Below are 50,034 nucleotides of genomic sequence, written 5' to 3' on the forward strand. Positions count from 1 at the left end.
CTTGATAATACTACCTATTGTTTACATTTTCTAATAATTTCACTTAAAAATGATTAAAATTTATTTAAATTTTAATTTTCCACTTACAAAATGGTATGTAAAAAGTTACTCCTAATATCGTTCATAAAGTAAATAACAAGAGGTAAATCCATTTAAACTGTCTTTTACATTTTCTAATTTCAGGCCGTCGAAATAGTCGACAGCTTTTTATTTTGCTATTAATACTCCTAAAAAGAACTTGGCTATAAAAACAAAAAAAGTGTAGAGAAATTTTAATGGTTTCTCACACTCAGAATTTTGTCTATTTTTTTTAGTTTAAGTTTTATTTAAACTGAATTGGAATAGTTAATATATGTTCAGGTTGGCCGTCCTTTGCACTTGCTACATATAATGTCAGTACTCCATTCGGACTAGTTGGTTCATTATAATTTATCACTATTTTAAAGTTCCCCCACTCAGGTGCACCCATATCAGCCATGGTGTTCCCTTCTGCTAAAACATTGTGCCCATCTTCTAATTTATATAGAAATGTCGCTTCAAAAACACTAGCCTTCCCTTCAACAATTAACACATTTTTTCCTGTTGAATCATTTACGACCGAAGTTACTTTAAATGCGTCATTTTCAACTGGCGTAAAAACTTTTACTGGCGGTTTATTATCATCCTTTTTTGGAGGATTGTTATTTCCTTTATCCGTTGTATTATTTTGATCTGTTGAATTGTTTTTATCGGTGGTTTGATCTTTGTCCGAAGGTTTATTTTTATCAACCTGCGTTGTTTTGTCATCCTTTTTGCCATACCCGAAGTCGCTTGACTGACAGCTAGTTAGGCAAATTATGCTTAAAATGGCCATTCCTATAAATAAAAGTCTTTTCATACTATCCCCCCCTAAATTAATTTATTGCTGTAAATTTAATAATGTTCTAAATTAAATTAATTTTTTTTAATACATACAGCAACTAAATACAAAATGTTTTTCGAGGTGAATTGTGAATGAATCCATTTAAATAATAAACTAGAAGTTAAATTAGGATTGGCAAAGCTAGATTGCTTTAAATATTCGAGGAAATAACTGTCTATATAGTAATCTTTGAAGGAATATCGCGAACTGTTTCTAACACTTGTGAGTTTAAAAAACTCCCTAACAAAACTTTTATAAGGATTTACTTTCATATGAAGCCATGCGCTTAAATTCTTCTACATGTCTCGGTTGAAAATTTTTTCCTTTTGTTTTAGAAATTCACTTTCCGTAATAACTCCATCGTTTTTTAATTTGCTTAATTTGCGAAGCTTCACATCAAAGTCCACTTTCTCTCTAGTACTATATTCTTCAACATTTACTTCATAATTTGAAATTCCACGTTTACTAAATAAATTATAAGCGTTGATGATTGTAATCACTAGTGCAAATCCAGTCCAAAGCAATCCAAATAAACCAGCCTCTGGAATGACAATCTTAAAACCAATCACGATAAAAATAAGTCCAATAATTAAAGCAAAAAACGACTGTCCTTTACTTGGTTTCACCCTAATTTTCCTCATATTAGCACCTCCTTATCGTATTTATGATTTTAGAAATAAAACATTGAAGAATGATAATTTTCTTTTGCAATACTATATTCGACAAAACACGTTTAAATACCTATTCAATTTGAACTACCTTATTTTATTAAATGATTATCGTAAATAGGAAAAATCTTTTTTATCATTACGAAAAAACATAATAACTAGCCTTCAAAATGATATGATTTTATTAACCATCATCTATTTTCAGATTTAAGGAGGGGTGTACTTGATTTTCCAAAATAATAAACTGAGCCTTCGTTTATTAGATGAAACCGATATTCCACTTTTATCAAGATGGCTTTCTGACCTTAAAGTTCTTCAATATTATGAAGGTCGAGATAATCCGTTTGATGAAGAAAAAGTTAAACAAGTCTTTTTTTCGAAAGATCCTTCAATTCAAATGTGCATTGTCGTTTATGAAAATATTGAAATTGGTTATTTACAATATTTTAAATTAGATGCTGAGTCAAAAAGTGAATATGGTTATGAACTAAATAATGAAGTTATTTACGGAATGGATCAATTTATCGGTAATATAAATTATTGGAATCGTGGGATTGGAAGCTTACTTGTCTCATCAATGGTAAGTCATTTAGTTTCCATTCACATTGCTAAAAAAATAGTAGTAGATCCACAAACTTGGAATATACGCGCAATTAAATGTTATGAAAAATGTGGATTTAAAAAAATTCGATTACTTCCAAAACATGAGCTACATGAAGGCGAATATAGAGATTGTTTTGTGATGGAATATAAGCTTCTGTCATAGCCAGCTCCCTTGTAAGCCTGAAAATACTAGTTTGGAAACAAACAAAAAGAAAGGATGCCTCGTATATAGGCATCCCATTTCTTTATTTTACTTACTGCACAAAAACTTGTTTTAACGGCTGATCAGCTGGTCCTTCCAAAACTTCGCCATAGATTGAAAATCTTGAACCATGACAAGGACAATCCCATGATTTTTCTCCATTATTCCACTCGACCTCACAACCTAGATGAGTACAAGTAGTGTCGACACAATGAACTTTACCGTTTACATCTTTATAAGCTCCAACTCTTTTTCCATCTAATGTAACTACTGAGCCTTCGTCATTATATAACTCTTCAATTTTTCTAGAAATTGGTTCTAATTTACCTTCAATTAAATGTTTAGCTACATCAATGTTTTGCATTAAGAAATGTTTGATGCTAGGATCAGCTTGGAATCTTGAAGGTGAGAATACTTCAGCATCAACTGCTTCTTTTTCTAAAATTAAATTACTAATCAGCTGAGCAGAAACTGTTCCTGTTGTCATACCCCATTTACGGAATCCTGTAGCTACATATATATTTTGGTTTTTCGATGACAATCTCCCAATATACGGCATTTTATCTAAAGTTATTAGATCTTGGGCTGACCATCTAAACTTAATATCTTCAATTCCGAATGTCTCTTCACCAAAAAGCTTTAAATTTTCATAAAAAGTCATTGTGCGTGTTTCCACGCCAGTTTTGTGACTTTCTCCGCCAATTATAACTAATTCTTCATTGTTATATTTAATCGATCTTAAAGACCTTTTTGGATTGTCAGCGCTTATGTACATTCCTCCTGGATAAGCTGTTTTTACTTTCGCAGCTAATGCATATGAGCGATCTGCATGTAATTTAGTAAAAAACATTTGATTGCCATCATAAAAAGGAAAATGAGATGCACTTACAACATGCTTACATTTAATTTTTCTTCCACTTTGAGTTACGACAACCGGGCAATCACCTGTTTCAACGTTAATGACAACAGTTTCTTCGTATACTTTTAAACCATTTTCTATTGATTCCTTTAATAAATGAATTAAGTATTTCATAGGGTGAAACTGAGCCTGATCTCTCATTGTAATCGAATATTTAGTATCAAATGGTAATAAAGTTTTTACAGATCCAAATGAGTCAATTCCTAATGATTCATAGGCTTTCAACTCTTTTTCCAAATTTCTTACATAATCATCTGAAGTTGTATAAAGTGTTGCATCTTGAATCTCAAAATTACAGTCTATTTGATTATCATTGCTATATTTCTTTATAAAATCCATCGCGTTTTTAGTAGACTGATAAAAGATTTTTGTTTTTTCCAATCCAAAATGCTGAATTAGTTCGTCATATATTAAATCATGCTGTGCAGTTACTTTTGCAGTTGTATGACCCGTTGTTCCATTAATAATTTTATTTGCTTCAAGCAAAGCAACCTTCATTCCCGCTTGTGTTAAAAAATACGCAGTAGTAATCCCAGTTATACCAGCACCAACGATTACCACATCAAACTCACCATCATCATTATACGGTTCAAATGTTGGGATATTTAGTCCACTTCTCCATAATGGCTTTGAGTGGGTCGGTAAGCCATTAAAGTCAATTTTTTCATTCATTTGAGTACCTCCAAATCTGTTATGTGGTTATTATTACCAAATTTGAGTCACTTCATTAAATTAACTTTTCATTCTACTATTTAGTAAATATTGCTAAAATGGATATAATGATGAATGCTCATCAAACAACTTAAATGTAGTTAATAATAAGTAAAGAAGGTATTAATATGGCATATCGAATTAAAGACACGTTAATTTCTGAAGCAGATTTAAAAAATAGAGTAAAAGCAATCGCTGAACAAATTGAAAAAGACTTTAATAACGAACCTCTTATCCTTGTCGTCGTATTAAAAGGCTCTTTTGTATTTGCTGCTGATTTAGTTCGTGAAATAAAGGGTAATATTAATGTAGATTTTATTTCTGTATCGAGCTATAGCAACCAAACTGAATCAACTGGAAAAGTTAGACTATTAAAAGATTTAGATGAGAATATTACCGATCAAAACGTTGTTGTAATTGAAGATATCATTGATAGTGGTCTAACATTGCATTTTTTACGTGACCATCTTCAAATGCATAAGCCAAAATCAATTAAGATTTGTACTTTATTAGATAAGCCTGAAAGAAGAAAAATCAACCTACCTGTTGATTATGTTGGCTTTGTCATTCCAGATGAATTTATTGTTGGATATGGAATTGATTATGCTCAAGCATATCGAAACCTTCCTTATATTGCTACTGTAGAAGAGTATTAAGTTATTTAAAAAAGCCGTTCGATTTTTTATCGGGCGGCTTTTACTTATGCTTTGTTAAATTAAATTTACTGATCATAATTTTGAATTTTGAATTTTGACGGATCTATTTGTAACCAGCCTTTCCATATAGCGAACTTCTTTCACTTTTGATATTTCTAAACTTACTTGGGAAAAATAAATCAAAATTGAAATACGGGGTGAGTTTGTGAAGCGAAAAATTCTATTCATTTTTATTACAATTATCTGTTTAATTTTACCGACATTTAGTCATGCAGAAACAACCGATCCAGCATTAAAAATTGCCTTTATACGTGATGGATTTGTTTGGATAAAAATAAATAATAAAGAGGAAAAAATAACAAAAGTAAAAGGAGTTTATTCAGAACAGCCCCAGTGGTCATTTGATGGCTCTTATTTAATGTATCAAAAAGAAATACCAACTGGCCCAACAACTTCATACCCTACCCGCTCAGAAATATGGGTTTACAATATGAAAACAAAAAAAGAACAAAAAATCATCTACGATGGTGAAAATCCGAAATGGTCACCATCTAAAAATATAATCGCTTTCTTAGATAGCGGAGTCTTAAATGTTTCTGATTTTAATAACTTTTACAATATTGCACTAGGTGTTGATGACTATAGCTGGATACCAAATGGCAAAGGTTTTATTGCCTCTTCAGCTGCATCACTTAATCCAGATGGTTGGACAAACCCAGTTCTTTATAAAATCACTTTACCTAATGATTTAAAACAGATTACTAGCACAACAAACAATGTAAAACAATTTTTTGTCGTTCCTAAAACATTAACAAAAGGCAATACTTCCATACCGTCTATAAATGCAGCGAACTTTCAATTTTCACCTAATCAAAAATGGATTTCCTTTATCGTTAACCCCACAGCTTCATGGTCTATGGATAGTGATATGCTATGTATCATTTCTTCAGATGGAAAAGTTTTTGAAGTTCAGGATGAAATTATTTTACATTTAGATAATCCAAAGTGGGCACAAACTAAAAATATTTTAGGATACATTGCAGGTGGTGGAAGATTAGTATTTGGATACAAAAATAAAAAGATGAAAGTCACTGAAATGCCAGCCTTTACATCAACAAATTTAACTCCGCCACATTCTGCTGAATTAGCATTTACTTGGGTTGATGATTCAGCAATAGTTGTTTCTAGAGTAAAAGAAAGTGAATGGTCTAATGATGAAAAAAAACGTCCGAAACCATCATTAAACGTAATTAATCTTTCTACACATAAACAAACAAAAATAACAAATCCGCCTACAGGTAAAGGTGATTATTATCCAATCTACTCTAAGTCTTCACACAAAATAACTTGGTTTAGAAAAGGAGAATTGGATGTCATTGGAAATGTATGGATTGCTAATGTAGATGGCAGTAATACTAAGTTACTTTTAAAGAACGTTAGCTCGTACTCTATTTATGAGCGATAAAAAGAAAAGGATGAATACAGTTTCATCCTTTTTCCATTTTTAGAGCATCTTGAAAACAACCATCCTGCGTTCTGCTGCTTCTCTTGCGCCCCTTTCCCCCCACTCTACTCGCCATTCATAATTAGATTGATCGAACATTTTTCAACCTCATAAATTCACAACAAAAAATGCAATACTAAAAAATGTATTGCATCAGCATAATTCATTTAACGATAAGTAACTTCTGTATACCCTAAACTATTTTTAGTTGTCACCATTGGTTTATTAGGATAATAGAACACTAAATTTTTATAATTCATTTTGTACTTACTTTTTGCAAAATACTTATTCAAATCAACCTTACTCATTTTTTTCCCATCAATATAAATTGCTTTCCCTTTAGGTTCGCCTTTATCAAATCCATAGATTAGTTTATCATTTAAAAAATGCATTCCCGTGCCTTCTCCGGCGTACAAATGCTCTGCACCAGAAATAGAGGCAAAATTCATATTTAAAAACGCTGATGTTTTAAATATATAAATACTATGTGGGATATTCGTAATACAAAGAATGTATGGACTATGAGGGATTTTAACTAATTGATAATCCTCTTTCTTTAATTCCGGTAAATCTTTATGAATAGCAAAATTAACTGCTTTTTGTTCTGTATTAAAATTAAAAGATATGTATGTAAATATACTCAAAAAAGCTACACAGATTAACAATAATGTAATGACTTTTTTACTCATCTTAGTTGCCGTCCTTATTAAGAAATTTAATTTATTAAGCAAAAGCACACTTCTAATCTATTTATTCAACACATGTATTTCTATTTCCTTTGATTTATATGAAGGTTTTTTATTCAATCTAGTTAAATATTAATAAATATAGAATTAGAAGTTGGAGGTAATATGTTGATTAACATCGTTAAAGTTAAAAGAGAAGAGGAATCTATTTTACATAATTTGATGCAATTTTATATTTATGAATTTACTAAATATCTTTCCGACCTTAAACTCGGGCAAAACGGAACTTATCATAAGTTTAATTTGGAAAAGTACTGGGTAAATCAAAATTATCATGCTTTTTTTATTAAACATAAAGATGAATTGATCGGATTTGCCTTAATTGAAAACTCAACAGAGACTGCCTCAAATCGAGTAGAAGAGTTTTTTATTATTGAAAAATATAAAGGGAAAGGCTTTGGCAAGAAAGTAGCGATTGAACTATTCAATATGTTTCCCGGAAAATGGAGCATCTCCCAAATTGAAAAAAATGAACCGGCTAAAGCTTTTTGGAGAAATGTGATTCGTTCTTATACTAATGATAATTTTACTGAAAGAATTGATGAGAATAAAAAGACCATCCAAGTGTTTACCGTTTGAAATGATCGAAAAAAAGCCACCTTATGGTAAGGCTCATGAGTAAGTAAAAAGGCTGAAATCTGAAAATTAAGTTACTCATAGAGGGTTCATGATTAACTTAAAATATGTTACTCAAACTCTTTTTTCAACAGTCTAAAAGCCACCCAATGTAGGTGGCTTTGGTTTTGTCTATTAAGTTAATTTGCCTTGAAATTATAAAGTGGTTTAATAACTTTGATTACTTCAATTGCGTCCTTTGTATTTTCAATAATTTCGTTCATTTCCTTATAAGCCATTGGACTTTCATCAAGTGTACTTTCTAAAACTGATGTACTCCAAACATCCTTCATTGTTTTTTTAAACTCATCAAGGGAAAGTGTAGCTTTTGCTTTTGTACGACTCAGAATTCGACCAGCACCATGAGGAGCAGAATAATTCCAATCTGGATTACCTTTTCCAATTGCTATTAAACTCCCATCTCGCATATTAATCGGAATTAATACTTTTTCACCTTTTTGAGCAGAAATTGCCCCTTTACGAAGAATCATATTTTCAAGATCAATATAATTATGCACGGTCGTAAATTGTTCTACAACGGTTAAATCCATATTCTGCACAATCTCATCCATCATTGCCTTACGGTTCCATAAAGCATATTCTTGGGCAATTGCCATATCGTGCATATAGCGATCAAACCATTCTCCTTCTAAATAGGCTAAATCCTTTGGAATATATTGAGGCGGATTATTTTTTAATGCAGTCTCAATTTCTTTTTCACGGCCTTCATTCTTTAATTGCTGAACGATCTTTGAACGATTTTCTGACTGACTTTTTAATAACCCATAGGCTTTTTTCTGATAAAATTCCGCTACAACCTTGCCTAAATTTCGGCTTCCAGAATGAATAACGAAATAAATATTTCCATCCTCATCCGCATTACATTCAATAAAATGATTTCCACCACCAAGTGACCCCAAACTTAGCTTTGTTCTAGTTTCATTTAACTCTTTAAAACAATAAAGCTTAGAAAAATCAATATTTTTCACAAAAGCATGCTTATTATTACGAATTGAAAACCCGGATGGAACATGTTTACGGATGACCTGGTCTAGCTTTTGAAAATCAATTTCTTTTTGAGAGATTCTTATTGTTTCCATTCCGCAACCTATATCGTACTTTAACCTCTAATTTCTTAGAGAGTGGACTATACCTTCACTACAATCATCGGAGTATGCAGCTCCTAATGTAGGCCCGCCGTGTTAATTATTCCTTTATTTTTATATGGAATAATTCCGCACAATTGTCTGCTAATAATGTGCAAGTCTCTGAACCATTTGACTACGTCACCATAGCCTCTGGCTGCTGATTGCCCTCGACTTATTTACGTTAGGGTTTCCAGCAATTGAGCGAGTTTTTTAACGTTGGAGCCGTTCTAGTTAACCCCAACGAGATTTGGAACAATTTTATCTTGAATCGTCATCGTAGTCCCAATCGTACATCCCTTCCCTGCATGAGTATCAGGCATAATTCTAATTTTCGAATTTTTCACGAACTCTTGATTACATAGTTCAATAATTTGCCCAATGGCACCTTGTTCAACATTATCTGTAAATATTTTAGCTTCATTAAATGAGCCGTTAACTGTAAGCATTATGTTCTCCTTTCCATTTGCTGAATATTGTTTTATTCCTTTTATATTAGACTAATCCCATTAAGTAAAACTGTTATAAAACATATATATAATTTAAGCTATAACTACCAAAAAAGTATTATACTTAGCACCTCCCTAATTAATAAAGTTTGTCAGTATTAGCTTCCCATGATTGTTCTTCAAACGTTTAATTGTTAATTGCAGAACTATAAAATGTAAATTTTCCCAATATGCATCTTCATTTACCTAGTTTTGCTGCAGTAATTTCAAGACGATTTTCAGTTAAAAGAATCGAAAACGTTAAAAATAAACAAAAAAATTTCCCGATACAAATACTTTTTAAATTGGCTTACAATTGACATATGGAAATGCACATATCTATTATTCATATTTCCGGGATTATACTAATATGAGTTCTCTAAATTCAACGAATAAGAAAAAAATTCCTTATCAACTTGATAACCATTTTTTTCATACAAAGCTTGTGCCGATCTATTATCAATCGCTGTTTGTAAATCCAATGCCTTCGCTTTTGTATTGATTGCAAATCCTTTAGCGGCATCTAACAGCATTTGTGCTACTCCCTTTTTCCTTGCTGCTTCAGTCACAAATAAGTCATTTAATATCCACAATTTTTTCATTGATACTGAAGAGAAAGTAGGATATAACTGAGTAAACCCTAAAGATTCCTCTCCTTCTTTAACAATAAAAATAACGGAATCTTTATTATTAATTCTTTCTGTAATAAAATTAATCGCTTCATCTACATTACTTTCTTGTTTATAAAACTGTCTATACTGATCAAATAGCTTTGCAACTTCTACAATATGTTCTGAATTTGCTTGAACTACTTCCAATTTTGTCACCTCTACTATCTTTAAACTTATTTAGTATTTAGTTCTTTCCATTTCAAAAAAATCCTTTAATGATCACAAAAGCACATTACATCTTTTATTACTTTTTCTAGAAAAGGTAATAATAAATTCCAAATGAAATATTAATTTTCCAAAATTTAGGTTTTCATATGAATTAACTTATAATAATATTGAAGATGAAAAACTAATTTGATTTAATTCACTATGTGAAGAATTTAACATTCTAATTACTTGGGGTGATTTGAAAATGAATAAAAAAGCGCTCATTATTATTGATTATACGAATGACTTTGTAGCAGATGCTGGTTCATTAACTTGTGGTAAGCCAGCTCAGGAAATTGAACAAAGTATTCTTCAATTAACAAAAACTTTCATTGAAGATCAAGATTATGTTGTATTTGCTGTAGATGTCCATGATGAGAATGATCCGTTTCATCCTGAAACAAAATTATTTCCACCTCATAATATTAGACATACTAAAGGAAGAGATTTATATGGTGGCTTAATGGATTTATACAATTCATCAAAAGGTAAATCAACTATTCAATGGATTGATAAGACTCGTTATTCCGCATTTGCAGGAACTGACCTTGAGATAAAACTAAATGAAAGAGGAATTAATGAACTTCATTTAATTGGGGTTTGTACTGATATTTGTGTATTACATACAGCAGTCGATGCTTATAATAAGGGGTATAAAATAGTCGTTCACGAGCAGGCAGTTGCAAGCTTTAATGCAGCTGGTCATGAATGGGCATTAAGTCATTTTAAAAATACTTTAGGGGCGGAAATAAGATGAATTACAACTTTCACGATGATAGCCTTGCACTTCACACAGACCTTTATCAAATTAATATGGCAGAAACATATTGGGGAGACAATATTCACAATAAAAATGCTATTTTTGAACTATATTTTCGAAAACTCCCATTCGGGAATGGATATGCGATATTTGCAGGTTTAGAAAAAATAATTAGTTATCTGCAAAACTTCAAATTTAGTAGTACAGATCTTGTATATTTAAAAGAAGAACTTGGATATGAAGATGAATTTATTCAATATTTGTCTGGTGTAAAATTCACAGGTTCCATTAGATCAATTCAAGAAGGTGAATTAGTTTTTGGTAATGAACCTATTTTAAGAATTGAGGCCCCGTTATTAGAGGCTCAATTAATTGAAACTGCCTTATTAAACATCGTTAATTACCAAACTTTAATTGCTACAAAAGCGTCACGTATTAAGCATATTGTCGGTAATGACACTCTTATGGAGTTTGGTACTAGACGTGCTCAAGAATTTGATGCAGCAATTTGGGGAGCAAGAGCTGCTTTTATTGGTGGATTTCATGCGACTAGTAATGTTCGTGCTGGTAAATTATTTAATATTCCTGTTTCAGGTACACATGCACATGCGCTCGTGCAAGCTTATCGAGATGAATACATAGCTTTCAAAAAATATACAGATCGTCATTACAACTGTACATTTTTAGTAGATACTTACGATACCCTTAAAAGTGGAGTCCCTAATGCGATTAAGGTTGCTAAAGAGCTAGGTGATAAAATTAACTTTGCAGCGATCCGGTTAGATAGTGGTGATTTAGCTTATTTATCAAAAGAAGCTAGAAAAATGCTCGATGAAGCTGGCTTCGTAAATACGAAAATTGTTGCTTCGAATGATTTAGATGAATATACAATCTTAAATTTAAAATCACAAGGAGCTAAAATTGATTCTTGGGGTATTGGAACAAAGCTTATTACAGCATATGATCAACCGGCTCTTGGAGCAGTTTATAAATTAGTAAGTATTGAAGATGAAAACGGTAAGATGATTGATACAATAAAAATTTCTCAAAATCCTGAAAAAGTAACAACACCAGGACTAAAGAAATTGTATCGAATTATTAATACGGTTAACCATCACGCTGAGGCTGATTATATTGCCCTTGAAGATGAAGATCCACAGTCAGAGGAAAAAATTAAGTTATTCCATCCAGTTCATCCTTACATTAGTAAGTTTGTTACTAATTTTGAAGCTAGAGAGCTTCATCACCAAATTTTTACAAAAGGCGAATTAGTTTATAAAATGCCTGCGATTAAAGACATTCAAGATTTTGCTGAAAACAATTTAAGTGTACTTTGGGAAGAATACAAGCGTGCATTAAACCCAGAAGAATATCCAGTAGACTTAAGTCAAAAATGCTGGGATAACAAAATGGAAAAAATAGCAGAAGCTAGAAAGAAAACAGAGGAAATGAAAAATGGCTAAAATTGGGATTTACGGCAGTTCGTTTGATCCAATCACAAACGTTCATTTATGGACTGCTAGTACAATTGCTCATCGTTGTCAATTAGACAAAGTAATATTTTTACCTTGCTCTTCAAAAAGAAGGGATAAACAATTACATAATACTGATGAACATCGTTGGAATATGTTAAATTTGGCAATTCAAAATAACACAAAATTTATTGCAGACGATTATGAAATGAGTAAAGAGGCTTGGGAAGTCTTTACTTACTATACAATGAATCATTTTAAAGCTAAGTATAGTGAAGATGAAGTTTACTTCATAATGGGGGCTGACCTTCTAGAAGATATTGCAGAAGGAAAATGGAAATACGGTGATCAATTAGTTTCTGAAAATAAATTCATTGTTATGGCGCGTGATGGAATTGATATGTTAAAGACCATCTCTCGTTCTCCCCTATTAAGAAATAATGATAATGGCTCTAGATTTCATTTAATTGATAAAGGATTAGCAATGGAAATTAGTTCAACTTATATCCGAGAAGAGTTTGCTAAAGGCGGCGAGCCAAGATATTTATTGCCTGAGGAATGCTACGCTTATATTAAAAAATACAATCTGTATCAAAAGGAGAATGAAGATTGAACAATTTACAAAAAGAAATCGTTGAAGAAATGAAAGTGAAGCCTGTTATTTCCCCTAAAGAGGAAATAAGAATTAGTGTTAATTTCTTAAAAAGTTATTTAAAGAAACATCCATTTTTAAATGGTTTTGTTTTAGGCATTTCAGGCGGCCAAGATTCTACTTTAACCGGTAAACTTGCACAAATAGCAGTTGATGAGTTAAATAGTGAGCAAACCGAAAAAAAGTATTTATTTATCGCAATTCGCTTACCTTATGGTGTACAAATGGACGAAGAAGATTGCCAAGAGGCGTTAAAATTTATCCAACCCACTAAGACTTTCACAGTAAATATTAAAGCTGCTGTAGATGCAAGTGTTAATACATTAAAGGATATTGGAATAGAGCTTACTGATTTCGCAAAAGGGAATGAAAAAGCTAGAGAACGAATGAAAGCTCAATATAGTGTCGCAGCAATGAATGGTTGTGTTGTATTAGGAACAGATCATTCTGCTGAGGCTATTACTGGATTTTACACTAAATTTGGAGATGGTGGCGCTGACCTTACTCCACTTTTCCGTCTAAATAAACGTCAAGGCAAAATGTTATTAAAAGAATTAAACTGCCCAGCTAAACTATATGAAAAGGTTCCAACTGCTGATCTTGAGGAAGATCGCCCACAATTAGCAGATGAAGTAGCTCTTGGTGTTACATATGATGATATCGATGATTATTTAGAAGGTAAAGAAATTAATAGTGACTCACAAGCAAAGATCGAATCATGGTTTAATAAATCCAGACATAAGAGACAAATGCCTTACACTGTATTTGATAAATTCTAATTCTTAAAACTTTAGTAATTTTTTCGTTTAAAACTTTAATTGGATATGAAAGTAAAAATTGGACATCGTAATAATACAGTCATTAAGAAAGGATGTTTAATTCATTATGTGGATTTTATTCTTTATTCTTTTAATCTTATGGGTATTAGGCTATTTTACTTTCCATATCGCAGGTGGATTAATTCATATTGTATTAATTATTGCAATCATAGTATTTATCGTTAACCTATTTAGACGTAAAAAGTAGCAGGATCAATACACATCGAGAGCTTGAATTTTCAAGCTCTTTTTGTTTTCTTTATTTCTCTGTTTAGCTCTTCTATCTTCCTCTATTATTGAATAAGATTCAATGAATGTCATAAATAGAGGAGCAAAAATATGACAGTAAGTATGGAGCCTCCTATTTCTATGGAACAAATGCTTCAAACAATTCGTACAGGACTACCAAAAACATTGGAACCTAAACATATAATCATTGTTGGTGCAGGTATTTCTGGCTTAGTGACTGCTTCTCTTTTAAAAGCAGCAGGGCATGAAGTAACGATTCTAGAAGGAAATAATCGCATTGGTGGACGAATTTATACAAATCGTTCTTTTTATGCAAACCAGTATATGGAAAATGGTGCAATGCGAATACCATCAATACATTTACTTGTTCTAGAATATATTAAGAAATTTAATCTTACTCTTGAAGAATTCATTAATAGCACTCCAAAAGATATTATTTATGTTAATAACGTAAGAACTATTCAAAAGCTTTATGAAGAAAATCCAGACATTCTAAACTTCCCCACATCACCATCTGAAAAAGGTAAAACAGCAGAATATTTGGCCGGGTATGCCATGCAGCCTGTAACTGATTTCATAAAAAAGAATCCAAAAAAGAATTGGGAAATCGTGATTAAATTGCTTGATCGTTACTCTATGGAATATTATTTAAAATACAATCCATATGGCAGAACATTATCAGTTGGAGCAATTGATATGATCAAGGTTATGCTAGGTATGGAAGGCTTTCCAGAGCTCTCATTCACTGCATTACTTCGAGAAGTAATGATTTTATTTACTCCCGGTCTTAAGTTTTATGAAATTAAAGGTGGAAATGACCATTTGCCATATTCCTTCCTTCCTGAAATACAAGACAATCTTTATTACAATCAAAAAATGAAAAAAATTGAACAACATGACTCATATGTAACAATCCATACAGAAGATACCCAAACCTCACAACAATATAATGTCACTGGTGACTTAGCTATCATTACAATCCCATTTTCATTACTAAATTTCGTGGAGGTAATTCCACGCGATTTATTTTCTTACAACAAATATAAAGCAATCCGACAATTACACTATGTGCCCTCGACTAAAATCGGATTGCAATTTAGAACTAGATTTTGGGAGAAAGAAGGTAATATTGGCGGAAAAATGATTTCTGATTTACCTGTACGTTATTCCTATTTCCCAAGTCAATCCGTTGGCTCAGAAGGCCCAGGTGTCATATTAGCAAGCTATACATGGGAAGACAACGCATCAATTTGGGATAGCTTAACAGAAAAAGAACAAATAGAAAATGCGTTAGAAGATTTATCAAGAATTTATGGGAAAGAAATATACAGTGAGTATATTACTGGTAACACATTTAGTTGGGCAGAAAATCCATTTTCAGGTGGTGCTTTTGCCATTTTCAAACCTGACCAGCAAACTGAAATTGCCCCCTATATATCAACACCAGAAGGAAGGATTCACTTCGCTGGAGATCACACGTCTACCGCTCCAGGTTGGATTCAAGGTGCAATCGAATCCGGAATAAGAGTAGCCTATGAGGTTAACGATTTGCCTAAATCGGAAGCAAATGAGAACTTTGAAACGCATGAACAAGGATAAGGCAATTGTGTAAGGAACGCGGCGAACACAAAGCGAACAACATGAATTTTGAACTTTGTTCATAAAGAGCTGACTTTCGTGCATAAACACAAGTTTTTCGCGCGTAAACCAGAGTTTTCTGTGCGTAATAAATTGAACTCAATTAATTAAACCCTCATATGTAGATTACAAATAAAAAACCCACAAGAATCTTGTGGGTTTTCTTCAAAGTTTTATCTAATTTTTAAATAACCAACTGAAGGAACAAATGAATAACCTTGATTTATTACCATATCAGTGATTTCCGTTGTTTCTATATCTTTGACTTGATGAAATAATTTATACTTTATGTATTTTACTTTCTTTCCTCTTAACACATTATTTAAATAAACTAATTCAATTGCTAAAAAAGGTATTCTGTACTTTAAATTATTCGTTATTCTGTTTGTAATTAGCTCATTGAACTCAATATCAGCATGATTAATAGAATTATTTCTCATATCATCTACTAATTTATTTTGTTTATCAGTGAACTCATTAATAATATATTCGATTTCCACTTTTGATAAGGAACGAGTTTCTTTTAATGGCAGTGTAACCTGATTTGTTTTTTCTTTACTAAATAATCGTTTAAAAAATTTAATCATAGTCCCGTCCTCTTCAATTTTTTCTTATTTATATTTTGGCACTGTTAAATAAAATTGTAAAAATAAATTTTTAGGCACTAATATTATTCTACTATTAAATCAAAAATCCTTTGTATAAATGCTACTCTTTTTAAATTTTTTTGTTCTTAAATTAAGAAATTCAATACAAATAGCAAGATTGAAGGAAAGATTCTAATCAGTAATAAAAAACACCTAAAAGTAGGTGCTTTTTTAGTCACTTTCACATGCATAATGATCATGATCTCGATCCATTTTTTCTTGATAAGCTTTGTTCCCTTTTGACACACCATTTGGATAAACTTTTCTTAAGTCTGTACAATTCTTAAATGTTTTGCCCTTAGATACATTGTTAGTATTTGTTTGATTTACTTTATTTTTACTCCATAAACCAACTCCCCGTTTTTGGGCAGTTGCTTGTAAACTTCTTAGCTCAGATTCATACGAATAGTCACCATAGTCATAAAATTTTTCAACATAACCTTTTTTTATAATTTCTTTTTGAATTAATCTTCCATCGATCCAAACCCATGCAAGTGTTCGATTATATTTATCCTTTTTCGGACCATCATACTCAAGCTCGATTGTTTTCGCATTTTCTAATAGATTACAAGTATACGCTGAAGCTTCTTTTCCAAAAGGTTCGATCGTCCTTGTACTTTCTGGTGTATCAATATATAAGAACCTTGTTGTACCTACAGTTGTAAATCTGGCTGTATCACCGTCAATACATTTAACTAGTTCAACTGTAAACTTTGTATCGGATTTAGCGTTAACAGATGTTGCTTGCTGAGAACAGCCACTAATTCCAAGGATAGCCATTAAAGTTAGTAATATAAATCTTTTCATGATGTTCCCCCAACTACTCTTGTTACTAACTATTATTTTAACAATAAAATCCAATTATGTATCGAATAATAGAGGGATTTTTCAATTTTACCGGATAAACACATCACATATTAAGAATATAAAGATCTCCATAAATAAAAAGTTACGTATGCTTCCCAACCTTCCCAGCTTGTCGATAATTTTTTAATTTCTTCTACTGAAGGCTTTTTCTCTAAAGATAGTAGATTTTTTAAAGCATTATGTATTCCTACATCAGCAATTGGAAAAGCAGATTTTTCTTTTAAACATTTCATTAAAACATAATCTGCTGTCCAATTACCAACGCCTCGAATTTCTACTAGTTTACTTAGCTTTTTCTCATAAGAGCCTAAATCTTGCAAATTTTCTTTTGAAATGAGACCCTCTGCCATAAGTTTTGCAATCCCAATAACATACTCTGCTTTTCGCGTCGTGAATTTTAGGCTAGTTAAATCTGAAACTTCTAGTTCGGCTATTACATTCGGAGTTGGAAATAGCCAAAAAGTTTCATCCTGCCATTTAAAACTCTCTCCATATGTTTCAACAAAGCTTCGTTTTAAAGAAAATGCGAATGTAAGATTGATTTGCTGCCCCATAATTGCCCATGTAAATGCTTCAAATAAATCGGGAATTCCTATTACACGAAGTCCGAAATGCTGATTGATTAGTTGCTGTAGCAATTGATCATTTTTACTTAATTGATAGAAATCCGTAAGATCTCGATCTAAATCAAATAAATCCCAAACAAATACTGCTGCAGCTACCCTTGTTTCGTCATTTAATATTTGATCTGGAAACTCAATCAAAACTCGATTTTGCTCACTGCTGACTTTGAGAAAAATTAATTCATTTTCTACTTTTATAAGCTTAAAAAAATACTCCCCTTTAACTTGATGGAGTACTTCATTATTCGACCTTGCTAAAAACACTAAGCATTCTTTAAAGGAGAAATCTTTTGGTGTTAAAATGGATATCGAATTCTTACTTTCATCTAGTACAAGTGATTCTCTGAATTCTTTATTCATGTTAATTACCTCTTTTCAAATTCTGGGATAAAAATATTTTCTAGCTCATAAATTAACAGTCTCTTTATCTTGCTTTAAGACTTTTTCCTTCTGTGATAGATAGCTATGTAAGATCATACCTACCATTATAATAAACATACCAATCCAAGAAATTATCGTTGGAAGTGCTGAGGATAAGAAGAAAATCTCACCAATTACTGTAAACAATACTTCCATTGATTGGGTCGCTTCTACCGCGCCTAATTTTTGCATATTTCCTCTCACCAAATCAGTTGCTTGAAAAAATAATACAGTTGCAATCACTCCAGATGAAATCGCTACAATTAATGATTGTGAAATTTGGCTTTGACTCGGCAGCCCTAGCGTATAAAAACCATAGATTGAAAGAATAAGCCAAAATGGTAAACTTGCTAAAGTCATACCTAAAACACGTTGATATACATCCAGCTTTCCATCACATATTTCCATCATTTTTCGATTACCAAGTGGATAAGCAATGGAAGCAATAATGACTGGTAAAATGCCCATTATTACTGTTGAAATAGCTATTTTTGTAGCTAACTCAATTTGCATTAATAAAATACCAAATATAATTAATAATGACATCCCTAGTCCTTTAAATGGGATTTGGCCACGTATCTTTTGTAGACCATTTGGTGTTTGCACTGAAATAAAAAATAAAGGCGCTAACAATGAACCAGATAAAATCGTGATTTGCCATGAACTAGCTATTAGCCAACCTGGAGAATAAACCGCTGCAAAACAGATTGGTGCATAAAACAAACCAAATCCAATTGTTGACCATAAAATCCAACCTTTTAAATTCCTTTTCATTTCTTTCAATAAAACAGTAAGATTTCTTCTAGAAATTACGATCATCATTAAAAAAGGAACCATAAAAAAGTACCTTAATGACGCGCTCCAAATCCAACTTCCACCGGATAATTCCATTGAGTGGTTTAAAATAAACGTTATCGAAAAGAAAAATGCTGCTAATATTCCTAATATAATTGGGCGCATTTAAACCACCACCTCTTAACTCATTCCATTATTTAACAATAAAATGATTTTCTGTTGAAAAATCCTTTAATTTTGTTCGCAAAAATTCCGGGTATAATTCGATTTCTTCAAGATTCTCAATCGGTACCCATTTGAATATTAGTCTATCACCTTCAAGACCATAAAACGATTTATTCATCATATGAATAATCTTTTGTTCACTTTTAACTTTATAGTAAAGACCAACTTCATGAATATCTTTGCCGTTATAATGAAAGAAGTTTTCTACAGTCCACATCATTTTTTCGATGTCAACTTCTATGCCGAGTTCTTCAATAAACTCTCTTTGTAAGCTTATATGTGATTCTTCATTCAATTTTATTCTACCTCCAGGTAAGGACCAAATTGATTCACTTGCTAGTCTATGAATTAGTACATGTCTGTTTTCAATCCAAATACCTGCCACTCTTAAATTAAATACATTGTTTTCTAATTTAAATACAACATCCATTATAAATACCTGCCATTTATTTTATTCTTCTTTCAGTATTTACATAGTGGGTTTTTCAAATAGATGAACTCCTCCAACCCACCAGTCAATTCCGTTTAAATGAATTCGATTTGCTTTTCCCGATAATACGTCTAGCCCCCATCTAGTTAACTCAAACTTTGCTTTTGGGTTATGTTGCTTATAACTTGGTAATTCACTATTACAGCTTATTAAAGGATACTCACCCTTCATTAATTCATTTAAAATAGCTGCGAAATATAGATCACTTAATCCATCATTTGTTCTTTGTCTGATGAGCTTATTAAATAGTTCTGCAAATGATGTAATCCCTGCATTAATCATAGTTAATGCTAGTAATTCTACTTCATTTAATCCACTCTGTGCAGATGGAAAATATGTTTTATGACATAATAAGGCTTGTTTTAAAAATGGAAGTGTATGACATTCTTGAATAAACTCATCGAGTTCTTCCAATCTTTCTGATTGATAAGCTTTCCATCCTGCACAAGCCTCTTCAATTTGTTCTTTTGTAATTTCCTGTTTAGTCGGAAGTAATTCAATTAATTGTTCAGTTGATAATTGACCTAGTCCGTGAAATGGTTCAATCCCTTCATATTCATTGATACTAACCATTGAAATTTTTTGAAATCCAAGTGATGATAATTCTGTTAATAAATAGAGAATCGTCACTTGATCATAGCGATCATGTTCGAACCATAAAACAACTTCCTCAGTACGTGATAGTTCATTTAATAAACTATATTGTTTTTGACAATTTTCAATAAAAAAGTCGGCAGGAATTTGTAGCTTATGTTCAAAAAACTCTGCTCTTTTTCGACAAGTTTCTTCCAAAGACCACTCATTACTCAGTGGCCCAAAATCATACATTTCTCTCCAGACGATTATATTCCCATTTAAAGATTGTATTTTCCCACCAACCACGTCACCATTTACAATATGATTCATTTATTCATCTACTCTCCTAATATTTTTAATTTAAATGAAAATACATTACTCCAAAATATTGTTGTAATGTACTTTAGCAAAATCAAAAGATTATTTAATTAAATTCTTAATTCTTCTTATGGATAGTAGAATCCTTTTACATTGATCACTATTTTTAAGTTAAAAACAAAACCACCTATTTATAGGTGGCTAAACATTTTCATCTGAAAGATTAACAGTCTAAAATTAATCTCTTTTTTGTTTTTTTCTACTTGAAGACATTTCCACACCTGTTTCAGATGTAGTAGTCCCTTGACCTTGCACATTTGGTGACCCTAAGCCAGCTCTAGATGGATCTTTTTTAGTTTTTCCCATATCAATCACCTCCATCTTTACTTTTTCTAAACGTTAACTTCTTTATTCAAAGAATAATTTTCCTATTAATTGCAAATCTTATATTTCTGAGGAGGTGTTTTTTATGGCTAGAATCGGAGTAGAACAATCTTTAACAAATGTCCAAGAAGCATTACGTTCAGCAGGTCATGATGTAGTTGAATTAAAACAAGAATCAGATGCAAATGGTTGTGATTGCTGTGTAGTAACAGGACTTGATTCAAACGTTATGGGAATGCAAGATACTGCTACACAAGGATCAGTAATTGAGGCAAGTGGCTTAACGGCTGAGCAAGTTTGCCAACAAGTTGAAAGCAGATTACTATAACAAACTACAAACCAAGGTATAAATTGTAAAGAAAACTCGCCGATTGGCGAGCCATCAGGCGAAGACAGAGGCGTAGTTGCACTTATATTTATCTCTAAAATTGGCCTCTACGTCGATTTTCTCCATCTTTACTAATTTATACTTTCTTAATGTGCAAAAAAGGGTAAGCAAAATTTAATGAAATTTGCTTACCCTTTTTTCGACTCATAAATTTAATCCACCGTATAACAATGCTCCCATTACAATAAAAGCTGGATGTAGCTTTACTTTCTCCATTAATATGTAGCTAATCACTCCTAAAAATAAAAATTGTCCGATACCGATTTGAGAAAATGAATCGTGAAATGAATTAAAAGCCATAACACCAAGCAATACCGCGATTGTCGGCTTGACATAGAGAGTCATTCGCTTAACTTGGATTGAATGACGATATTTATACAAAATTCCCATTAGAGTCAACATGAGGATTAGTGATGGGGCAACTGTAGCGAATACTGCCAAAAAAGAGCCAACTATTCCACCCTCATGAAATCCGATATATCCTGCCATTTTCGTAGCAATCGGTCCTGGAAGAGAATTCCCCATAGCAAGAGCCTCATTAAATTCTTGATGCGTTAGCCATCCTCTTGCGATCACTTCTTTTTGAATAAGAGGAATTGTCGCAGGGCCACCGCCATACCCTAAAATATTAGCAACAAAAAACGACCAGAAAATGTTCCAATATACCATTATGCAGACAGTCCTTTTGATTTTTTACCTTCTACTGAATTGGTTGGCTTTACTAATGCAAATATCAAGAGACCACCAATAATAAATCCTGGATGTATATGAAAATATTGCATTAAAACAACACCTACCAAAATGTGACCGATTGTAAATGGCCATTTTAGCCCCTTAACCGAACCTTGTACAAATTGCCAAGTTAATACACCAAGCATTACTCCAACTACTGGAACGATGGCTTTAGTCATCCCTTGCACCCATTTTAAATCTTTAAATGTAACGAGTGTTGTTAATAAAATAACCATTAAGATAATCGTCGGTAGAATCGTAGCGATAATGGCATTGATCATCCCCACCGAGCCACCAACTTTGAATCCGATGTATCCTGCCATTTTTGTATTGATTGGTCCCGGTAAAGTATTTCCAATTGCTAGAACATCACCGAATTCTTCATCGTTCATCCATTTAAAGCGATCAACCACTTCTTTATGTACTAAAGGAATGGTTGAAGGTCCACCTCCATATCCAAGCATGCTGCTTCTGAAAAAGGCGATAAAGATGTTAAATTGTTTCATAAAATCCATCCCTTTAGATTATCTTTCGTTTAATTTGCAATAAGACAAGAGCATGTTTTACATTTGCCGCATGGTATCTTTTTATTTGGCTTGGATTGATTGACCATGCTCACTAAAAGCGAAGTCTCCATATTGCAAAAAGAGCATGTTTTACCAGTTGGAGCTTTTTGGATTTGAGGCATTTCCACTAACTTTAAGGCTTCTTTCATATGTTTATCGCATACTAACAACATATAAATCACTCCCGCTCCTAAAATAGATTATGGTGTAGTTGTTACTTTCTTTTTCGGATGATCTAATTTTCGTTTCTTCACTTTTTCTGTTACTTCTTTATCCCAGGAAATCGTTACATCTTCGTCATTGATGAAAGCTTGACAACCTAAACGATACCCTTTACTCAACCATTCTTCCCCAAGCTTTCGTCGCTCTTGTACTTTTATATGATCAACAGTACCCTCTTCAATTTTACAGACGCAGGATCCACAAACACCTCCACCGCATCGATTTGGTAATTCCCCATCAAAACGAAGAGACATACGTAAAATATTGGAGTTTTCCGGTACTTCTAATACTTTTCCACTAGTAGCAAAATTCAGTTTCGGCATAATATAAATCCTCCCCTTTACCTCTTTGGTATACAATATACCATATTTACAATTTTCTGACAATATTTAAATTGCATATATTTAGCTATTTTTCTTAATTTATATTAGTCTATTTGTTTTTGTATTCCGGTTTGATATAATATTTTGTATACCAAATATATCTGAATTTTCAAAAAGAGGGGTGATTGCTTTGCTTAAAATTGGACTAATAGGTTATGGAGCGATTGGACAGGATATCGTCAAATATATAAACGAAGGAAAAGCCGGTGACGTCATGTTAAATGCAGTACTCGTACGAAGAAAAGATAAATATGCATCTCGAATTAGCCATTTATTTTTTGAGAACGAAGAAGCTTTTTTCGAATTAGGATTGGATGTTATTATTGAAGCTGCGGGTCATGAAGCTGTCTACAAATATGGAAAAAGGGCTCTATCTTCTAATAGTGATTTTGTTATTGCTTCTGTGGGCGCACTAGCAGATGATACACTTCTAGCTGAACTGCAAACCGCTGCAAAGCTTAATAACAGCAGGATCATGATCCCTTCTGCCGCAATTGCCGGTTTGGATCGTGTAGCTGCTTCAATGTTACAGAGTGTTGACGAAGTGAAACTTGTAACTAGAAAACCACCAAGTGCTTGGCGAGGGACTATTGCAGAAGACAAGGTAGACTTAGATACTGTAAAAGAGCCACTTTGCATATACAGTGGTGTTGCTAGAGAATCTTCTAAGCTTTTTCCAGAGAGCACAAATGTTTCAGCTGCACTAAGTCTTGCAGGTGTAGGATTTGAAAAAACAAAAGTGGAAGTATATGTTGATCCGACTATTACCCGAAATACACACCAAATCATCGTAAAAGGCTATTTTGGTGAGATGGAAGTGAAGGTACAAAATATTCCTTCTGCTACTAATCCAAAGACTGGCTATATTGTAGCAATGAGTATTTGTAATGCATTAAAAAGTAGAACTTCCTCTATAGTAATTGGAGTATAATATTTTTCCCTTTTACTGTATGTGTAATTAGTAACTAACTTTCTACGTTAATAACAAAAAGCCACTATTAGTATAGACATATAAAAAGTCTAACTATTAGCGGCTTTTATTTTAGAAAAAATCAATTTGGACATAAAACCGATAGGATCATAATCTTAATCAACTACATTTATGTCGTTTTCTCTTTTCTTTTTTCTATGTAGTTCATGTAAGCACGTCTAGAATTTTCAATATGAATTTTTGTTAAATACTCCGACATTTCTACTTCTTTATTTCGTACTGCTTTCATGATTTCAATATGTTCCCTTAATGATTCCTTACGTCTTCCAGGTGCTTCGTACCCCATGTTGGCAGACATATGGATATAATCTGTTAAGCCAGATAAAATTTCAAATAGCTTCGGACTTTTTGCTGCTTTGTATAGTAAAAGATTCATTTCAATATGTTCGTTTTCAAAGTTTTCATCCGAGTGTTCTTCTATATATAGAAGCGCTTCGATTTTTTGATCGAATTCTTGTTGAATTTCGTCCGTCATTTTTTGCGCAGCCAACTTTGCTGCTAGCACTTCTAATGAAGATAAAATCGTAAACACTTCCATGATGTCTTCATCGGAAATATTCGAAACGATGACTCCTTTACGCGGAACCGTTTTCACAAACCCTTGTGATTCTAAACGGAATAAAGCTTCTCTAATAGGTGTACGGCTAATGTTCAGCTTTACAGCTAGTTCCCGTTCAATTAAGCGATCACCTGGCTTATAATGCCCTTCTAAAATCAATTCTTTTAAATATCTATACGCATGTTCTCGGATTGAAAGAAAATTCGTTTCCATTTCCATTCAAATCACCTGCCTCTCATTTCTTGCCTATTTTAAAATAGTGTAACACCATTTCTTCAAAAGTAAATTGATATTTCTATTATAATATCTTTTATTGGAGTAATCGAGCAGAAGGGAGAAATACCTACCTTAAAACCTTTTGCACAATTTTAGCCTTGCTTAACATTCGTAGTTCATTTATCACATTCTAACATCTGTTCCCTCTAACCATCTAAGTAATTTGTCTTATAATTAACTACTTATGTATCTTCCAATTAAGAACTTTACTCCCATTTATTATATTATGAAAATGTTTGTATACCAAAAAAGGCGATGTAGGGACAACACCTAACCGCCTCTAAACTATTATTTTTTTATGTCTGCATCCGTAATGACTTCATAACCATCATTTGAAAGTAGCTCTTGTAAAGCTTGCAAAGCTGCAGTACCTACAGCTGTATCCTGCGCTCCATTTCCGCCACTAATCCCCACACCACCAATAACTTCTCCGTTAACTACGATTGGAAAACCTCCAACAAAAATAGCAAATTTTCCATTTAACATATGTTGTATGCCAAATGCCTCATTTCCTGGAAGAGCTGGTCCATTAGGCTCTGTATTAAATAAATGAGTCGAACGCTTGTGTCCTGCTGCGGTATATGCTTTAGCAATCGCAATTTCTGGACCAGTAATACGAGCACCATTCATGCGTTCAAGCGCAATAACATATCCTCCATCATCTACAATTGCAATCGTTTCTGGTACGTTAATTTCTTCTGATTTTTTCTTTGCAGCCTCAATCATTACTTTTGCTTCTTCTAGTTCTATTTTCAATATTGTCTTCATTAAAAATGCCTCCTTAATAACCGATATAAACTGTTTTTATTTGAGTAAAGAATTCAAGTCCGACTCTGCCTGACTCACGGAAAGTAGAAGTACTAGATCGTTTTACTCCACCAAATGGAGCATTCATTAAATTACCAGTTGTTGTACGATTTACTTTGACAGTCCCCGCCTGAACATCTTTCGTAAATTGATGAGCCAGTTTCAAATTATTTGTAACAATCGAAGCGGATAGTCCATATTCAACATCGTTAGCAATTGAAACGGCTTCTTCATAGCTTTCAACTTCAATCACGGCTACTACTGGTCCGAAAATCTCTTCTTTCGCAATTCGCATATCCGGCTTTACATTCGTGAATATTGCTGGTTCGATATAGTAGCCATTTTCGTAATTTCCATACGAAAGTTGTTGACCGCCGTATTCAAGTAACGCTCCCTCACCTTTTCCAATTTCAATATATTTCAGAACATTTTTTAACTGCTTTTCATTTGCAAGCGGTCCAATAATGACACTTTCATCAAATCCGTCACCGATTCTTAAAGCGCTTGTTTTTTCTACTAATTTCTGAACAAATTGCTCTTTTACTTCTTTCATAACAATGACACGACTAGTACCCGTACATGCCTGACCAGTAAGATGAAAACCTCCATTCACTGCCAGATTCACTGCTAAGTCTACATCTGCGTCATCCATTACAATTAGTGGGTTTTTTCCACCAAGCTCCATTTGTGTTCTTGTCGTAAAGGATGTGTTTTTATGAATATGCTCCCCAGCACTAGTAGATCCCGTAAAAGTAACTCCACGAATAGCTGGATGTTTAACTAAAATATCCCCGATATCAGACGAACTTCCAGTAACAAAATTGATTACTCCCTTTGGAATACCAGCTTCGTGTAGCGCTTCGACGAGTCGAAAAGCAATTAAAGGTGTATCAGAGGAGGGCTTGAAAACGACCGTATTTCCGCTAATCAATGCAGGAGCAATTTTTCTAGATGGTATAGATAATGGGAAGTTCCAAGGCGTAATAACTGAAATAACTCCAAGAGGTTCACGTTCAGTTGTAACCCTCATACTCGGATCATCGTTGGGGAATGTTTCTCCCGTAAAGCTTTGTCCTTCAATTGCATAATAACGAAGCGTCTCTGCCGAACGGAGTACCTCCTGTTTAGCTGCACTTATAATTTTCCCTTCTTCGCGTGTTAACTCGCCTGCTAGTTGATCGACTCTTTGTTCGAGAATAGCTGCCGCCTTATTTAAAATAGCTGCACGTTTAGAAGGAGGAGTTTGTGCCCATTCAGGAAATGCTTTACTTGCTGCTTCAATGGCTTGGTTAACGTCTTGCTCTGCTGATGCTTGAAATATGCCAACAATCTCTTCCTTATTTGCCGGGTTAATGCTTTGGAATGTTTTATTATTTGAAGACTCGATCCACTCTCCACATATGTAATTTTTAAAAGTTTCCAGTTTAGTAGTTAACAAATCTATCATCCTTTCTGAACAAGATGGCAGTTCCCTAGTCGGAAACTGCCATTTTAGTTTTCTACTTATTATGCTTGTACTAGAGCGCCAAGATCTTTCTCAAGATATTCTCTCCATAAGCCATCCATATACATGCGGCGCATTTTTGCACCAGTACGAACTACTTCTAAGCAGCGTTGTTGTAACTCAGGAGTATCAGCATGATCAAGTACGATTTTATATCCGCGCTCTCCATGAATTTCATCTGATACGATGTGTAAGTCGAAGAATTCAATCTCTTCATCTGTAAAGTTGTACTTCTCACGTAGAGCTGGAGTTTGCTTGCGATAAATGTCAGGAACTTGAGACTCAAGTCCTACCACTAATGCTGCAGTTGCAACTACGAAGTTTTCACGCGCTGCTACTGCAAAGCACCAGCTTTGTAAGCCTAATGTTGTTGCAGCCATGTTATTAGGATCTAATACTCGCTCACGAGTTGTTCCACAAGCTTCAGCAAATCGGATTAATAAGTCTGTATGACGATCGCCAGCGATCTCTTCTTCATACATATTTTGTAAAGTGAAATCTTTAGCGTCTTCAAATTTTGGTAAGTTTGGAGTGTTATGGTAGATATAAGCTAAGTAATCTGCAAAAGGTCCAACATAATGGTAATGGTTTTCAGCCCAGCGAGCGAAGTGGCTACGCTCTAATTTTCCTTCAGCCCATGCTACAGTAAAAGGTGCCTTTTGGCTATGGTTCCCTTTAATTGCTTCCTCTAACTCCTTACGAAACTCATCTTTAGATAATAATCTAGTCATTCCAAACTCCTCCTTCAATATGTTTATGTAGTTTAATAGATTAGGTAAAAAATCGAAGTATACCAAACCACTAAATATACCGATAAAAACTACTAAATTTGAGTATTTATTTGTATTTTGTATTTGGTATACCAACTAACCTTATAGTAACCCATTCATTTTTGTTTGTAAATACATTTTTACTAAATTTTCTAATTTTTCTAAAATTTAAAGAAATGCTCTACCATATAACCAGAGCGACAATGGTAGAGACTATTAATCCTGCAGTAACAGGAAGTAGGTTTTTCCTAGCTAACTCTAAAACGTTTACGCCACAAAAACTTGCAACCGCTACCAATGAAGACCATGCAATTAATGTACCGCCACCTGTCCAAACAGATCCCATTTGTCCGATCGCACCTAACGTACCTGCATCCATTCCTACACCTGGGGCCAATGCACCTGATAAAGCTCCGACTAATGGTAATCCAGAAAATCCTGATCCTTCTAACCCTGTAATTGCGCCAGTAATTAATAGACCAAATGATGTTAATACCGAATTATGTGGAATAATTGATTGGCCAGCTTGCACTAAATCAACTAAGAAAGCCGGCTTTGCCACATTTTCTCCTAAAGAAAAAATTGTACCACTAAAGTCCGAACTTCCTAAAAAGAAGAACGCTGCAATCGGAATAACTGGTCCCATTGCACGAAACGCAAATACGAATCCTTCTGTAATATGCTCACTAATTTTATCAAGAGCTTGTAAACGACGGAACGCTACACATGTTACAACCAACAGCATCGTTGCAACACCACCTATAAATGCTGCCCCGTCTCCTCCTTCAAAACCACCCATTTTACTATTACCAAGCTTCGTTGAAAACATGAATATAATAACTGCTAGTAGTGAAAGTGGGACTATAACTGCAAAGATTTTCCCCCATTTTTCACGCTCTCTAGTATCTACCGTGCTTTCTGTTGCAGCAGCGATTTCATTTGCAGAAGAATTTTTGTCTATAAGTGACTGTAGATGTTGCAATGATGCTTCACCTTTCATTTTACCGATAGATTTTCGTTCAGTTAAATACGTAATCGCGATCGCAACTCCTCCTGTAATTAGAGAAAGAACTAACACTTTCCCTGATACAGCAGATGTTGGAATACCAGCAGATTTAGCAGTAAGCATTGGTGCGATCTGCATAATATAGTCTGAAGATAGTGCCATACCTTGTCCTGCAATCGAGACAACCATAGCACAAGCAATTGGCGACAAACCAGCACGAATAGCCGCAGGTACTAATAATGTACAAATAAGCGGTACGGCAGGAGTAGGCCAGAAGAATAAGGAAATAACGTATGTTACAACTAGTAAAACAGCAAAAGCGATATGCCCGTTTTTCATCACCTTTTGCATCGGAGCAATCATTCTTTCATCTGCACCTGTATCTTTTAAGGAATGTAATAAAGCCACCATAAAAGTGATGATCAAAAAGATGGTAAAAAGTTCTTTCGCTGCTACAAGGTTTGCATTGAACAACGCTTGAAATCCACCAACAACAGATCCCTTATAAGCGATGGAAACAAGAAAGGTCCCAATGATGGTAGGAAGTACAACCCCTTTTCGAAACAACATTGTCACAATTACAACAAGTGTCATGATACCATAAAGCCAGTGAGCAACAGTTAAATCCATAAACTCCACCCTCTCATTTATAGGTACTTACAACTTACATTCTTCTTCTAGATGTAATAGCTTTTGAAGTTCGAGTGAAAGATTTTCAAGTGCTTCTTCTACGATTTTTTCCCCTATTTCGTAACTTGCTTTCGTTGCATCCCCAATGCAACCATTAGTCGTCATTTCTTCATATCGATAAAATCCTTGAATTGCTTTACCAGGTCGTAGCTGTTTCCACCTACCCTCGCTAGTGATACTTCCTTTTGTAATTTTATTTGGTCTAATTAAGTGAGGAGCCAAGTAAAGTGCCTCTGACACTTCTCGTTCACAGCTGTGCCCGAATAACGGCGAGTGAATAGATTCTGAGATTGAAAGTTTGGCAGATGCAGTCGTTTTAGCATAATAAATCTCTGCATCTAGCTCATCCGACAACATAGTGCAGGCAACATTTAATGTTGACTGATTGCCACCGTGTGAGTTTAATAATAAAAATTTCTCAATTCCATGATGTTTAAGAGATATGATCATATCTTTTAAAATTGCTATAAGCGTAGTCGGTTGTAAAGATATAGTTCCTGGAAAATTCAAATGATGATGTGAAACTCCCATATTAACAGTCGGTGTTACGATTACATGAGGATGCATTTTTTCTGCTAGTTTATTAGCCATTTTCTCAGCAAGTACAGCATCACAGCTTTCAACCATGTGCGGGCCATGCTGTTCGTGTGCACCAACTGGAATAATTGCAAGTTTTACAGTATGTAACGCATCCTTTACTTCTTCCCAAGTCATCTCAGTTAACAAGAATGCTTTCATATTTTCACCTCCTTTCACGGTAAGTGTATCCGCTTACAAATATTTCTACTTTAGTTCATGTGAATTTAATTTCAGATTAGCGAGGTATATTGTATACCTAAATGATGCAAAAAAAATTATTGGGCATTAACTGGTTTTGCAACTTTCGGTATTGGGGCAACTATATGTTCCTGTGAAATGACAATATCGTCTTTGATCGTTAGCTGACAGCATAAACGCATGCCTTCTTCAACTTTTTCTCCTAACATTTTCTGCTCTTTCCAGTTTGGCGGATCAAGCTTCTCTGCTCCTTCTAACACTCTGCATGCGCATTTTGTACATTTACCCATCCCGCACCCATATTTCAGTTTTGGGAATTGACGGATGCCTGCCAACACTACTAGATTCGCGTTATCACGCACTTCTTGCTCAATGATTTCTCCTTCAACATGCAAGCGTACTTTTGGCATTTGTATCCCTCCAATTTAATTTTCTTAAAATTTCAAAAATTTACTCTGATTATAATTCGAATTTTTTATAATGTAAACACTATTATTCATTTGGAAATCATTAACATTAAAAGCATTGTATTTTCGATCTTCATTTTTTTCAAAGCATTCGTCTTTTTTATTAAAAATTCAGAAAATTATATTGCTTAATATTTTTTTATGTATTACACTGTGAATAGAAATTTGGTATACAAAATACCTAATGCTCAATACTACATAATTAGATGAGGAGTGTGCAAAGATGGGTAAGTATATTGTATTAACGAATAAAGACACGTTTCAAACGATTGTAGATAACGAGGGATTAAAAGCAATCGAAACATACCATTTCTACTTTTTTGAAGAACTAAAAGCGAAATACACCATTGCTGAAGTATTAGACGACAATATTAAAATTAAACTTTACGAAAAGTATGAAGGAAAAGAATATGTGAATGATATTCGCGTAAAGTTCTTTGAGACGTTTGATACAATCGAAGCGGCACATGAAGAGTTATACGAAATTGTTAAAGCCCAAGGTAACAGTGAAGACTCTCAGCATTCAAAATTAGTTAAATCGGACGTATTATCTGTATAGATTACTTAGAAATAGCACTGCTACAGTGCTATTTTTAAATTTAAAAAATATATTAGATCTGCACTTACTGATTTCCTCAGGCAACTGAAAACAGTCTATTTTGCCCATCTATTTCTATATTCGAATACTATTCAACAGATAAATAAAGAAAACCCACCTTTTTATGGGGTGTAGTTACCTATACCTAAAATCGGAAACTACGTCTATTTTTCTTCAACATTCCCAATTTATCCTTTCATAATAGGTAAAATAAAAAGACAACTACTAACTGTTGTCCTTTGTCAGTTCTATTCTTCTAAAAAAGCCACTCTAAACCACATAAATAAAGCATAATCATAATTAAATAACTAATTGTATAAGGAATATTCCAATTCGATACTTTAAACGAACTCTCTTTCACGATACTCGACATTAATCCGATCGTAGCGTTGTATGGTCCTACTAAAAATGCTGAAATGGCCCCTGCTAGTAATGAAACAGTTAATATATACGGTGAAATACCTAAACTTTGTGGGTCTAGCGCTTCTGCCATTAATGTCAAAGTTACCGCAGGGTGAAGCCCCGTAAAAGCAAATGCTAATGGAATTAATGGTAAAAGAATTAAAAATACTTCTGGGCCTACTATATCCTTAAAATGAGTAACCGCTATATTTACTGTTTCACTTATATTCGTACCTTTGACTACCGAAATAAAAAAGCCAGCTGACAAAAATATAAAAAATTGGTCTTTCATTTTAAAGGAGTAGGAATGAAAATACTCTTTTAAATTATGTAAAAATGCACTTTGCTGCTTAATGAGAAGAGACCAACTAAATGCAAACGGAATAACTAGAATCGAAACGATAATAACAAATGAATAGGCAAAAAGATGTTCAGCAAATGAAATGATCAGATTAAAAATCAGGATTGCTATGAAAATATGAAATACTTTTCCTTGAGTAGCTACTCCTTCTAGTGAAGCTGCAGTTTCATCTGGTATTAAATTATTTCTAAGTCCCTTCGTAACACTTTTTCGTGAATTTCTTGAAGCTAATATCCAATCTAACGCGACCCCCAACATACTTAAAGGCAACACGTACGGTAGAATTGATACCCAACTTACCCCGGTTACCCCTATTACAATCCCAACGATTGGTGTAATTGGCGCCCAAAGTAGTGGCATTGCAAATCCATGAGTGATCGCTCTACTCATAAAACGTTCTTCTTTTTTAATAGAAAAAAGACTTAAAGATGGTTGAATGGAATAATATGTCATCGGTAAGGTTGCTAGATTCATAAACATACTTAAAAAATAAGAAATTCCCGATGTCATAATATACAACTGTCCGGATGTTTTTACTTTCTTCTGTATAATCGCTTGAATTCCATTCGCATAACCTCCCAGTCTGACCGGAAAACCTAATATAGGAATTAGTGCAAATAAAGTTAGCAAATCTAGCATTGGTCCAAATGACAGGATATAGTCTTTTAAACTAGCATGATTTCTCCAAAGTAGAATGAACCCAATTAGTAAAAAAATACTTCCAATTGTTCTAACGAGTGACTTAACCATAAACATTGTATATAGAACAATAAAAATACATAAACAAGAGATATAAATTTGCAAATCCCATTGAAATAAAGAGGATAATAAATAGAAAAAGATTACTAAAGCAAACATATACTTCAACACGTTCCAACATCCTCTCCTTACATTTGGTATACCATAATTAAATATTCAGTATATTTTATAAGAAATTATACCATAAATAGTTAGTTTTGGTATACAATTTTATCTTTTATCATTTTTATGATGATAAAGATAAAATTGCGGATTTAGTTAGAACTCAAAAAAGTATGGGCTTTTACAGAGTTAGTATATTCAATTTCAAATATGTTTAATCAAAATCAAGAAACCTAAAAGTAATAGATAAAGTAAAAACCTTATCTAATTAATCGATAAGGTTTTACCTTGCCTTATAAAGATTTACACCTTGTATTAATTTACATTAAAAAAAGCGATTCAAATATGTATCAATCCTCTTATTAATGTTAATGATAAAATTAAGGAGGTGTCTTACTATGGCAAAAGATGTGCTTTGTGAAGTTGATAATTGTAAATATTGGGCTTCTGGAAACAAATGTAGTGCAGATTCTATTTATGTTGTAAGTCATAAAGGGAAACAAGCTGCAAACAATGCTGAAACAGATTGCAAAACATTTGATCCAGGATTATAAACAATTAAGGGTAACCTATTTAGGAGGTTGCCCTTTCTTATTTATAGTATTGATAATAACTATCATTTTCATTCAAATTTATTCCAATTATTTTATTTTTTTACATCTGAGCCTTCTCACCGTTATAAACTCCTGTATTATTGACGGCGATAATATTTTACATTTCAAAAAAATTATCTCTTTCAACTTTACACACTCTTAACGCGAATGATTCATACCAGTCTTTTTTTCCACGTTCTTGTGCAACTTTATGAACCGCATGCTCTTTCCATGTTTTAATAGCGTCCAATGATTCCCAATACGAAACAGTTATACCCATTTCATCATCTCGAGCACTCTCCACTCCTAAAAATCCTTGTTGGCTTGAAGCTAATTCAACCATTTTTTCGGACATCTTACTGTAACCATTATCTCCTTCAGTTCTATTAGAACAAAAGATTACCGCATAATAAGGCGGATTTGGCGTTTTTGCAAATGATCCCATTGATAACCTCTCCTTTTTTTATTAATCATATTTGATTAAGGAGCTATTTAACATAGGTTTAAAAAAAATAAAATAAAAAAGCGATACAATGTATCGCTTAAAAAGTATCACTCAAATAAATAAGGATTTCCACTTATACTTTTTCTCATATCCTCTGTAACTTGAAAATCTTCTTGTTCGAAATTTTGCTCAAATGTTTCTTCATTCATTCCGCTGCCATCATAATGCATTGGTTTATTTTCCATACTTTCACCTTCTAATTCATATTAGTTTTATGTCACTATTATAGTGTCCAATTCTGAAAAATAAATGACAAAAAAACGATGCAATAAAAATCACATCGTTTATATTTACATATTAATTTGTACTTGCTTTCACTTTATTTGTTTGAACAAAAGAGTAAATTGCAGAAAATAAAGCAAAAATAACGATAATACCACCGACTAATGCATTCATTGTTACATGATACTGAGTAATTAGAATACCACCTAAACTTGAACCTAAAGCAATTCCTGTATGTGAAAAAGAGTTGTTTAATCCAACTTGTATATCTGCTGACTCTTTAGCTACTTTCGCAAGGCTATTTTGAACTGCTGGACTAATAGACCATGATACTGTACCCCATATGATAACAATAATAAATAAACTAATGATTGAACTCGGTGCGAATGTTAGAGTTAAAATCGAAATAGCCAATAACCCTAAATTAAATACGATCGTTTTACTTCCACCAAATTTATCAGTAGACCAACCACCTAACCATCCGCCTAAAATTCCTGCCATACCAAATACTAATAAAACAATACTAATCATGTTAGTAGATAATCCCATCGTTTTAATTAAATATGGAGTAAAGTAAGTGTAGATTGTAAAGTGTCCTGTTAACTGTAAAAATGAAATAAGTTGGATCGATAAAATACTTTTATTTTTAAGTGTCGCTACTTGCTTAATCAATGGGATCGTAGGCTGACCTTCAACTTTTGGTAAAAATTTATATATCCCTAACATAGACAGTAAACTTAATAAACCTACCAAAACAAATGTCATTCTCCAACCAAAATTTTCTCCAATTACTGTACCTAATGGAACACCAAAAACTAAAGAAGAACTGATTCCCATAAAAATAACTCCAATTGCCCTACCTCTAATTTCAGAAGAAACAATATTTGCTGCAGTCGTTATTGAAACAACGATTACGACTGAGCAGCTTGCTGCAAGAATTATACGTGCAATCAATAAAACAGCAAAATTTGGACTAACAATAGAAACAATATTTCCAAAGAAGAATACGGTTAATGCGATTAGCAGTAATTTTTTACGCTCCATTTTTGAAGTAATCGCGATAAAAACAGGAGCACCAAATGCAAAGACTACCGAGAAAATTGAAACCAATTGACCAACGGCCCCAACCGATACATGTAAATCCCCAGCAATCATTGACAGTAAACCGGTAATAATAAACTCAACAGTTCCCGCTACAAATGTTGCAATAGCTAATATATATATTCCTTTATGCATTATAAAACCCCTTAAATATGAACCACATAATATTTTTTGTCACATTATTTCATTATATAGATATAATTAAAAATGTCTATGTAAAAAAACGAACCTGGTTACGGTTCGTTTTAAAGTTGTTATACATATTCTTACCGATTAATAATCAAATTTTTGTAAAGGTTGGCTCCTGAGTTTGATTTCTACTACAGGGTGATCCCTTTATGAGTTAGATTTTTTCTTCTTTTTGCTGTCTTACTTACTCATGAGCCTTCCATGAATAACACTTTTGCTTCTTTTTGCTGTTTTACTTACTCATGAACCCCTTATGAGTTAAGAATCTTCATACTCCCTCTCTTTTTAACTCATAAACTCCGTATGCTCCTCACAAAAAAAAGAGTGTCCCAATAGAATTTCGGGACACCGTCATGATTTAATCTTCAATATGGTCTTTTTTCGCTTTAACTATTTGTATGCTTTGGTCTTCATTATTTTCAACAAGATGTTGTAGGATGGATAATTTATTTGCCCAAAATTGTTCGTAATAGGATAACCATTGTTTGATTTCTAAAAATGCTTCTGGCTGAAGTTTGTATCTTCTTTCTCTGCCAACTTTTCTTCCACTTATTAGTTCAGCTTCTGAAAGAATATGGAGATGTTTTGCAATTGCTGTTCGACTCATTGGAAAATTACTTGATATTTCAGAGATAGGTAGTTCATTATTTGCTAATAATTTAAGTACTTCTCTTCTCGTAGGATCCGCTATCGCTTGAAAAACGTCATATTTTTGTGCAGAACTGGACACTAGTTTTCAACAACCTTTTTAAGTTTTTGAACTATACCTGTCCAACCACCATTCATATTGTCGCGGACAATAGCACTTTTTTGATTTGGTTTTGGAAGAATTTCATCTGCTGTTTTCCAGCCACTATGAATTAAAGTAAATTCTGTTTGTTCACCTAAATCTTTTAAAATAAATGATACTACCCATCCGTCAACATCCCAAGAAAATGATACTAGATTTGGTTCATCAATTTCTAATACTTTACAAGGAGATGCACCGAATGGTCCTTGCAAATGAAATTCATACCCAACTATTGGTTGAAAATCATTCGGCATAAACCAGGCTGCAATACCTTCAGAAGTTGATACTATCTGCCATACTTTTTGAATAGGTGCATTGTATATTAGTGTTTGTTTAATATCTTCTACTTGGTTTTGTACTCCCATATAGACCCTTCTTTCACATTAAATATAAAACCTTTTAGTTATATTTCAAATTATATACAACCATTTGGTTTCATGTCAATCACATTTTATACCCATATTTTTCTCTTTAGCTAACTAATTTTATTCCCTCTTCTAACCATCGTTATGAATTTTGCACGCTCAGTATGAAACTCATTTTCTTTTGTGAAGCTAAAATTTTCATATAGTCGAATTGCTCTTGAATTAAACTTTGCAACTGTTAATCTAAACGCGGAATGATTTGTTGAATCCTCGATATCTCCAAGAATAAATTTGAAAAATTGACTTCCAAACCCTTTCCCTGTTAAATCTGGTCTAACACCTATTCCGATATCAATCAATTTTTCGTTATATACATCAAACTCGTTTCCTTTTGGAACATGAGCTGCCTGTCCAGTGCAATAAAAACCTACTAGGTTCTCATTTTGGTCAATTATTACTTTATATTGATTGTTTAACAATTCATCTAATTCTTCTTTTCCCGACTTAATATTATAAAAATCGTATGGTGGTACATATCTCCAATTAACAATTTCAATTGCATAAGAAGCTGTCATTTCTCTAATAGATAACTGCATAATTTCCCCTCACTTTTTCAATTTGACCCATACAAATAAAAAGCATTACCCCATAAATTGGAGTAATGCTATACACTAATAGAGCATTTTTTATTATGAAACTGCTCTATGTCTTACAAAAAAGAATACACCGATATTCACTAAAAATATTCCTAAAAATGCTGCTAATAATAACTGAACGCCTGAAATTACACTCGCACTATCAGTAGCATGAAGTAACCACCAAATACTCGCAAATCCTAAGATGAAGAGATTAATATTAAATGCAATCGACATTGTAGCTAGTACATTTTTTGTTTTTCTTTGCATTTTAACCTCTAACCAGACTGATAAAATCAAGGAAACGAAAATAAAACCAAGGAACGCAATAAACTTTACATCCATTCTTATTCCTCCTAAATTTTATTTGGCAATTAACTCTATTAGGTTATTCTTTTGATTCGATATAAAAAAGGATTTTCCTTTCAAAAATAACAGTATTACAGTAAATAAGGACTAATACCCATAACTATTGCACTAACCATTAGAATTGGATTAAAGAAATTAACTAAACCCAATTTCCAATCTAATTATTTTTCATATTTAGTCCAATTTGATCCTTTGATTTTATTTGAAAGATAAATAATTTTTTTCTTAACTCTTTGTGCTTCTGATCCTTTTAAATATAATGGTTGATAATTATTTCGACTAGTTACCGAGGAAATAGAAAATGGCACAACTTTGATTTCCTTTTGATTAGAGAGTACTCCATTAGTTAAATGAAATGTTTGTTGGAAAACAAATGTATCTTTATCTTTTGGATTTTTATTTCCACCAAACATAAAGTTTCCTAAACTATAGACGATAAATTTTCCTTTGTATTCTTCTATCCCTTGGACGACGTGCGGGTGGTGTCCAACAATTAGATTTGCTCCGTGGTCAATCGAATAATGTGCTAAATCCTTTTGAATACTATTTGGTACATAATCGCGTTCGATTCCCCAATGGAAATGAATAATGATGATTTTCACGCCATTTTTTCGTAAGTTTTGAATATCATTATTAATTTTAACTCTTAAATCAGGTGAATCATTCCACCCTTCATATCCGAGTGCAGCTACTTTCACACCTTTAATTGTGGTTACATATTCATTGTCATAACCAAAATAACCAATTTTTTGCTTCTTTAAAGTGTTTATTGTATCTTCATAGCCTTTTTGTAAATAATCATGAATATGGTTGTTAGCTAGATTAACCGCTTCAATACCACTTAGATTTAAAATTTTCGCATAAGCCGGTTTACCTTTAAAGCGAAACGTTTTTGATGCTCTTTTAGTAGCATTTGTAAATGTCGTTTCTAAATTAACAGTCGATAAATCATCTTGTTTAAATATATTATTTAAGCCTTTTGTAAAATACGCTAATCCATTTTTATTAGCTTCTGCTGGAAAAGAGTTTACATATTGAAAGTTCACATCTGATCCAAGCGTAAAGTCACCAGCTGCACTAATTTTAATCGTCGTTTCGACGTTTTGAGGTTTTGTTGTATTGTGATTTTCAGGCTTTTGAACAGGAGGTTTGATCTCCGGCTTTTTTATCGTTTTTGGAGCATTGCCTACGCTACTTTTATGATCGCTTTTTACTAAATTGTTTTCTTCTACATAAATTTTCTCATAAACATAATAGCTAAACACTGATATACATCCAAATAGTGCCAGCACCATAATCCAAACAATTACTTTGTAACTTTTTCTTTTCTCGGTGTTCTTAACCTTTCTACTCCTCATATGATTTTATTTCTCCTTTATATATATTTGCTAGAATTATAGGGAAAAAGTTCAGCTACTTGTTCGAACAAATATCTTGCCTATTTCTACGACCATTGAACGAATTTTTTAATAAAATGAAACTATGGAGATTTTTCTTCACAGTTGCCAATCTATACTTCCTTAATGTGTAAAAAAAGAGAAAGTGAGTAAAATCTCTCACTTTCTATAGAAGAAACTTTTGTCAATTCTTAGTTTTTCAAAGTTAATACATATGCTACAAACACATTTTTGTTATTTTTCATCATTACTTTAGAAACTAATAGTTCATTGCCTGTTGGACTCCAAGTAATTGGTCCTGCGATCTCATCTAAATCAGTCGATAATTGTGTTATCTTTCTAGATTTGACATCGATTACAAATAATCCTCTTTCTCCTTTATCTTCCGAAATAACGGAAAAAGCTAGCGTTTTAGAATTGGGGGACCAACCTGAACCAAAAATTTGCGTCCCCTTAGCTAATGAGGCAGTTTTTCGACCCTTTTCATCCGTAATAAATAACTCTCTTTTTGTCGGTGTAATTTTTCTAACAATCGCGTATTGCTTTTGATCAGGTGCTGGAATCACCCACTCGACATTTTGTTCACCATATTTTTTTCTAATTTCATTAACCTGATCTAAGCTCGGATTGATTTCTTTCACATGTCCAGTTAGATCAGCTGAATACATCTGACCAGATAAAGTTGAATAAATGATTGTATTATTATCGATCCATCGGCCTTCTGTTGCAAATGCAAAGATTGTATCTGGTTCTGACACTTTAACCTTTTCAGTTCCTTCAGAACTTATAATATAACCAGTTCCAGTATTTCCATCCTCTGTTTGTTTATAGAAAATATGCTTTTTATCAGGCGAAATGACAGCACCAACTTGATCGTGCTCCTCACTGACTAATGCTTTCGATTTATTCGTTTTTAAATCATAAGAATACAAGTTAATATGATAAGTATAATCACCATTATCTGTCATCACGTTTTTTGGTAAACTTGTATTTTTTTGCTCGGTTAAAATCGTATGATCATCTAACCAATCCGTCCCCCGAACACCTTCATATCGATCGATTTTTTCAAGAGCCAATTCATTTGTTACAACTTCTTCATTTCCAGTTAATACGGTAATCTTTTTATGCTTTTTTTCGATTACGATATTGTCATTTTGACTTTGACAACCAGATATCAATAATATTGAACAAACAAGAAATATCACTTTAACCATAATCTTATTGAACACCACATCACTCCCCTACGCCCAGTACTAACTATATGATAAGTTTAGGATGTTTCAATTTTTAACAAATCATGTTTCCAACTTGTAAATTTTTATTTTACGATAGGAAATTTAATGATAAAATTTGATCCGCTACCTTCAATTGATTCGACTTGAATCGTACCGCTTTGCTTTTCAATTAAATCTTTCGTTAATGCAAGTCCTAGCCCAGAACCTCCAAATTGTCGCGAACGATCCTTATTTACAGTAAAAAATGGTTCAAATATTTTATCGACTGCTACTTTAGAAATTCCAATACCCGTATCAGTTACATTAATAATTAACTGGTTATTTTCTACGATATTTGAAACACTTATTTCACCATTCGGTTTATTATACTTAATTGCGTTGTCTAGTAAGTTCATCATAATTAATGTAAAGCTTTCCTTATCTATTAAAATCGTTGCATGTTCAAAATTTGTATGAATCGCTAATCCAAACTTTGTCATTTTCCCCTTCATTCTTGAACAGATATCTTCTAAAAGAGACTTTATATCGACTGCTTCTTTCTCAATTTCAAAGTCATATTTCTCAAGTTCAGCTAATTTTAAAATTTTTTCTACCATATCGTAAAGGCGAAGTGATTCCTTTCCGATATTACTGATCGCTTCTTCTAATAATTTCGGATCATCTGAATACATGTCTAATAAGTCAATATAAGCCCTTATAACTGTCAGAGGCGTTTTAAATTCATGTGTAATTGAGCCTATAAATTGTTTTTGTTGTTTTTCTAAGATTTTCAGTTTTTCCACTGCAAGTTGAAGATTATCTTTTTCTTGCTTGATTCCTTTTATATTATGTTGAATTTCATTACTCATATAGAAAATGGCTTGACTTAAATAGCCTAATTCATCTTTTCGACTTAAAATTGATCGTTCTGGATAGTTTCCTAATTTAATTTCCTCTGTTACTTTTCTAAGTTTTAAAATACTCATAACGAGCGAATTAAAAAAGAAATATCCAATAATAAAACTAAGAATAGTAGTAACTAAACCAATTTTAATAAAGAGATTAATTGTATTATCATAAAACTTCTGATTATTTATTAATGAATAATCGAATTGAACAACTCCGATTTGTTTATTCGCATTATAAATAGGTGCAAAGTATGATAATGTATCGCCTTTTTCCTGATATGCAATTTTACCTTTTAAGGCATAGCTCAATGTATCTCCTATATCAGTAGATTCTAATGGAAGAGAATCACCTACAACTTTTCCTGACATATTAAAAATCGTGACATGAAGACTACTAATAATTCCAATCTGTCTAGCGATTTCCCGACCATATTGTTTAAAAAATTCTTGAGGGTTATCTAATGTTTGACTTAAATAAACCTGCTTTACATACACGTTTGCTAGCTTACTTTGCCTAGCCAGTGTTTCTTCCGTTTGTTTTTGCTGATTTTGTTTGATTCCTTGAAGTACTAAAATACTTAATACAATGACAGTTCCTACTAATAATGCGGCTAAAAATAAGCTCGACTTAACTTTTATACTTAATTTCATTTCGTTTCACTAGATATTTTATATCCAACCCCAAAAACAGTTTGAACGATATGTTGGTATGAATTCCCTAGCTTTTTTCGTAAGCGTTGGATATGAATATCGACAGTTCTTGTACCACCGATATACTCAATCCCCCATACTAAATCTAATAATTCATCTCGACTATAAATTCGATCAATATTAGAAATTAATAATACAAGTAAGTCAAATTCCTTAGGGGTTAATTCAATATTTGTGCCATCAATGACAACTTTTCTTTGCGACGGAATGACTTGAAGCTTATTAATTGAAATCGTTTTATTTTCATCAGGAGATGATTGCTTTTTTAATCTTCGAAGTAGTGATCTAGTTCTAGCTATTAATTCTCTAATATCAAATGGTTTTGTTATATAATCGTCTGCTCCAAACTCTAATCCTAAAACACGATCAATAATATCGTCTTTAGCTGTAAGTAAAATAATGCCAAGTCCATCTTTATTACCAATTTGTTTACATAAATCCAAACCATTCATTACAGGCATCATAATATCCGAGATTAGAATATCCGGATTAAAAGTCGAGATTTTTTCTAGTGCTTCTTTTCCATTAAATGCGCTTTCTACATCATATCCTTCTCTACGAAATGCATATGTTAATGGATCTACGATACTTTTTTCATCATCTACAATTAATACTTTCCCTTGCAATTACCTCACCTAAATTCATAATTTATGTTTTTCTCACTTTTATTGAAATTTTACTTTTGGCTTTTTCTATTTCCTTAGGAAAAATTATAGATGTCTCGTTACCGAATTACTAAACGTTTTTTATTTATATACAAAAAATTTACAACTTGGAAACATCTCATTCTCATTTTTTCATATGTGTTCGGTTCAATTATTAGTTTGGACAATATTCTAGTCCTTTATCTTGTTTCATACATTATGTAATGAATAAAATTGGGAGGGATTTCATGGATCATATTCGAAATATGCAAGAGAAATGTAATAAATATAAATTCTGCCATGTAGTATTTCAAACTGCTGAAAGAGCTTTATTAGAAGGAGTTTTATTAGATCATGACTCAAATAGCGCGAACTTACTCGTCCTAGAGGACCTTGCTGCTCCTAAAATCGCGTTTTTTGAAGTAAGACAAAGCGGTGGTGAAACTTTTAGTCCAAGATATCGAAAGTATAAAAAAGTTAATATACCGTTAGCATCAGTTTCAGCAATATACTTATTTCCATATTACTACCCTAGTTATCCGTATGTTTATCAAAGAAATTATCATCCACAATAGTAAAAAGCATCTAGAAAAATAGATGCTTTTTTTTATATTTGATACTAAAAATTTTTATTGCGCTGTAAAAGCAAATATCGATAATGGCTTGATTTCATTATTCTCAATAAAATCTTCTAGCATTTTAACTTCTGACCGAATCAGTCCCGTTAATTTACTTGGCATGGCTTCTACATTACTTAGTTCAACTTCAATATCTGATAATGTTTTATTAATTTCCCAATTACAATCATGTAATTGTGGTGAAAATATTGCTGTCTCATTATTTATGTTCCAGCCAGAGCTTTCACAAATAGTTTTTATATCATTCGGAGTTAAAAGAGTTCGAACATTAGATTCACTATCTTGTTTAAATGATTCGTACTGAGCTTGAATTAAAATCGATAATAAATGTGGGTACTGCTCAATTGAGCTAACTCTTGTGTCCCATTCAGCAAAGCATAGTGTTTTGCCCCATTTTTTAATTTTAGTTAATAATGTCCCAAACTCTTCTTGCGATTTGAAATACCATGAGCAGTGAGACATTACGATATAATCAAATTCATTTTCCGAAAAATCAATAGCTGGTGATAATAAGTCAACTTCAAACTCCATCTTTAATTGATGCCCTAATTTCGAATTCATTAAAAATTCTGCTGAGTCTCCTAATGAAATTGGACTTCCATACGTTTTTGAACCTATATCAACTCCATGAACTAATCCATTTTCCCCGACTACGTATGCTAAAACGGCAGTCGTATCTCCTTGACCACAGCCTATTTCAAGTACTTTACTTCCTTCTTTTATATTCCAAAATTCAACTAATTTAAAACGATGCTCCGTTTGTATTCTTTGTATGTCAGACATCCCATTACCTGATGCCATACAATCAATAACCGATTCAACTGCATTTTTAATCATAAAACTCCTCCTTGGACGATACATGTCATTATTAATTTACTTTTCTACTATTCTTCCGTTTTGTTTCAATCTAATTTGAAGGTTACTTCTCCTACCCCAATATCCATATTAACTTCTAATTTAATTTTAGCATCGTCATATGCTTCATTAACGTAAACTCCATTACCTTTCGAAATTAAATCAATAACGTTTGCTTTTCCAATTCCTTTACTTAATTTAACTTTTACACCAACATTTGAAGGCAATACAACGGTCGTTTTTCCGATTCCCGTTTTAATATTTGTTTCAAAACTGTTCTTCCAGTTTCCTCCTAAGTTGACATTAAGTTCTCCGACACCTGCATTTATATTTAATTTATTTAACTTCAAACCACGCAAATCAAGATTTGTCTTTGACGCACCTGTGTTTACATCTAAATCGAGCGGAATTTTATCCGAAAGCTTCAGATCCCACTCACTCTTTATTTTCCCGATTTTCATTTTTGATAGATGATGTTTAGACTGATCAATTTTTACTTCACCAGTAGAATTTTTAAGTTTGTATGATACATCCGGTTTAAAACTTTTATTATTATATTCTGCCTTTCCCTCTACCCATTTTTTAGTTCCTATAGAAACATTCATTGATCCGGCACCTAAGTCTAAACTTACATCCAAATTCTTTGCTTGATCTTTATGAATTGAAATTGTCTCTTCCTTCACCTTACCATTGTTTACGATTGAGCAACCGGTAACAACAAAGGCCGCAGCAATTATTAATAGTACGGACATAATTAATTTTTTCATTTTTTAACCTCCAATTAAGAACTTCTAACACTCTCATTTTATGGAAATTAAAAAATCTAGATAACATCCTCTAGTATCAATCAGGCTACGGCTTAAGACTGAAAGTAAATAAAGTACAAGTAAGTCACTACTATTTATTAGATTTTTTGACAGGATTCTCCTCTATTCTTCTAAAGATTTTTATATTTTGTCCTGCCCCAAACTTTCATACGTTATCCTGAATGTGAATAAAATGAAATGAACGAATTGTAAAGGAGGAGAATCTATGACAAATTTACCACTAACAACTGATCAAATGATTTCTATTATTCGAAGCGGTCTTAGAAAAACCCAATTCTCCAAAAAAGTAATTATAGTAGGCGCAGGTATGGCCGGATTGACAGCTGCTTCTTTACTAAAAGATGCGGGGCATCAAGTTACAATTATTGAAGCAAATGATCGAATTGGAGGTCGTGCCTATACGTTGCGTTCTCCCTTTAGTAATGGACTATATTTAAACGCAGGACCTTTACGAATCCCCAATATCCATCATTTGACATTAGAATATATTCGAAAGTTTAAATTGCCAGTAAATGAGTTTATTAATGAAACGCCAAACGATATTATTTATGCAAACGGAATAATGACGAATGAAGCTAATTATAAAATTAATCCTGACATTTTAAATTATCCAGTAGCACAAAACGAAAAAAGAAAAACTTCTGATGCTTTATTGAATCAAGCATTGCAGCCATTTATCGATTTTATTAATCAAAATCCATTAACGAATTGGGAACTAGTCGAAAAAAGGTACGGCAATATTTCATTTGGTTCTTTTTTAAATTCCTATTTTTCAATAGGAGCAGTCGACATGATTGGTGTTCTCCTTGATTTTGAAGCATTTATGGGGATGTCCTTTTTAGAGGTATTAAGGGAACAGGTCGCTTTTAATTCAGCAACAAAATTTTATGAAATAACAGGTGGTATGGATCTATTACCAAAAGCGTTCCTACCACAATTAAAAGATAATATTCATCTCAACCAAAAGCTGATGAAAATTATTCAAAACGATAAATTTGTAACTATTCAAACGACTGATAATAAAACCTCCAATCAATTCACGCTAAACGCTGATTTTGCCATTATCGCTATTCCATTTTCACTCTTAAGATTTGTAGAAATTGAACCATTCAATTCGGTTTCTTACTATAAACGTAAAGCAATTCGTGAAATTAACTACATGTCTGCAACGAAAATTGGAATAGAGTTTAAAAGTAGATTTTGGGAAAAACATGGTCAATTCGGCGGGAAATCTACAACCGATTTACCTAGTAGACTTGCACTCTATCCTAGTATTGATATTGGCAAATCAGGGCCTGCTGTAGTAAATGCAAGCTACACTTGGGCAGATGAGGCGCTAACGTTAAGTAGTTTAACAGAAGAAGAACGTATTTATTATACTTTACGAGACATGTCTAAAATATGGGGAAACCAAGTTTATTCTGAATTCGTAACGGGAACTTCCTTTAACTGGAGTCAAAATTCATTTTCTGTTGGTGCTTTTACTTTTTTCGAGCCTGGGCAAGAGGAAGAACTCAATTCTTATATAAGTAGTCCTGAAGGTAGACTGCATTTCGCAGGTGAACATGCTTCGCGTTCTCATGCTTGGATTCAAGGTGCCATTGAATCTGGGATCCAAGCAGCAAACGAGGTTAATAATTTGACGACATGAATAGTAGTACATCTGCGTTTATGAAAGAAACACTCTCGTACTATTTCAATTAAATAGGCTTTTTTTCAAATAAAAAGAACCGGGCATCAACTCGCCCGGTTTGCGTTCTATGATAATGCACCAGCCGGTCTCAATCGCGCCATCATAATTTCATCAACAAACCGGCCATTTGCTTTAATATTCCCCTTCTTAACTCCCTCAACGTTAAAACCAAACTTTTCATATAACGCCTGTGCCATAGGATTTGTTTCTAACACTCCTAGTTCTACTCTTTCTAGCATTAGCCAATGATCAGCTAAATCTAAAACTTTTCTAAGTAAAGCCTTGCCAATTCCTTTATTATGATGATTTCCATCAGTCGCAATAAATAAATCTCCTACATGAGACCTGCGACCAGTTCTTTGCACTAAACCAACTAGCCCTACTACATCTCCATTACATTCAGCTACAAATTCATATTCATTTGCTTGTAGGTTTCTAATTCTATTTTCCATCATGTCTATTCTCATACTAGGTAAAAAAATCATATAAGGAAAAACATTTTCTTGAGTGCATATCCTATGAAGTGCTTTCGCATCACTTATTTCTACTGGTCTTATCAAGATTTCCATCAAGGCTCACTCCTTCAAATTATTAGTTTAACCCCTCTAACCATTCATGATTAGGATGATTGCGCAAAATTGCTTCACGCAACCACTTTTTCTGGAACTCGTTCAATGAATTAATCACATTTTTAAAATCCTCGTGATCTTTTTCCCTCGTATTACTAACCTTATATAATAGGACTATTTCAGGATTTAAGTATGGAATACCCTCATTTGAAAAGCTGTAAAATGAGTCTAGTTTACAAATAATCGATTTATCTCTTCTAAATTTCCACTCATTGAATTCAATTTCATTTAGTAAGACTTCTAACTCACTATTCGTCTGACTATTCCTACCATGCAATTCATGGATTGGTAATTCTAGATATTCATTCTTCCAATTTGTTAATTCCCCTTTAAGGACTTTATTAAACGTCCAATCATTTAAATACTCTTTAAGACTTAATTGATCCTTCCGGGCAATCGCGATTTCAATATCATGATGATTTCTCGTCTCCTTACCTAAGTAAAGGTCAATTGCCCATCCACCAGCAATATACCATCCTTTATTAAACCCTTTCATTACTTGATTTATTTTAAAACATTCATTAAAAACCATAAAATGTACCTCCTAATTAAAAAAGCACCACACTGAATGTATGATACTTAATAATCAATTTATTTAATTTTAAAAAATAAAAACTTTTCTACTTTAGGATGAATCGGTTCATCAACATAAGAACGATTCCATCGATTGAATAGCTGGATCTCACCGTCAAATGAGCCATTTGTTTGCCCATCGTCTGAGAAAGTTGAACTTTCAGAAACAGTTGAAACAATCGCAGTCTCAATTCCGCCTGAAACAAAGTTTGGCTCATAATTCATAGATAATACAGTCATCATACACAATATTGTTATAATGCTGGATATTCTTCTCATCTTGTTATTTCCTGCTTTCGATTATTTTTAATAGAGTGTTATTGTATTCTTTATATAACAAGTTTTGATTTTCTAATGATTCGTGTTTTTCATAGTAATCTGCAACAACCCCATAATATTTAATTAATTTTTCGTGGTCATTATATTCAATCCATAATGGCAAAGCAATTTTACGTAAATAAGTCACTAAATTAGCCTCATCCTTTTTTGCTTCAAGTAATAAAACTTTCATTCTAATGTAAGATGCACTATTTCTATCTTTTATTTTAGATAGATTTTCGCATAACAATTGAGTAGCAGTCTCGTAATTGTTCATGATCATCATATTGTTAGCTATATTTGAAATGACTAAAAAATACTCCTCAGTTCCCTCTTGTATGTTCGATAAGTATTCTTCATAATATCTAATCGCCTTTTTATGTTGACTAGAATGATAGTATAAATAGCCTAAATTATGTAATGCGCTCATTTGTATCGTTTTATCGCTTAGTATTACAGAAGCATCTAGAATTTCGATTAGAAATTGCTCAGCTCGATCTAATAACTTACTTTTAATTAATTGAAGTGAAAGTAACATTTTTGCATCTAGAATTCGTTTAATATTATTATTTTGTAGAAAAATAGGGATTGCCTTATTACAAAAATACATTGATAAAGAGGTTTGATTAATATAACTGTATACTAAAGCTCTATAAAAGCAGTATTCTTGAAAATCAATTTCAAGGTTCGGTGTAATTTCTTGGACTTCATCCATTACTTGAAGTGAATCATTGTATCTTTTTTCTTTTATGTAATATATTGATAGTGTAAACAAATATTTTATTGATTCATATTGGGAAAATTTCTTCGTTTTTGCTTCAAGTTGTTTCCATTTTTTCTTTGCTTTTTTAAGATCTTCGATAAAAATATAATATCTCCAAATTGTAATATAAAAATCATTTGATATATTAGTATAATTTATTTTTTCTTCCTTATTGATTAATTCTTCATATAGCATTTTGCTTGAGTCATAGTCAGCTCGCTCTATAGAATTCCATAATCGTTTGAGCTGAATAGTCACTTCATCTATAATGTCATTCTCATCTACCTCGACTTGCATCTTCTTTAAAAGTAACCCAATCGTTTCTATACCAGCTTCTTTTGTACCATTTTCAATTTTACTTAAGTGTGAAACAGAACAAATCCCTTCACATAATTTCTCCTGAGTCCAACCTAATTTCTTTCGATGATGAAAGATCATCATACCATAATCCATAATTAAATCTCCTGTTCATCTTTATTTAAAATAGATATTTCATATGATAAATAATCAATAAATTCTATATTAATATTTTTAATCTCATCCTAATAATTAAATTTTAGTAGATTCACCGACATATTAATATATTTTTCTGATAATTTTTAGACAAATTATATTCGAAAAATTTTCCCAATACAAAAAAGTCAAACATAATGGTATGATTTCTTTACAAGCAATTAAACGATACTAAAGATTAATAACTTCATTAGTATTTTTTAAATGCACCCCCATTTAATAACCAGTATTAAAGCAAGATGTAATTATTAC

Annotated in this window: 57 protein-coding genes and 1 pseudogene; 16 read left to right on the forward strand and 42 right to left on the reverse strand. The window is 32.7% G+C overall.

The window, feature by feature from the left end; translation table 11 throughout:
* Nucleotides 1-322: 322 nt before the first annotated feature.
* Nucleotides 323-877 carry a Gmad2 immunoglobulin-like domain-containing protein gene (locus ACFCYN_RS09960; protein ID WP_375949050.1) on the reverse strand — a complete coding sequence of 185 codons (555 nt, stop codon included), beginning with the start codon at nt 875-877 and terminating at the stop codon, nt 323-325.
* 320 nt (nt 878-1,197) lie between these two features.
* Nucleotides 1,198-1,542, reverse strand: a complete 345-nt coding sequence (locus tag ACFCYN_RS09965; protein WP_375949052.1) for an SHOCT domain-containing protein — start codon at nt 1,540-1,542, stop codon at nt 1,198-1,200.
* A 244-nt stretch (nt 1,543-1,786) separates the two neighbouring features.
* Between ACFCYN_RS09965 and ACFCYN_RS09970 the strand changes: the two genes are divergently transcribed.
* Nucleotides 1,787-2,335, forward strand: a complete 549-nt coding sequence (locus ACFCYN_RS09970; RefSeq protein WP_375949054.1) for a GNAT family N-acetyltransferase — start codon at nt 1,787-1,789, stop codon at nt 2,333-2,335.
* A gap of 91 nt (nt 2,336-2,426) precedes the next feature.
* Here ACFCYN_RS09970 and ACFCYN_RS09975 read toward each other — a convergent pair whose 3' ends face one another.
* The gene (locus ACFCYN_RS09975; protein ID WP_375949055.1) at nt 2,427-3,965 is read right to left on the reverse strand and encodes an FAD-dependent oxidoreductase; all 1,539 of its coding nucleotides are present in this window, start codon (nt 3,963-3,965) and stop codon (nt 2,427-2,429) included.
* A 167-nt stretch (nt 3,966-4,132) separates the two neighbouring features.
* Between ACFCYN_RS09975 and hpt the strand changes: the two genes are divergently transcribed.
* Nucleotides 4,133-4,660 (forward strand): hypoxanthine phosphoribosyltransferase, encoded by a 528-nt coding sequence (gene hpt, locus ACFCYN_RS09980; RefSeq protein ID WP_375949057.1) that lies wholly within the window; start codon nt 4,133-4,135, stop codon nt 4,658-4,660.
* A 205-nt stretch (nt 4,661-4,865) separates the two neighbouring features.
* On the forward strand, nt 4,866-6,125 hold the full coding sequence (locus ACFCYN_RS09985; RefSeq protein ID WP_375949058.1) for a TolB family protein: 1,260 nt from the start codon (nt 4,866-4,868) through the stop codon (nt 6,123-6,125).
* A 206-nt stretch (nt 6,126-6,331) separates the two neighbouring features.
* On the opposite strand, the gene ACFCYN_RS09990 is transcribed toward ACFCYN_RS09985, so the two are convergent.
* Nucleotides 6,332-6,853: a hypothetical protein gene (locus tag ACFCYN_RS09990; RefSeq protein ID WP_172445747.1), complete on the reverse strand. Its 522-nt coding sequence runs from the start codon at nt 6,851-6,853 to the stop codon at nt 6,332-6,334.
* Between the two features lie 162 nt (nt 6,854-7,015).
* On the opposite strand from ACFCYN_RS09990, the gene ACFCYN_RS09995 reads away from it, so the two are divergent.
* Nucleotides 7,016-7,489, forward strand: coding sequence for a GNAT family N-acetyltransferase (locus ACFCYN_RS09995; protein ID WP_375949060.1), 474 nt, complete (start codon nt 7,016-7,018; stop codon nt 7,487-7,489).
* 176 nt (nt 7,490-7,665) lie between these two features.
* Here the strand turns inward: ACFCYN_RS09995 and ACFCYN_RS10000 are convergent, their stop codons facing one another.
* The 3 genes and pseudogenes from ACFCYN_RS10000 to ACFCYN_RS10010 form a co-directional block, all read right to left on the reverse strand.
* Complete coding sequence (locus ACFCYN_RS10000; RefSeq protein WP_483867240.1) at nt 7,666-8,625, reverse strand: RtcB family protein; 960 nt, start codon at nt 8,623-8,625, stop codon at nt 7,666-7,668.
* 278 nt (nt 8,626-8,903) lie between these two features.
* Nucleotides 8,904-9,119 (reverse strand): annotated as a pseudogene (locus ACFCYN_RS10005) (RtcB family protein); the annotation flags it as partial.
* 404 nt (nt 9,120-9,523) lie between these two features.
* Nucleotides 9,524-9,976, reverse strand: coding sequence for a GNAT family N-acetyltransferase (locus ACFCYN_RS10010; RefSeq protein WP_172445750.1), 453 nt, complete (start codon nt 9,974-9,976; stop codon nt 9,524-9,526).
* A gap of 265 nt (nt 9,977-10,241) precedes the next feature.
* Between ACFCYN_RS10010 and ACFCYN_RS10015 the strand changes: the two genes are divergently transcribed.
* From ACFCYN_RS10015 to ACFCYN_RS10040, 6 genes are all read left to right on the forward strand, one after another.
* Nucleotides 10,242-10,793, forward strand: coding sequence for a cysteine hydrolase family protein (locus ACFCYN_RS10015; protein ID WP_172445751.1), 552 nt, complete (start codon nt 10,242-10,244; stop codon nt 10,791-10,793).
* Nucleotides 10,790-12,259 (forward strand): nicotinate phosphoribosyltransferase, encoded by a 1,470-nt coding sequence (locus ACFCYN_RS10020; protein WP_375949065.1) that lies wholly within the window; start codon nt 10,790-10,792, stop codon nt 12,257-12,259. The genes ACFCYN_RS10015 and ACFCYN_RS10020 overlap by 4 nt, the downstream gene beginning before the upstream one ends.
* Nucleotides 12,252-12,881, forward strand: coding sequence for a nicotinate (nicotinamide) nucleotide adenylyltransferase (nadD, locus tag ACFCYN_RS10025; protein WP_098117108.1), 630 nt, complete (start codon nt 12,252-12,254; stop codon nt 12,879-12,881). The genes ACFCYN_RS10020 and nadD overlap by 8 nt, the downstream gene beginning before the upstream one ends.
* The gene (gene nadE, locus ACFCYN_RS10030; protein WP_375949067.1) at nt 12,878-13,699 is read left to right on the forward strand and encodes an ammonia-dependent NAD(+) synthetase; all 822 of its coding nucleotides are present in this window, start codon (nt 12,878-12,880) and stop codon (nt 13,697-13,699) included. The genes nadD and nadE overlap by 4 nt, the downstream gene beginning before the upstream one ends.
* 106 nt (nt 13,700-13,805) lie before the next feature.
* Nucleotides 13,806-13,946 (forward strand): lmo0937 family membrane protein, encoded by a 141-nt coding sequence (locus ACFCYN_RS10035; protein WP_216853880.1) that lies wholly within the window; start codon nt 13,806-13,808, stop codon nt 13,944-13,946.
* Between the two features lie 131 nt (nt 13,947-14,077).
* The gene (locus tag ACFCYN_RS10040) at nt 14,078-15,586 is read left to right on the forward strand and encodes a flavin monoamine oxidase family protein (RefSeq protein WP_375949069.1); all 1,509 of its coding nucleotides are present in this window, start codon (nt 14,078-14,080) and stop codon (nt 15,584-15,586) included.
* Nucleotides 15,587-15,798: 212 nt separating this feature from the next.
* Here the strand turns inward: ACFCYN_RS10040 and ACFCYN_RS10045 are convergent, their stop codons facing one another.
* The 7 genes from ACFCYN_RS10045 to ACFCYN_RS10075 form a co-directional block, all read right to left on the reverse strand.
* Nucleotides 15,799-16,212: a hypothetical protein gene (locus ACFCYN_RS10045; RefSeq protein ID WP_375949071.1), complete on the reverse strand. Its 414-nt coding sequence runs from the start codon at nt 16,210-16,212 to the stop codon at nt 15,799-15,801.
* Nucleotides 16,213-16,443: 231 nt separating this feature from the next.
* Nucleotides 16,444-17,079, reverse strand: a complete 636-nt coding sequence (locus ACFCYN_RS10050; RefSeq protein WP_375949073.1) for a thermonuclease family protein — start codon at nt 17,077-17,079, stop codon at nt 16,444-16,446.
* Nucleotides 17,080-17,189: 110 nt separating this feature from the next.
* Nucleotides 17,190-18,122: a DNA-3-methyladenine glycosylase family protein gene (locus tag ACFCYN_RS10055; RefSeq protein WP_375949075.1), complete on the reverse strand. Its 933-nt coding sequence runs from the start codon at nt 18,120-18,122 to the stop codon at nt 17,190-17,192.
* 45 nt (nt 18,123-18,167) lie between these two features.
* A complete protein-coding gene (locus ACFCYN_RS10060) occupies nt 18,168-19,142 on the reverse strand; it encodes a DMT family transporter (protein WP_375949077.1) in 975 nt (324 codons plus the stop codon).
* Between the two features lie 28 nt (nt 19,143-19,170).
* Nucleotides 19,171-19,632, reverse strand: a complete 462-nt coding sequence (locus tag ACFCYN_RS10065) for an NUDIX hydrolase (protein WP_375949079.1) — start codon at nt 19,630-19,632, stop codon at nt 19,171-19,173.
* Nucleotides 19,633-19,671: 39 nt separating this feature from the next.
* On the reverse strand, nt 19,672-20,598 hold the full coding sequence (locus tag ACFCYN_RS10070) for a DUF1835 domain-containing protein (RefSeq protein WP_375949081.1): 927 nt from the start codon (nt 20,596-20,598) through the stop codon (nt 19,672-19,674).
* 225 nt (nt 20,599-20,823) lie between these two features.
* The gene (locus ACFCYN_RS10075) at nt 20,824-20,952 is read right to left on the reverse strand and encodes a YuzL family protein (protein WP_098117100.1); all 129 of its coding nucleotides are present in this window, start codon (nt 20,950-20,952) and stop codon (nt 20,824-20,826) included.
* 103 nt (nt 20,953-21,055) lie between these two features.
* Between ACFCYN_RS10075 and ACFCYN_RS10080 the strand changes: the two genes are divergently transcribed.
* The gene (locus ACFCYN_RS10080) at nt 21,056-21,298 is read left to right on the forward strand and encodes a YkuS family protein (RefSeq protein ID WP_172445761.1); all 243 of its coding nucleotides are present in this window, start codon (nt 21,056-21,058) and stop codon (nt 21,296-21,298) included.
* 204 nt (nt 21,299-21,502) lie between these two features.
* Here the strand turns inward: ACFCYN_RS10080 and ACFCYN_RS10085 are convergent, their stop codons facing one another.
* The 3 genes from ACFCYN_RS10085 to ACFCYN_RS10095 all read right to left on the reverse strand — a co-directional run bounded on the left by ACFCYN_RS10085 (nt 21,503) and on the right by ACFCYN_RS10095 (nt 23,201).
* On the reverse strand, nt 21,503-22,027 hold the full coding sequence (locus ACFCYN_RS10085) for a chromate transporter (RefSeq protein ID WP_172445762.1): 525 nt from the start codon (nt 22,025-22,027) through the stop codon (nt 21,503-21,505).
* Complete coding sequence (locus ACFCYN_RS10090; protein WP_375949084.1) at nt 22,027-22,596, reverse strand: chromate transporter; 570 nt, start codon at nt 22,594-22,596, stop codon at nt 22,027-22,029. Before ACFCYN_RS10090 ends, ACFCYN_RS10085 begins: the two co-directional genes overlap by 1 nt.
* A 260-nt stretch (nt 22,597-22,856) precedes the next feature.
* Nucleotides 22,857-23,201, reverse strand: a complete 345-nt coding sequence (locus ACFCYN_RS10095; protein ID WP_172445764.1) for a 2Fe-2S iron-sulfur cluster-binding protein — start codon at nt 23,199-23,201, stop codon at nt 22,857-22,859.
* Between the two features lie 181 nt (nt 23,202-23,382).
* Between ACFCYN_RS10095 and ACFCYN_RS10100 the strand changes: the two genes are divergently transcribed.
* Nucleotides 23,383-24,192 carry an aspartate dehydrogenase gene (locus tag ACFCYN_RS10100; RefSeq protein WP_375949086.1) on the forward strand — a complete coding sequence of 270 codons (810 nt, stop codon included), beginning with the start codon at nt 23,383-23,385 and terminating at the stop codon, nt 24,190-24,192.
* Nucleotides 24,193-24,361: 169 nt separating this feature from the next.
* On the opposite strand, the gene ACFCYN_RS10105 is transcribed toward ACFCYN_RS10100, so the two are convergent.
* The 7 genes from ACFCYN_RS10105 to ACFCYN_RS10135 all read right to left on the reverse strand — a co-directional run bounded on the left by ACFCYN_RS10105 (nt 24,362) and on the right by ACFCYN_RS10135 (nt 31,051).
* Nucleotides 24,362-25,030 (reverse strand): GntR family transcriptional regulator, encoded by a 669-nt coding sequence (locus tag ACFCYN_RS10105; RefSeq protein ID WP_172445765.1) that lies wholly within the window; start codon nt 25,028-25,030, stop codon nt 24,362-24,364.
* Between the two features lie 345 nt (nt 25,031-25,375).
* Nucleotides 25,376-25,855 (reverse strand): GlcG/HbpS family heme-binding protein, encoded by a 480-nt coding sequence (locus tag ACFCYN_RS10110; RefSeq protein ID WP_098117092.1) that lies wholly within the window; start codon nt 25,853-25,855, stop codon nt 25,376-25,378.
* A 13-nt stretch (nt 25,856-25,868) separates the two neighbouring features.
* Nucleotides 25,869-27,341 carry an aldehyde dehydrogenase family protein gene (locus ACFCYN_RS10115; RefSeq protein ID WP_375949089.1) on the reverse strand — a complete coding sequence of 491 codons (1,473 nt, stop codon included), beginning with the start codon at nt 27,339-27,341 and terminating at the stop codon, nt 25,869-25,871.
* Nucleotides 27,342-27,400: 59 nt separating this feature from the next.
* The gene (locus tag ACFCYN_RS10120) at nt 27,401-28,129 is read right to left on the reverse strand and encodes an iron-containing redox enzyme family protein (RefSeq protein ID WP_098117090.1); all 729 of its coding nucleotides are present in this window, start codon (nt 28,127-28,129) and stop codon (nt 27,401-27,403) included.
* 220 nt (nt 28,130-28,349) lie between these two features.
* Nucleotides 28,350-29,804, reverse strand: coding sequence for a hypothetical protein (locus ACFCYN_RS10125; protein WP_098117089.1), 1,455 nt, complete (start codon nt 29,802-29,804; stop codon nt 28,350-28,352).
* Between the two features lie 27 nt (nt 29,805-29,831).
* On the reverse strand, nt 29,832-30,602 hold the full coding sequence (locus tag ACFCYN_RS10130; RefSeq protein WP_098117088.1) for a creatininase family protein: 771 nt from the start codon (nt 30,600-30,602) through the stop codon (nt 29,832-29,834).
* A gap of 116 nt (nt 30,603-30,718) precedes the next feature.
* Complete coding sequence (locus ACFCYN_RS10135) at nt 30,719-31,051, reverse strand: 2Fe-2S iron-sulfur cluster-binding protein (RefSeq protein WP_375949092.1); 333 nt, start codon at nt 31,049-31,051, stop codon at nt 30,719-30,721.
* A 280-nt stretch (nt 31,052-31,331) separates the two neighbouring features.
* Here ACFCYN_RS10135 and ACFCYN_RS10140 point away from each other — a divergent pair, with 280 nt between their 5' ends.
* Nucleotides 31,332-31,667 (forward strand): hypothetical protein, encoded by a 336-nt coding sequence (locus tag ACFCYN_RS10140; RefSeq protein WP_098117086.1) that lies wholly within the window; start codon nt 31,332-31,334, stop codon nt 31,665-31,667.
* Between the two features lie 295 nt (nt 31,668-31,962).
* Here the strand turns inward: ACFCYN_RS10140 and ACFCYN_RS10145 are convergent, their stop codons facing one another.
* Entirely contained in the window at nt 31,963-33,339 is a 1,377-nt protein-coding gene (locus ACFCYN_RS10145; RefSeq protein WP_375949095.1) for a hypothetical protein, read from the reverse strand.
* A 389-nt stretch (nt 33,340-33,728) separates the two neighbouring features.
* Here ACFCYN_RS10145 and ACFCYN_RS10150 point away from each other — a divergent pair, with 389 nt between their 5' ends.
* Nucleotides 33,729-33,884: a DUF1540 domain-containing protein gene (locus ACFCYN_RS10150; RefSeq protein WP_172445771.1), complete on the forward strand. Its 156-nt coding sequence runs from the start codon at nt 33,729-33,731 to the stop codon at nt 33,882-33,884.
* A 157-nt stretch (nt 33,885-34,041) separates the two neighbouring features.
* Here ACFCYN_RS10150 and ACFCYN_RS10155 read toward each other — a convergent pair whose 3' ends face one another.
* The 11 genes from ACFCYN_RS10155 to ACFCYN_RS10205 all read right to left on the reverse strand — a co-directional run bounded on the left by ACFCYN_RS10155 (nt 34,042) and on the right by ACFCYN_RS10205 (nt 42,955).
* A complete protein-coding gene (locus tag ACFCYN_RS10155) occupies nt 34,042-34,368 on the reverse strand; it encodes an antibiotic biosynthesis monooxygenase family protein (protein WP_172445772.1) in 327 nt (108 codons plus the stop codon).
* Nucleotides 34,369-34,475: 107 nt separating this feature from the next.
* A complete protein-coding gene (locus ACFCYN_RS10160; protein ID WP_172445773.1) occupies nt 34,476-34,613 on the reverse strand; it encodes a hypothetical protein in 138 nt (45 codons plus the stop codon).
* A 112-nt stretch (nt 34,614-34,725) separates the two neighbouring features.
* The gene (locus ACFCYN_RS10165; protein ID WP_375949098.1) at nt 34,726-35,886 is read right to left on the reverse strand and encodes an MFS transporter; all 1,161 of its coding nucleotides are present in this window, start codon (nt 35,884-35,886) and stop codon (nt 34,726-34,728) included.
* A 412-nt stretch (nt 35,887-36,298) separates the two neighbouring features.
* Nucleotides 36,299-36,670 (reverse strand): ArsR/SmtB family transcription factor, encoded by a 372-nt coding sequence (locus tag ACFCYN_RS10170; protein WP_172445775.1) that lies wholly within the window; start codon nt 36,668-36,670, stop codon nt 36,299-36,301.
* Complete coding sequence (locus ACFCYN_RS10175) at nt 36,670-37,095, reverse strand: SRPBCC family protein (protein ID WP_375949100.1); 426 nt, start codon at nt 37,093-37,095, stop codon at nt 36,670-36,672. The genes ACFCYN_RS10170 and ACFCYN_RS10175 overlap by 1 nt, the downstream gene beginning before the upstream one ends.
* Before the next feature lie 110 nt (nt 37,096-37,205).
* Nucleotides 37,206-37,691: a GNAT family N-acetyltransferase gene (locus ACFCYN_RS10180; RefSeq protein ID WP_375949102.1), complete on the reverse strand. Its 486-nt coding sequence runs from the start codon at nt 37,689-37,691 to the stop codon at nt 37,206-37,208.
* A gap of 93 nt (nt 37,692-37,784) precedes the next feature.
* On the reverse strand, nt 37,785-38,075 hold the full coding sequence (locus ACFCYN_RS10185) for a hypothetical protein (RefSeq protein ID WP_098117078.1): 291 nt from the start codon (nt 38,073-38,075) through the stop codon (nt 37,785-37,787).
* 185 nt (nt 38,076-38,260) lie between these two features.
* Nucleotides 38,261-39,457, reverse strand: coding sequence for a CapA family protein (locus ACFCYN_RS10190; RefSeq protein WP_375949104.1), 1,197 nt, complete (start codon nt 39,455-39,457; stop codon nt 38,261-38,263).
* A gap of 230 nt (nt 39,458-39,687) precedes the next feature.
* Nucleotides 39,688-40,725: a hypothetical protein gene (locus tag ACFCYN_RS10195; protein ID WP_375949106.1), complete on the reverse strand. Its 1,038-nt coding sequence runs from the start codon at nt 40,723-40,725 to the stop codon at nt 39,688-39,690.
* Nucleotides 40,726-40,814: 89 nt separating this feature from the next.
* A complete protein-coding gene (locus ACFCYN_RS10200) occupies nt 40,815-42,269 on the reverse strand; it encodes a sensor histidine kinase (protein WP_375949108.1) in 1,455 nt (484 codons plus the stop codon).
* Nucleotides 42,266-42,955, reverse strand: coding sequence for a response regulator transcription factor (locus tag ACFCYN_RS10205; protein WP_375949110.1), 690 nt, complete (start codon nt 42,953-42,955; stop codon nt 42,266-42,268). Before ACFCYN_RS10205 ends, ACFCYN_RS10200 begins: the two co-directional genes overlap by 4 nt.
* A gap of 266 nt (nt 42,956-43,221) precedes the next feature.
* Between ACFCYN_RS10205 and ACFCYN_RS10210 the strand changes: the two genes are divergently transcribed.
* The gene (locus ACFCYN_RS10210) at nt 43,222-43,548 is read left to right on the forward strand and encodes a hypothetical protein (RefSeq protein ID WP_375949112.1); all 327 of its coding nucleotides are present in this window, start codon (nt 43,222-43,224) and stop codon (nt 43,546-43,548) included.
* Nucleotides 43,549-43,602: 54 nt separating this feature from the next.
* Here ACFCYN_RS10210 and ACFCYN_RS10215 read toward each other — a convergent pair whose 3' ends face one another.
* Together ACFCYN_RS10215 and ACFCYN_RS10220 are read right to left on the reverse strand one after the other, a co-directional pair.
* A complete protein-coding gene (locus tag ACFCYN_RS10215; RefSeq protein ID WP_172445783.1) occupies nt 43,603-44,448 on the reverse strand; it encodes a class I SAM-dependent methyltransferase in 846 nt (281 codons plus the stop codon).
* Nucleotides 44,449-44,513: 65 nt separating this feature from the next.
* Nucleotides 44,514-45,233 (reverse strand): toast rack family protein, encoded by a 720-nt coding sequence (locus ACFCYN_RS10220; RefSeq protein ID WP_172445784.1) that lies wholly within the window; start codon nt 45,231-45,233, stop codon nt 44,514-44,516.
* Between the two features lie 265 nt (nt 45,234-45,498).
* On the opposite strand from ACFCYN_RS10220, the gene ACFCYN_RS10225 reads away from it, so the two are divergent.
* Nucleotides 45,499-46,944, forward strand: coding sequence for a flavin monoamine oxidase family protein (locus tag ACFCYN_RS10225; protein ID WP_375949115.1), 1,446 nt, complete (start codon nt 45,499-45,501; stop codon nt 46,942-46,944).
* A 107-nt stretch (nt 46,945-47,051) separates the two neighbouring features.
* Here ACFCYN_RS10225 and ACFCYN_RS10230 read toward each other — a convergent pair whose 3' ends face one another.
* From ACFCYN_RS10230 to ACFCYN_RS10245, 4 genes are read right to left on the reverse strand one after another with little or no spacing between them, the layout of a single operon-like run.
* Nucleotides 47,052-47,555 carry a GNAT family N-acetyltransferase gene (locus ACFCYN_RS10230; RefSeq protein ID WP_172445785.1) on the reverse strand — a complete coding sequence of 168 codons (504 nt, stop codon included), beginning with the start codon at nt 47,553-47,555 and terminating at the stop codon, nt 47,052-47,054.
* A gap of 22 nt (nt 47,556-47,577) precedes the next feature.
* Complete coding sequence (locus ACFCYN_RS10235; protein ID WP_375949117.1) at nt 47,578-48,147, reverse strand: nucleotidyltransferase domain-containing protein; 570 nt, start codon at nt 48,145-48,147, stop codon at nt 47,578-47,580.
* A 59-nt stretch (nt 48,148-48,206) separates the two neighbouring features.
* The gene (locus tag ACFCYN_RS10240; RefSeq protein ID WP_375949119.1) at nt 48,207-48,467 is read right to left on the reverse strand and encodes a hypothetical protein; all 261 of its coding nucleotides are present in this window, start codon (nt 48,465-48,467) and stop codon (nt 48,207-48,209) included.
* 4 nt (nt 48,468-48,471) lie between these two features.
* Nucleotides 48,472-49,722 (reverse strand): helix-turn-helix domain-containing protein, encoded by a 1,251-nt coding sequence (locus ACFCYN_RS10245; RefSeq protein WP_375949121.1) that lies wholly within the window; start codon nt 49,720-49,722, stop codon nt 48,472-48,474.
* Nucleotides 49,723-50,034: the final 312 nt, after the last annotated feature.

The organism is Gottfriedia sp. NPDC056225 (assembly GCF_042267765.1).
Lineage (GTDB): Bacteria > Bacillota > Bacilli > Bacillales > Bacillaceae_G > Gottfriedia.

Bases quoted from the DNA above. Each gene is read 5' to 3' on its own strand.
- ACFCYN_RS09960 (WP_375949050.1), bottom strand. From the start codon at position 877: ATGAAAAGACTTTTATTTATAGGAATGGCCATTTTAAGCATAATTTGC.
- ACFCYN_RS09965 (WP_375949052.1), bottom strand. From the start codon at position 1,542: ATGAGGAAAATTAGGGTGAAACCAAGTAAAGGACAGTCGTTTTTTGCT.
- ACFCYN_RS09975 (WP_375949055.1), bottom strand. From the start codon at position 3,965: ATGAATGAAAAAATTGACTTTAATGGCTTACCGACCCACTCAAAGCCA.
- hpt (WP_375949057.1), top strand. From the start codon at position 4,133: ATGGCATATCGAATTAAAGACACGTTAATTTCTGAAGCAGATTTAAAA.
- ACFCYN_RS09990 (WP_172445747.1), bottom strand. From the start codon at position 6,853: ATGAGTAAAAAAGTCATTACATTATTGTTAATCTGTGTAGCTTTTTTG.
- ACFCYN_RS09995 (WP_375949060.1), top strand. From the start codon at position 7,016: ATGTTGATTAACATCGTTAAAGTTAAAAGAGAAGAGGAATCTATTTTA.
- ACFCYN_RS10000 (WP_483867240.1), bottom strand. From the start codon at position 8,625: ATGGAAACAATAAGAATCTCTCAAAAAGAAATTGATTTTCAAAAGCTA.
- ACFCYN_RS10015 (WP_172445751.1), top strand. From the start codon at position 10,242: ATGAATAAAAAAGCGCTCATTATTATTGATTATACGAATGACTTTGTA.
- ACFCYN_RS10020 (WP_375949065.1), top strand. From the start codon at position 10,790: ATGAATTACAACTTTCACGATGATAGCCTTGCACTTCACACAGACCTT.
- nadD (WP_098117108.1), top strand. From the start codon at position 12,252: ATGGCTAAAATTGGGATTTACGGCAGTTCGTTTGATCCAATCACAAAC.
- ACFCYN_RS10035 (WP_216853880.1), top strand. From the start codon at position 13,806: ATGTGGATTTTATTCTTTATTCTTTTAATCTTATGGGTATTAGGCTAT.
- ACFCYN_RS10040 (WP_375949069.1), top strand. From the start codon at position 14,078: ATGACAGTAAGTATGGAGCCTCCTATTTCTATGGAACAAATGCTTCAA.
- ACFCYN_RS10045 (WP_375949071.1), bottom strand. From the start codon at position 16,212: ATGATTAAATTTTTTAAACGATTATTTAGTAAAGAAAAAACAAATCAG.
- ACFCYN_RS10050 (WP_375949073.1), bottom strand. From the start codon at position 17,079: ATGAAAAGATTTATATTACTAACTTTAATGGCTATCCTTGGAATTAGT.
- ACFCYN_RS10055 (WP_375949075.1), bottom strand. From the start codon at position 18,122: ATGAATAAAGAATTCAGAGAATCACTTGTACTAGATGAAAGTAAGAAT.
- ACFCYN_RS10060 (WP_375949077.1), bottom strand. From the start codon at position 19,142: ATGCGCCCAATTATATTAGGAATATTAGCAGCATTTTTCTTTTCGATA.
- ACFCYN_RS10065 (WP_375949079.1), bottom strand. From the start codon at position 19,632: ATGGATGTTGTATTTAAATTAGAAAACAATGTATTTAATTTAAGAGTG.
- ACFCYN_RS10070 (WP_375949081.1), bottom strand. From the start codon at position 20,598: ATGAATCATATTGTAAATGGTGACGTGGTTGGTGGGAAAATACAATCT.
- ACFCYN_RS10075 (WP_098117100.1), bottom strand. From the start codon at position 20,952: ATGGGAAAAACTAAAAAAGATCCATCTAGAGCTGGCTTAGGGTCACCA.
- ACFCYN_RS10080 (WP_172445761.1), top strand. From the start codon at position 21,056: ATGGCTAGAATCGGAGTAGAACAATCTTTAACAAATGTCCAAGAAGCA.
- ACFCYN_RS10085 (WP_172445762.1), bottom strand. From the start codon at position 22,027: ATGGTATATTGGAACATTTTCTGGTCGTTTTTTGTTGCTAATATTTTA.
- ACFCYN_RS10090 (WP_375949084.1), bottom strand. From the start codon at position 22,596: ATGAAACAATTTAACATCTTTATCGCCTTTTTCAGAAGCAGCATGCTT.
- ACFCYN_RS10095 (WP_172445764.1), bottom strand. From the start codon at position 23,201: ATGCCGAAACTGAATTTTGCTACTAGTGGAAAAGTATTAGAAGTACCG.
- ACFCYN_RS10105 (WP_172445765.1), bottom strand. From the start codon at position 25,030: ATGGAAATGGAAACGAATTTTCTTTCAATCCGAGAACATGCGTATAGA.
- ACFCYN_RS10110 (WP_098117092.1), bottom strand. From the start codon at position 25,855: ATGAAGACAATATTGAAAATAGAACTAGAAGAAGCAAAAGTAATGATT.
- ACFCYN_RS10115 (WP_375949089.1), bottom strand. From the start codon at position 27,341: ATGATAGATTTGTTAACTACTAAACTGGAAACTTTTAAAAATTACATA.
- ACFCYN_RS10120 (WP_098117090.1), bottom strand. From the start codon at position 28,129: ATGACTAGATTATTATCTAAAGATGAGTTTCGTAAGGAGTTAGAGGAA.
- ACFCYN_RS10125 (WP_098117089.1), bottom strand. From the start codon at position 29,804: ATGGATTTAACTGTTGCTCACTGGCTTTATGGTATCATGACACTTGTT.
- ACFCYN_RS10130 (WP_098117088.1), bottom strand. From the start codon at position 30,602: ATGAAAGCATTCTTGTTAACTGAGATGACTTGGGAAGAAGTAAAGGAT.
- ACFCYN_RS10135 (WP_375949092.1), bottom strand. From the start codon at position 31,051: ATGCCAAAAGTACGCTTGCATGTTGAAGGAGAAATCATTGAGCAAGAA.
- ACFCYN_RS10140 (WP_098117086.1), top strand. From the start codon at position 31,332: ATGGGTAAGTATATTGTATTAACGAATAAAGACACGTTTCAAACGATT.
- ACFCYN_RS10150 (WP_172445771.1), top strand. From the start codon at position 33,729: ATGGCAAAAGATGTGCTTTGTGAAGTTGATAATTGTAAATATTGGGCT.
- ACFCYN_RS10155 (WP_172445772.1), bottom strand. From the start codon at position 34,368: ATGGGATCATTTGCAAAAACGCCAAATCCGCCTTATTATGCGGTAATC.
- ACFCYN_RS10160 (WP_172445773.1), bottom strand. From the start codon at position 34,613: ATGGAAAATAAACCAATGCATTATGATGGCAGCGGAATGAATGAAGAA.
- ACFCYN_RS10165 (WP_375949098.1), bottom strand. From the start codon at position 35,886: ATGCATAAAGGAATATATATATTAGCTATTGCAACATTTGTAGCGGGA.
- ACFCYN_RS10175 (WP_375949100.1), bottom strand. From the start codon at position 37,095: ATGGGAGTACAAAACCAAGTAGAAGATATTAAACAAACACTAATATAC.
- ACFCYN_RS10180 (WP_375949102.1), bottom strand. From the start codon at position 37,691: ATGCAGTTATCTATTAGAGAAATGACAGCTTCTTATGCAATTGAAATT.
- ACFCYN_RS10185 (WP_098117078.1), bottom strand. From the start codon at position 38,075: ATGGATGTAAAGTTTATTGCGTTCCTTGGTTTTATTTTCGTTTCCTTG.
- ACFCYN_RS10190 (WP_375949104.1), bottom strand. From the start codon at position 39,457: ATGAGGAGTAGAAAGGTTAAGAACACCGAGAAAAGAAAAAGTTACAAA.
- ACFCYN_RS10200 (WP_375949108.1), bottom strand. From the start codon at position 42,269: ATGAAATTAAGTATAAAAGTTAAGTCGAGCTTATTTTTAGCCGCATTA.
- ACFCYN_RS10210 (WP_375949112.1), top strand. From the start codon at position 43,222: ATGGATCATATTCGAAATATGCAAGAGAAATGTAATAAATATAAATTC.
- ACFCYN_RS10215 (WP_172445783.1), bottom strand. From the start codon at position 44,448: ATGATTAAAAATGCAGTTGAATCGGTTATTGATTGTATGGCATCAGGT.
- ACFCYN_RS10220 (WP_172445784.1), bottom strand. From the start codon at position 45,233: ATGAAAAAATTAATTATGTCCGTACTATTAATAATTGCTGCGGCCTTT.
- ACFCYN_RS10225 (WP_375949115.1), top strand. From the start codon at position 45,499: ATGACAAATTTACCACTAACAACTGATCAAATGATTTCTATTATTCGA.
- ACFCYN_RS10230 (WP_172445785.1), bottom strand. From the start codon at position 47,555: ATGGAAATCTTGATAAGACCAGTAGAAATAAGTGATGCGAAAGCACTT.
- ACFCYN_RS10235 (WP_375949117.1), bottom strand. From the start codon at position 48,147: ATGGTTTTTAATGAATGTTTTAAAATAAATCAAGTAATGAAAGGGTTT.
- ACFCYN_RS10240 (WP_375949119.1), bottom strand. From the start codon at position 48,467: ATGAGAAGAATATCCAGCATTATAACAATATTGTGTATGATGACTGTA.
- ACFCYN_RS10245 (WP_375949121.1), bottom strand. From the start codon at position 49,722: ATGGATTATGGTATGATGATCTTTCATCATCGAAAGAAATTAGGTTGG.